The sequence below is a fragment of the Aliivibrio sp. S10_S31 genome (assembly GCF_014694495.1).
Lineage (GTDB): Bacteria > Pseudomonadota > Gammaproteobacteria > Enterobacterales > Vibrionaceae > Aliivibrio > Aliivibrio fischeri.
In genome coordinates this window covers 115,343-173,013 of the sequence record NZ_JAAUWR010000007.1, presented here as the reverse complement: position 1 = coordinate 173,013, position 57,671 = coordinate 115,343, and the positions used below count along the sequence as shown (strand labels likewise).

Sequence of the window (57,671 nt, the reverse complement as noted above, 5' to 3'; positions counted from 1 at the left end):
TACACTTACACGATCCACACATACCACTACGACAGGCTATGATGATCGGAACGCCACTTTCTTCTAATACATCAGCAAGGGTTGCGCCTTTATCTATTTCTTTGGATACACCAAAAGCGGGTACATCAAATTGGACAACGCCTGAGTTTTCAACTGTATCCGTGATTTCAGGTTCAATAGGAGTAAAGCTTTCTTGAAAGAAGTGAGCCATGTCTAAGCCTATTGCTTCAACATATTTTTTCATGTCTTTCATGAAGTTTGTTGGGCCACATAAAAATACGCTTCTTTCGACTAAATCGGGGCACAATTTTGTTAACCACTCTTGATCTAATCGACCTTGTGGGTAATCGGTAAATTGGGGATTTTTCAGTAATAATTTAAGGTTGAAATTGGCATGCTGATTATTTAAATACTGAAGTTCATCAAAATAAATGGTGTGTTCTGGTGATTTTGCCATGTGGATAAAAGTAATATCTATATCTTTATTTTGAGCTATCCACGATTTCGCCATCGACATGACAGGAGTGATGCCACAGCCAGCGCTTAGTAACGCCACTTTTTTTCTTGGTTTACAATCAATAGAATTGAAAGGGCCTGTTGGTGCTAAAACAGCAACCTCATCGCCTTCATTCAATTGGTCAATTAGGTAGTTTGATACCTTACCACCTTCAACGCGTTTAATGGTTAGTTGCAGAAAATCTTGATTTGGAACTGAGCTGATAGAGTAAGCGCGGTATTCCATTTTACCCGCAATTTCAATACCGATGCTAACAAACTGACCCGGTTTAAAATCAAAGGTTTCTTTGTGTTCACTGATTAATTGTAGGCTAATCGTATCATCTGTTTCTTGCCATTTTTTATCACAACGAAGTTGAACTGGAGTGGTTGGCCAAATAAATTGTGTCATGTTTATTCTCTATTGGTCAGATTGTGTTGAATACACGCTAGCGAAAAATGCCCCAGATAACTGAGGCATAACTTGATGGATTTATTTGATTTGATTACGCGGCTAAAATAGCTTTTAAGTCGTCTTCTACATTACTGATACTGCGCATATCAAACTTCTCTTGAATGATAGCAAGTAGGTTATCCGTTAAGAACGCTGGTGCTGTTGGACCTGTGTAAATGCCTTTAACACCAAGAGCAAATAGAGTCAGTAGAATGACAATCGCTTTTTGTTCAAACCAAGAAAGTACCAGCGTTAATGGAAGTTCGTTAATGTCACAATCAAACTCTTTAGCTAGTGCAAGTGCGAGTTGAATAGCTGAATATGCATCATTACATTGACCAACATCCAATAAACGCGGGATACCATTAATATCGCCAAATTGGTTTTTGTTGAAACGGTATTTACCGCAAGCTAATGTCAGAATCACTGAGTCTTCAGGTGCTTGAGCAGTAAAGTCTGTGTAGTAGCTGCGTTCTGATTTATCGCCATCACAACCACCAACAAGGAAGAAGTGGCTAATGTTGCCTTCTTTTACTTGCTCAACAACTGCAGGAGCTGCAGCCATTAGTGCGTTACGACCAAATCCAATCGTGATCATTTGTTCAATTTCGTTGTGCTTGAAACCTTCTTGCGCTAGTGCACAATCAATAACCGTTGTGAAATCATCCCCTTCAATATGAGCCACACCCGGCCAGCCAACAATACTACGAGTAAATAGACGATCTGCATATTGACCTACATTTGGGTTTAATAGACAGTTTGATGTCATCACTATAGCACCAGGGAAGTTAGCAAATTCTTTTTGCTGGTTTTGCCATGCGCTGCCGTAGTTACCTACAAGATGAGGGTATTTTTTTAGTTCAGGGTAAGAATGAGCAGGCAGCATTTCACCATTAGTGTAAACATTGATGCCTTTACCTTCCGTTTGTTGAAGGATTTTTTCTAAGTCATGTAAATCGTGACCTGAAACCAGAATACATTTACCTTCGATAGTTTTAACGTTTACTTGTGATGGTTCTGGGTGACCAAACGTATCGGTTTCACCAGTATCTAGCATTTCCATGATACGGTAATTCATTAGGCCAATTTTCATTGAGCAATCTAGTAATTCACCGAGATCCGTAGGATCAGTGCCTAACCATGCCATGACTTGGTGATATTCAGCGAAAACGTCTTTGTCTGTTTGTCCAAGTACACGAGCATGCTCCATGTAAGCTGCAGCACCTTTCAGACCATATAAGCAAAGTAAACGTAAGCCAATAACGTCTTCATGTTGTGTTTCATGACCACGGTTTACGGCTGCTTGAGGAGCTAAAGCAATGATTTGCTCCGCTTCTGTTGGTAGTTCGAATTTTGCAGCTGGAGATAATTCATCTAATTCAGTGTTAGTAACTGTTGCTGCCGCACGTACCGTTTCTTCTAATTGTTGTTTGTAAGCTTGTGCTTGTAGTGCGAATTCAATAACACGCTCAGGGTCGAAGTTAACATTGGTTAGCGTGGCAAAGAAAGCTTTTGGTGCCCACTGATCGATTTCATCAAAAATGACATTTACTTTACGACCTTGCTCAGCCCAAAAAGAGACACCTTGAAGTGCATATACTAGAATATCTTGTAAGTCAGAAACTTCAGCGGTTTTACCGCACATACCTTGTGCAAAAGAACAGCCTTTTGTTGTTGGTGTTTGGATCGTTTGTTCACATTGGATACAGAACATAGTTGGAACTCCAGTCATTGATACGTATTGTTCAAATCATGCCAGTTCAATGCGTTCTATTTGTGCAATAGATTGTTGAACCAGTCGAGATTTGAATCGACATTGATGAATCATCTATTGCACAGTGCGTGCCATTTTTAAGTTGTTGATTTTTAATGATTTTAATCTTTGTTTTTATATAGCGATGTATTTATGACAACTGCGCTTGTTGTTTTAATGACATCGTTATGAGTGTTTGTATCAATTTGAAATACCTAATTTTTTTCCCATTCGATAGAGATTGCCACGATCCATTTGTAAAAATTCAGCTGCTTTTGCCCAAATACCATTCGATTCAGATAAAGCATGTTCAATTAATTGTTTTTGATAGCTTTCGACTAACTCTCTCATGGGCTGGCTTTGGTTAGGTAATAAGTTTGATGTGTTTTTAACATCGTTAGTGTGTTCTATATCCCCAAGAAAATGGGTTAAAGTGATGCTATTTGCATTTTCTTGAATGGCCCTTAAACTTGCGCGCATCAGCGTATGTTCAAGTTCTCGCACATTACCAAGCCAAGGAGTAGATTCTAAATGAGTCAGTGTTTTCGGATGGATATGTAGGTTGGGTACATTAAATTGAGTTCGAACTTTATCTAATAAGTAGCCAGATAGCACTGAAATATCGCCTTCACGTTCACGAAGTGGTGGAACATGAATAGGGAATACGTTGAGACGATGAAAAAGATCAGCACGAAAACGACCTTCTTCCACTTCTTTTTCTAGGTTACGGTTGGTTGCTGCAATAATACGTACATTCACCATTACGTTTTTATCAGAACCTACACGTTGAACTTCCCCTTGTTGGATAACCCGTAATAATTTCGCTTGAATTAACAGAGGCAGTTCACCTATTTCATCCAGAAAGAGCGTTCCTTTATCGGCTAATTCAAATTTTCCCGCTCGATGGTTATTTGCACCAGTAAATGCGCCTTTGACATGTCCAAATAGCTCACTCTCAGCTAATGATTCGGGTAGTGCTGCACAGTTAACATAAATCATTGGAAGTTCATTTCGTTGTGATTGTGCGTGCACAGAATGGGCGACTAACTCTTTACCAGAGCCTGTCTCTCCACTGATCAAAACGGCATAATCTGAATGGGCAACAGTACTTATGTTTGATTTAAGGCGAGTAATTTGAGGACTAATACCAATTAATTCGCCTTTTTGAATTCTAGCCTGCTGAATTAAGGTTTGGTTGATGGACTTTTGTTGCTGATTACTGTCTTGAAGGGTTTTGATCAGAGCTTTGTTATGTAAAGTTGCAGCGGCGAGGGCGGCAAAGGTTTCAATTGTAATGTCATCTATCTTTTTAAAAGCGCCCACTTCTAAGGCATCTAACGTGAGTACACCAACGAGCGTATCTTCTACATATAAACTGCAGCCTAAACAGTCGTGAACTTCTATGTTTATACTTTCATCTACGAGTAATAATCCATCGAACGGATCAGGTAGGTCTGAATTTGATTCAAATCTAACAGGATGTTTGCTTTGTAAAATCGCCTCTAACCTAGGATGGACTTGTGGTGGAAAACAACGTCCTAATACTGCTTGAGAAAGCCCCTTAACAGCGACTGGCTTAAGGCAGTGATCATTATCTAGAATAAAAAGGGCACTAGCATCACATGGAAATACCTGATGAATCGAGTTAATCAGACGTTGATAATGTAAATCGCTGGATAAGTTAGAGCTAAGATCCAAAGCTATTTGAAGTAATACTTTTTCCATAGAAGGTTTCATAAGACTGATATAACCTATGTGATGTGAAATTTACATCATGTTACCATATAAGCTCTTTCGTACGTAATGTCATGGCAGTTATTTTATTACCATTGACTAATTTTTCCTGTGAATTCTGTTGTAATAGCCCGCCTCTCGGGGAAGTTTTCATATAAGGTAATAATGTTCTTCTTTTTGTCTATTTTGTAGGCATAAAACAGTAAGCGCTGGTCAAAAACAAGTTGGTTGTAGTCGTCTAATTTGTTGTTATATGTAGGCTTAACCAACGGGCTTCTTTTGTTAATGTATAAAATGACTTGATTAAACAAGTTAAACTGCCGTGCTGTAATTTTCCATTTTGAAGTGCTATCACCATATTTTAAGGTTTGTAAAGCGACGTAGTTCCCTTTAAAACAGGTCATTTTTATCTGAAAGTTCGGATTCTTACTATCAATCAGATTCATTTTGTAATTGCAACCTGTGCCGTTAACAAAAGAAATAGAAATCAGAAGTAGTATTATAGCGGCAATAAAAATATTTATTTTAATTAAGCTTAGTTTGTTCATTTTTAATTAATTAGGACCCATGAGTGAATCAAATATAAGACAAAGTAAGTCAAAGTTGAGAATATAAGGATTTGAATCGGTGACGATGTTAATTTCCTTATAATTGCACTGTTTTTAGTGAGTGTAACATTATCAAGTGGTCGTTCTCTATTGTTAATGTTTATTGTTCTGTTTTGATATTTTATTGGTTCATCTATTATTAGCTTATATCCAACCTTAGGAATATTTTTTAATATTAACCCATCACGTTCAATTATTTTTCTGATGTTAGATATAGCAACAGCTAATGAGTTTGGACCTATAAAGTCAGGGTGTCCCCATGCGGTAACAATGAGGTCATTCTTGGTTATTGACGTATTTTTATTTTCTATAAGTAACTTTAAAATCTTACTTTCGGGAATGGTTATCACATAACTTTTATTATTTATGAGAATTTTCGGCCTATCTTCTAGCATTAATAAGGAATTTTTAAACTTTAAATTCATAGCGTTACAAATTATTTTTGATTTATCGCAAAGATAACACTTAGAATTTATAAAAAATCAGTCATTGATCACAATTAATAAGATTGTCATTATAAATTAATATTGTGAATACATCTTGATAAATCTTCTATCTATTTGTTATTAAAGGTTTTATATATAAATTATCCTTCATTATTAGTTTGTTTTGGCTGTTTTTTATATAATTCAATGCGTAAAAAATATGAATTAACTAATAAACATAACAAACAAGAAAGTAAGGCTTATGACTATATCTAATGCAAATGAAGCTATGTATTTTATAAATACTGCAAATGAATTAACCTTGGAAGAGATGTATTTTATTAACTCTATTTTTGGTATTGAGTTTTTTGTAGGTGTTAATAATGAATTATTTTGTGAAAGAGGTATTGACTCAGTCTATTGATTGCTTGGTATTTATAAGTGTTAATTAGTTGATGTTAAGTAAGCAGGTACCACTAAAGTAGTAAATAAAAAGGGATGATGGATGTTGTTAAAGAATAAAATACTATTATTTATATTCGTGTTGTTAGTTTCGATTGCGAGTGCTTTAACCTGGAATGGGTTCAGCGAGTTTAATCAAATAAATAAAGACATGATAATTAAGTCGACAGAAGATCGATCTAAATTAATATCTGTATCATTAGGAGAAAAGCTCGATGGTTATTTTTCATCTTTAAGAACATTTTCTATTTCTTACTATCCTGATGGGCAACTAGATGAAGTCACTACTACAAAGGATTTGAGAAAATTAGCAGAAAATAATGATACCAATAGTGCTTTTGTTGCGTTTGAATCAGGGCTTACCTTTGAAAATGGCCAATTTATCCCTAATTTTAATGCAAAGGAAGTAAAGAGAGAGTGGTTCATTCGAGGTTTTGCTGGTGAAAAAGAAATTATTACCGATGTGTACCAAAATACAGATGGTGTAAATGTGTTCGCATTTGCTGTTCCCATTTTAAATGATGACAAGGTCGTAGCTGTTGTGGCTATAGGGATTGAGCAAAATGTTTTAAATGCATTTATTGGCACGCTTACTGAACGCGGACAGATTTTTACCTATAATAACTTAGGTTATATCATCGCAGCGAAAAATCCTGACGACGTTAGTAAGAACATTAAAAATGTTGAACCAGAACTCGTTGATTTTGATTCTGGAAATACTCGATTTTATGACATCGATCATGATGATTATGTTTTGGCAAGTGCTGATAATTTATCTCGTTATGATTGGACGGTTGTCATGTATGAATATGAGGATGATGTTTATGCACCGAGTATGGCGATGTTAGAGAACTCTATTATCATCTTCTTTTTACTTCTTATTATCTCATTAGCGATTGTTTATTATGGTGTTATTTATTTAATCTATAAACCGATTGGTGGTGAACCAGAGAACATCTCTGAAATTCTATCTAATATTTCGGAAGGTGATTTATCTCAGCAATTAGTGGTGTCAGATAATGATACAGGTATATACCGTTCAGTTGTTACATTGAGCTCGAAGCTGTCAGAAATAGTGACATCAAGTCATTCAATTTCAAATAGTGTATCAGCAGCTTCGGAAGAATTGGCTGTCGTCATGTCTGATACCGCTAAGAATTCTCAACATGAACTGGCACAAGTTGAAGAAATTTCTACTGCGATCAGTGAGCTATCTAGTACTTCAAAAGAAGTGACAACAAATGCTGCTCAGGCGGAAGAAGAAGCACAAAAAGCAATAACAAATGTATCAAATGGACATAATACACTTGATAATTCGATCGCATTGACTGTTGATATTAATGAATCTGTACAACAAACTGCAGAGATGATCTCTGTATTACGTGATGATGCCATTAATATTGGCGAAGTGACGGACGTTATCAGCAGTATTTCAGAGCAAACGAACTTGCTTGCATTAAATGCTGCAATTGAGGCTGCACGTGCCGGTGAAGCGGGAAGAGGTTTTGCCGTGGTAGCTGATGAGGTTCGTAATCTAGCAGCTAAAACAAAGGAATCTACGAGTAATATTCAGGGGATTATTAGTAAGCTTCAAGCTCAGTCTGAAAACGCGAATAAGAATATGATGGAGAATGTCACGTCTATTCAAGAATCGGTGCATCTTATTGAAAGTGTGAAAACATCATTTAATGATATTGTCAGCTCAGTTCAATCGATTTCCGATATCAACACGTTAGTCGCAACGGCTTCACAAGAGCAATTCAGTGTGACGGAAGATATCGCTAAAAATACGACAAGAACGTTTGATCTGGTTACTCAAAATGTATCTGCGATTAATCAGACTCAGCAAGCAGCGGATGAATTATCGAAATTAGCGGTAGCGCAAAAAACCGAACTCGATTTCTTTAAGATGAATTGATTATCTTTATGACGCGATAAAAAATAGCCTTTAGTGAAAGCTAAAGGCTATTTTTGATTAAAGGAAAGTATATTTAAGCCGCTTTTTCTGCTTTCTTATCTTTCATTCTTAATGCAACGTTTACTAATGCAATAAGCACTGGTACTTCGATAAGAGGACCGATAACACCAGCAAATGCTTGGTCTGAGTTTAAACCAAATACAGCGATTGAAACGGCAATGGCTAATTCAAAGTTATTACCTGTTGCAGTAAAAGCAATTGAAGCATTCTTGTCATAAGGGATCCCCATCTTTTTACCAATAAAGAAGCTAGAGAAAAACATTAAAACAAAGTAAATAGTCAATGGAATCGCAATACGCACTACATCCATTGGTAGTTCAAGGATCATTTCACCTTTTAAACTAAACATTAGAACGATAGTGCCAAGTAATGCGATAAGTGTAATTGGTGAAATTTTCGGGATGAAAACAGTGTTGTACCATTCTTCCCCTTTTGCTGAAACCAAGATTTTACGACTTAAAAAACCAGCTATAAATGGAATACCTAAATAAATTAAAACACTGTGGGCGATGTCCATCATAGAAATGTCTACAACCATACTTTCGTAACCGAATACAGGAGGTAACACACTGATAAATAACCATGCCATAAAGCTATAAGTTACAATTTGGAATGCTGAGTTAATAGCAACTAAGGCTGCACCATACTCTTTATTACCACCACCAATATCGTTCCAAACTAATACCATTGCAATACAACGAGCCAAACCAATCAGAATGATCCCAACCATATAACCTGGATGATCGCCTAAAAAGATTAAGGCAAGAGCAAACATTAGAATAGGACCGACAATCCAGTTCATGATAAGAGAAAGAGTAACGGCTTGTTTATCTTTTACAACGGTACCAAGTAGGTTGTAATTCACTTTAGCTAATGGTGGATACATCATAAGTATTAAACCAATAGCTAGAGGAATATTGGTACTACCAACTGACATGGATTCATTCCATTCAGCAATTTGTGGAAACTGAACTCCAAGCAATACACCAATGGCCATGGCTAGGAAAATCCAGAGTGTAAGATATCTATCTAAGAAGCTAAGTTTAGGTTGCATGGTGGTTCCTTATTTTATTGAATCGTACATCGTCGAATCACGATTATAAATATCAAAAAATACGCCATTATCTAAACGGCGTTATTCGTATTACATCAAGATAGAGCGAGTTAACTGATCAAATGATGAAATACATTCGCGGTTTATTCGATAACACATTTTAGGTGGGATGGATTCTGCTGTGATGAATCCAGCCTGTTTTAATACTCTTAAATGCTCAGATACGGTTGATTGAGCAAGCCCAAGTTCAGAAACAAGATCGCTATTTAAACAACCTCCTGCTTTTTCTAAGTTTGATAGAATTTTTAAAATTCGAACTCGAGCAGGGTGAGCGAGTGCTTTTGCTAATGATGCAAAGTGTGTTTCTAACTGTAGTTCTTGCTCTGATGTTGAAAAAGAACATTTATTGGTCGCTTTACATTCAGCTGTCATGTTTACTCATATATCAATCGTGAAATTACGATTAACTATAGAGGTACTGTTAAAGAAGATCAAGACAAAATAAAAAGAAACTCAATTATGTTTACAAAATAATCGTGATAAAGCTCTAATAACAATGTGTTTTTTGATAAAAAAAGAGCAGATTTTTGTTGTTCTACCGATAAAGAAGTAGGTGATTAACTTATGGAGCAACATCATGATAAATGGAATTCAGACAGGAGTAGGGTTAACAACGTATCCTAAACCTAGAATGCCGTTAAATTCAGTTCCTGTTTCTGCTGTTTCAATGAATGCTTTAAGTGTGCAGCGTGATACTGTCTCTCTATCAGTTGAAGGAAAAGCGCTATTACGTGCACTACAAGAAATAGAAAAAGACAGTAAATTTAAGCAGTCAGAAACTGAAGGTGTCTCCGATCAAGTTGAATCGTTTGCTCATGGAGCGTTGGGTATTAATCATCCTGATGCGATTGAGGAAGAAGATGATACTTCTTATTCTGCAGGACAATATGTGTCAGCAGCGTTAACCGTTGGTGGGATACTACTTGCGTTAGCTTAACGATTATTCATGTATTTCTAGTAATTAATAACGTAAAGTAGTTCTATCTTTTATTTATGGATTAATACGTTATGGCTCGATTGGGAATGGTGATACAACTTGTATTAGCGAGTTCTATTTTTTATTTAGGTTATACAATTTACTCTTTTACACACTCAATAAATACGGTTGTGGATCAATATCCAGAATTAATGAAAGAAGTAAATAAAACGGCAGATAAGTTAGAGATAGAACAATGGTTACTTTTGGCTCAGCATCTTGAAGAATTGACGCCTCAAGCTCTCGAATTGGTCAGTGAAGTTAAAAATACCATTAACAATGTTAATCAAACTGTTGCTTCTGTTGATAGCAAAATTCCATTGATTCTTAATGAAGTACAATCAATCAGAACCGAATCATTACCAGAAGTTATTACTGTAATGAATACAGTAAATAAAGAAACAATACCAAATACATTAATTGAACTGAAAAATTATCGTGAACAGGTATTCCCAAAAGCGTTTGTTGAAAGTAAAGGCTACCGCATAACAACGATTCCAGCGGTATTGAAAGAGTCAGAAAAGCTGCGTAAAGAAGTTCCACCTATTATGCTAAAAGCAGATCAAATCATTGATAAAACAGAAGAACTTTCTCAACAAGCGACTCAAGGTGCGGTAAAAGGGGTGATAATGTCACCATTTAATTTATTAAAAGAAGCAGGAAATGAAATTCAGTCTAAGGTGAATGAGTAGTTTCTTATAAACATTACTAATTATGATAATAGCATTTTATTAAGTTTATTCTTTTGAGGTGCTATTAATAAATTATGTCCATCTGCAACAATACGCGACCATTTATTTTTTGGAATCGTATGCAAGTTGTTGAATATAAAACAGAGAGGACCATAATTACGCTGTCATATGAGTCTGGTTTTTTTCTACGTGATTCTAGTTATCTTTATGTATCCTTATATTCGTTAACACATAAAAAGAAACATGTATCAAAAATTGATATTAATATCCTTAATATCATAGATTCGAATTGGATTGAAAATTATGAAAATCTAATTTTAGAAAATTACTTTAATTAAAGGCATATATTTAATTTATGAAGTGTGAACATAAAATGGAACTTTACCAAAAAGCCGATCTACTAAGATCGGCTTTTTTATTTTTACAGCTTTCCAACGGTTGCCCAAATCGCACTTAAAACGTCTTGGCCAAAGGCGATGCTTCTTTCCGGGGACCAACCATATAGCTCATCAGCATGGCTAATATGATCTTTAAATGGCATTTCAACCGTGTAAGAGAGACATTTAAATTGCTCTCCAACCCAGTTTGAGCCCACCGTTAAATTAGCGGTTCCCGGTTCATCTTTGTCATAACCAATGTCATCTTGGAACTCAGGAGTAATGGTTAGCAATGCTTGTTTAAATGTGTTCTCAAGAGCTGCAATGCGGTCATCATATGATGGAATGCCTTCGCCACCTGCCACAAAGTTATATGGAATCGCTTCATCACCGTGAATATCTAAGAACATATCAACACCTGTCTCTAACATACGTTCACGTACTAGAAAGACTTCAGGTGATCTTTCCATTGATGGTGTTTGCCATTCACGGTTTAAGTTTACGCCAATGGCATTGGTACGTAAGTGACCACGAATACTGCCATCAGGGTTCATGTTAGGAACAATATGGAACACGACTTTATCAAGCAGAGCGCGGCCTACTGTATCGGTTTCATCTAACAAGCGAAGCAGCAAACCTTCAATAAACCATTCAGCCATGGTTTCCCCTGGGTGCTGGCGACCAGTGATCCAGATGTTCTTTTTCCCTTCGGCAGGCTCACCAATGGTTAGAATACTGATGTCATTATTATCTAATGTGACCCCAAGAGTTTCTAATTGGCAGCTATGATGGGTTTGTGCACCGTGTAATAGATCTTGATGGCGATCGTATGAGTAAGGCGCAAAGTAAGCAAAATACATTGAACGGTATTCTGGAATTACGTTAAAGCTTAGCGTGTCACCATCAAACTCAGTAGGAATACGAAACCATTCTTCACGATCATAAGACGCGACAACATCATAATCCTGCCAACCTTCTGGATAGGCTGATGTTGCTAAATTCAATATTTTGAAGTTATGTTCTTGCTGAGGCTGGCTCTCTAAGCGAAAGTGAAACCATTGGGAGATCTCAGTTTGATTATCGGCAGGAATGGTCAACTGGATATCATTAGGCGATTCTGCCGTTACTACATGAATATTGCCACTTTCAAAATTGCTGAATATTTTCATACTATTTCACTTCTTTAGATCAGAATTTGAATAAGATTAATTGACTGACTTATTCAATACGTTTGTTAAACGATTTACCGCTTCTACTAATTCATTTGGTTTAGCATTAGTAAAGTTTAGTCGTAAAGCTGCAGGGCTGCCTTCTGGTTTTGGGTAAAACACAGGACTAGGAACAACAGCCACCCCATTGGCGATCAATGTGCTCGCAAGTTCAAATGTATCGCAATCTGGTAATGATACCCAAATAAACATGCCACCATCAACGGCGTTAACTTCACATTGTGCCGGAAGTTGTGTTTTAAGTTCATTGTATAAAACATCATAACGCTGTTTATAAAGCGTTTGGATGGTTTGCATATGCTGTTCAAATTTCTCATGTTTGAGTAAGCCAAGTAACAGGGCTTGCATAGGTACGCTTGAGTGTAAATCTGCACCTTGCTTTACTTTAATTAATGGTTCGATATAACTCTTTTTACCGGTGACAACACCAATACGTAAACCTGGAGAGGCTATTTTAGAGAAAGAGCGTAATACAATTGAATCTTGAGGGCAGAAACTGGATACCATTGGCAACGCTTCGCCAGTAAAACGAAGTTCGCGATAAGGAGCATCTTCAATAAAAGCGACGTTATGCTGAATACACAATTCAGCCACTTTTTTACGGGTTTCTAATGACCAACATACACCTGTTGGATTGTGGAAATCAGGAACCGCGTAAAACATTTTCGGTGACTCTTGAATAAAGCATTGCTCTAGTTCTTCAAGATTAGGTCCAAACTCCGTTTGAGATACGGTGGAAATACTTGCTTGAACTAACCCAAAGACTTGCATTGCACCAAGGTAGCTAGGTGCTTCCATTACCACAGTATCGCCCGGGTTAATGTAAGCTCGAGCAATCAAGTCTAGTCCTTGTTGAGAGCCAGTACATATCATTGGTAAGTGGTTTTCAGGCAATTCAAACTTCTGTGTAAGAAACTCTAAAAGTGGGGCGTAACCTGCTGTTGCACCATATTGAAAGACATCTGGCATATCAGATAAGCTTTCAAGAATTGGTTTCATTATTTCAATGGGAAAGGTCTCTTCATCAGGTAACCCACCAGCAAGAGAAATGACGTTTTTGTCTGAAGCCGCAGCCAGAATTTCTCTAATGTAAGAGGATTGAATTTGTTGCAGAGAATGAGCGATTTCCATATATTTTCCCATAAAATAATATTTTTTAACTGATTCGATAGTACAAGGCGTTGTATAACTTTGTTTGTCCGTTTATGCTTATAAATATGTCCATTTATGCTATTTTTCGATCATGAGCCGACAACATCTATCAAGAATTAATGATGTTTTATTTCATATTCACAAAGACATTAGCAAAGAGCTTGCAGTGAAAGATTTGGCAGATGTTGCTGCTTATTCTGAACAACATTTTCATCGGATCTTTAAACAAGTGGTGGGGGAATCCATTCATCAATATATTCGTCGTACAAGAATGGAGTATGCCGCAAACCAATTGATGTTTGACACAAAATCCTCTGTACTAGATATTGCGAATACGTGTGGATTTAGTTCACTTTCTTCTTTTAGCCGTGCGTTTAAATCTACGTTTGGTATGGCTCCAGGGGAGTGGAGAAAACACGATTTACAAATATCGGATAAACCGTATTTAAAAGACGATGAAATTGCTGCAGGTTATGTCAGTGTGGCAGATAAACCATTACCTCAACCAAAAATTATTGAAGTAGAAGATAGACTTGCCGCTTATGTAAGGCATGAGGGTTACAATCGTTCTATTCGAAATGCATGGTTAATATTAAAAGCGTGGGCAAATTCAGAAGAGCGTGACTTCTCAACTCAATTTGGCTTACATCATTCTAATCCTGCATGGGTTGAATTAGCTAAATGCCGATATGTCGCGTGTATAGCGATAGATAAACCACTTAAATATCGTGGCGTCGTGAATCAAATGGTGATCCCTGGTGGTTTACACGCCGTATTTAAGTTAAGTGGTGTATATGGGCAACTTCTTCCACAGATTAGTCACGTATTAGAGAGATGGTTGCCGGCGTCGGGATTTAAATTGAGATCAACACCGGCTTACGTTCGTTATCACAAAAACCATTTTTTAAATGAAAACGAAGAGTTTGAGTTAGATTTTTATTTACCAATTAGCTTTTATTAATGTTCTCAATGGTTATCTTTTTTCTTGTTTTTAGAGATGCGATCATAATGGAGATAATCACAATAATCAGTGCTGATTTTTGACCTAAAGAAATAGGCTCATGATAAACCCACAATGCTAATGCCAAGTGGAATGTCGGCTCAATGTATTGCAATAAACTGATTTTACTTAATGGTGTTTTGAGTAATGAAATTGTCAGTAGCAAAATAGGCAGCAGCTGCAGTGGTGCTGTCCCCACTAATAATCCCCATTCTGTTGAAGATAATCCAGATGAATGGGTTGCTATATACAATAGAGCTAGGGGAGCAAAAATAATATGTTCAAAGAAAATGGCACCAAAGGTGTTTAATGTGACCAATTTTTTTATGGCGATATAGCTAGCAAAAGAGACAGAGATAGCCAAGCTAAGTAAAGGTAATTGTTTGTCTAAAATGACATAGACAGCAATAGCCAATACCATTAAAAATAACGCAATTTTTTGATTTTTCTGGATTTGCTCTTTAAAGAAAATAAAGCCCATAAAAAACACCATTACAGGTGTAATGTAGAAAGCTAAAGAAGCCGCCATAATATTATTACTGATGGTGGCATAAACAAAACCGAGCCAAGATAGGTTCATCAAAATACCGGCAGCAGCAGCTAAGGCAATGTTTTTAGGAGTGCATTGGGCTTTATTGATTAACTTGGGTTGGTAGGCGAAAAGCGCTACTAAGATTATGGCTGACCAAAAAATACGACTTGATAGGATCAACATAGGTTCCATCGTACCAAGTTGATGGAAATAGATAGGAACTAATCCCCAAACAATAAACGCTAATGCGCCAAAAAACGCTGACATTATGAACCTTAAATAGTTAATAGCGATAGAGCTGTGATTTTATGCTTATCAAGGTGTTTTGGCTATTTTTTCCGTATAGCGAATACATGGTTTTTTAGAAGTGGTCTATAGTAATAATGTGTAAATATTGAGCATGAATGAGTAAGGAGCGAGTATGAATAATCAATATGTACCCCCAAAAGTTTGGACATCAGAAACGGACAGCAGTGGTCAATGGGCGAGCATCAATCGACCATACTCAGGGGCAAGGCATGAGCGAGAATTGCCTATTGGTGAACATACTTTACAGCTGTACTCTTTAGCGACACCAAACGGACAAAAAGTAACGATTCTATTGGAAGAGTTACTCGCATTAGGGATTAAAGAGGCCGAATATGACGCATATTTAATTAATATTGGGGAGGGAGATCAATTTGCATCTGGCTTTGTTGATATTAACCCAAACTCAAAGATCCCTGCGTTAGTTGATCATTCTGTTGATCCTGAACTCCATGTATTTGAATCTGGAGCTATTTTATTATACTTGGCTGATAAGTTTGGGCATTTTATTCCTAAAGATGTTTCTGGTCGTGCTCAAGTATTAAATTGGCTATTTTGGTTACAGGGCTCGGCCCCATATTTAGGTGGTGGTTTCGGTCACTTCTATGCGTATGCGCCAGAAAAATATGAATATCCTATTAATCGATTCTCAATGGAGGCAAAACGCCAATTAGATGTGCTTGATAAGCAGCTTGCTACCACCAAATACATTGCTGGTAATGAATATAGTATTGCTGATATGGCTATTTGGTCTTGGTATGGCAATCTAGTATTAGGGAATTTATATGATGCAGCAGAGTTTTTAGATGTCGAAAGCTATGTGCATGTTCTTGAATGGGCAAAAGAAATCGCGCAACGCAAAGGAGTTCAACGTGGGCGTATTGTAAACCGCTCATGGGGCGAGGCATGGGAGCAAGTGCCAGAGCGTCATAGTGCAGAAGATATTGATTTCATTTTGAATCTACAACCTAAGTAAACCACGCATTGTTTTACGTTTTAATACAAAAGGCGACAGGATAATACTGTCGCCTTTGTTGTTTTATCTATTCGCATTTTTAGGTTTAGTTTATCTAACTAGTGAAGTACTACATCTCAAATAGGAAGTAATAACCGTAGCCAACTACAAATGCAGGAACTGCTGAGTAGAAGGTTGCAACCATTGCGGCTTTTGGAGCTAATGCAATGGCAGGGAAAAGAGCATCACCATCATTTGAAATTGCATTTGAAAGCTGTGCTGACATTGGCATCGCACCTGATAGATATAGACTCGTTACTAGGATTTGAGGACCACAGCCAGGTAGTAAACCGATAGCTAAACCAATTAATGGCATCCATATTCCATAACCTAAGAAGACAGTTTGTAAATTAATACCTGAGAAATAAGTTGTTAGTTCGAAAATTAAGAAGGCAACAATAACCCAGGCAGAAACAAAATTCGTATCTTGTGCTGCTTTTTGTATAGGGTGAGAACTTACGCACTTATTATCTTCAGAAACTGTCGATTGATAATCACTGATCTCTTTAGTTAATGCCCATAACATCATGCTGCCAATCGCTAATATTGCTCCAACCCATTCAATGCTATGTTCTGGTAGGTGAAACAATTGGTTAATATCGACTTGGAATGAGCCTAAAACCGCAACAATTGTTGCTGGAATTAATACCAACTTCCAAAAAGTGCCTTGTAGATTAATCGCTTTTACTTGTAAACATGGAATATCTTGTTTAGTTGGTTCTTTAATTTGTGGTGATTCAGGACGCAAGAAGTCATCTTTATGGATAGCGTTTACTACCATCCCTGAAACAATACCAACAACAACGCCTAATGCCATTACACCAAACCCAACTTTTGGTTGAGCTGCAATTAATAAGAAAGCGGCATCTCCCATGGTTGCTGTTAATACTGCAACGACAGAACCGAATCCTACCTTTCCGCTAATATATTGAGTCGTAACAACAATGGCACCACCACAGCCTGGAAGTGCACCAAGTAGAGATGAGAAGACAACTTGGTTAGTACGAGATTTGTTATACAAAGCAGTAATACGATTGGTTTTACCCATGATATTTGAAAGGTAATGATAAATAACTAAGGTAAAAGCAACGTAGGTTGAAACCGCCCAAAAAGCATCAGATAGAGTTGTAACGGTAAGGTCTCGTGTTGTTTCTGCACCAACTAATGCTAGTAAAGTGATAGGTAATATTAAGCGTTTATGTTGCAAAGAAAATTGCGACAACGAAAGCGATTGAGAAAATGAATTAGTAGTCATCATAATAAAAAACCATTAGTAAATGCGAATGATTATTAGTAAATGCAAATGAGAATTATTATCAACTATCATTTTAATAGGTTTTATCAATGATGGTTTTTGTGGTGTAAGGGGGCTTTATAACGTTTCAGAATAAAAATCTGCATAGTTATTTTATGACAGAGAATAGTTAATTAAATTGTGATAAATGTTAAATAAAAGTTGTGATAGTGCGCTTGTTTGATGATATCAAATGCTACTGATTAGAGATAAGTTTGCTAATATCGATGCCAAAGAGTGAGCCAAAGAGCTTAACAAGTAACAGTTAACAGTCATGAGGGAATATATGAAAGCAGTTGAATCAAACTTTGATGGGCTCGTTGGGCCTACACATAATTACAGCGGCTTGTCGGTTGGTAATATCGCCTCTAAAAGCAATCAATCTGGTGTGTCTAATCCCAAACAAGCAGTAAAGCAAGGTTTGGAAAAAATGAAAGCATTGCATGATATGGGGTTTGTTCAAGGGGTGCTTGCACCACAGGAACGTCCAGATATCCATACACTTCGACGTTTAGGTTTTTCTGGTTCTGATTCTGAAGTACTAAAAAAGTCATATCAATATTCACCTCAATTACTTGCTGCTTGTTCTTCTGCATCAAGTATGTGGACGGCCAATGCTGGCACTGTCTCTCCAAGTGCTGATACAACGGATGGGAAAGTCCATTTTACACCAGCGAATTTAATTAATAAGTTTCACCGTTCGATAGAGGACCAAGTCACGGGAAATATTTTAAAAGCCACTTTTTCTGATGAGGAGCACTTTGTTCACCATCAAGCATTACCACACAGTGATTATTTTGGTGATGAAGGCGCTGCAAACCACACTCGTTTTTGTCGTGAGTATGGTGAACAAGGGGTGGAGTTTTTTGTTTTTGGAAAAAGCGCCTTTAATGAGAGTTACCTTGCTCCGAAAAAATACCCAGCACGTCAGACATTAGAAGCGAGTGAGGCTATCGCTCGTACACATGGTTTACGTGAGCAATTTACCGTATTTGCACAACAGAATCCCGATGTTATTGACCAAGGTGTCTTTCATAACGATGTAATTGCTGTGGGAAATAAGAATACATTGTTTTGTCACCAACAAGCTTTTTTGAATCAAGAAAAAGTGAAGTCTGATTTATGTGCTTCTTATGGTTTTGGCTTTAATGTTATTGAGGTACCAACTGATAAAGTATCCGTTCAAGATGCGGTAGAAACGTATCTGTTTAATAGTCAGTTAATCACTAAAGCTGATGGAACTACTTTGATTATTCTTCCTGAGCATTGTCGTCAAAATTCAAGAGTATGGGCTTATTTAAATGAGTTAGTAGAGCAAAAGTGTGGTATTGATGAGTTACATACCTTTGATTTAAAACAGAGTATGCAAAATGGTGGTGGACCAGCGTGTTTGCGTTTGCGTGTGGTGTTAAATGAAGCTGAGCAAAAGGCGGTAAATCAACATACGTTAATGAGTGAAGAGCTATTTACGACTCTTAATCTATGGGCTGATAAGCATTATCGAGACCGTATTGAAGATAAAGATCTTGCGGATCCTCAGTTGCTAGTAGAATCTCGTTCAGCATTAGATGAATTAACGCAAATCATGCATTTAGGTTCTATTTATCCATTTCAAAAGTAGCGGAATAATCTGTTACTATTTTTAATAGTTAACTAATTAATAATTAAACAAAAAGCCTTAAATGTAGGATCATTTAAGGCTTTTTAATTTTTGAAGTTTACATTGTAAATTTTAGTTTCTGTTTAGTGTTCGCATATACTCATTAAGTCATCAATAAAATGGTTAAGCGCTCGCTCTTCAATGGTTCTTATCTTTTGTTGCTGTGTAGTACTTAACATGTGGTACATACTGGCGGCACCAAAATCACCAAAGATAATATTTGCTTCATTATCAAATAGCGTGTTGTGTGCGTATAGATCCCCATGACACACTTTATTATCGTGCAGGTGATTGAATACATTGCACATTTCTGATGTCATTTTATTTATTTTTTCGAGTGATAAACTGAACCCATTAGGAAAAGTATCCCGTGTACAACTTTCTAAACTAGGTGGTAAACCTAAGTTTTTGTAATGCGCAGGGATCAAGTTCATGATCAACGCGAGATGATTTTCTTCATTAACTTGTGCTAACGATTGTACCAAACTTGGGTGATTACCTACTTTTAAACACGCTTGCAACTCATCTTCAGGGTATCCATCACTTGTGACTTCGCCTTTAAATACTTTAACAGCGATTTCTTGTGGGAAATCCGTTTGCGCTTTATTCCAACTAGCTTTAGAAATAACGCCAGATGCACCTTGACCTAATACATTTTCTAACGTGTAGTCACTTGAAGAGACCGTAGGTACTGATTTGATTTTTAGATCTGATTTACAGAATGGATTACCAGCAAAAGCAAACCAAGCCAATTTTGGTAAATCAAGTAGTTGATCTGGACATTTTGTTAATTGATTTGCAGAAATACGCAGTAATTCTAAATTGTGTAGCTGAGATAAATTATCTGGTAGTTCGGTTAGTTTATTTCCGGCTAATGCCAGTTTTTGCATTAAATTACATTTACCTAAAGTATCAGGTACTGTTTCGAGTTGATTGTCCGTTAAGATAAGCCAGCGTAATTTCGGTGGAAAAGCGTTTTCGGGGATCTGTTTAATCTGGCATGACTTAAACCCAATCATTTCAAGGTTTTCACATTGTGCCAGAGCGTCAGGAAATACAGTAAACGGGTTATTTGATGCAAAAAAAATCTTTAACTTCGATAATTGATTTATCTCATTTGGTAGCGCAGTCAATCGATTGTTTGATAAATCTAAGATCTCTAACGAGTCCGCAAGAGATAAGATTTCTGTTGGAAATTCAGTGAGTTGTTCACTTAATTGTAATCGGGTAATTCCTTTTAATTCACCAGATTGTAACTGCGCTAATGTGTGCAAATCTTTTACCTATTTAATAACAATATTGTTTTTGAATATTCAATCCGTTGATTGTACGGTTTTGGTGGATAAAAATCTAACATATCAAAATAGTTATATTCGATATAACCTCCATATCATTGGCTCAGCTGTATCCATCGCGTATCGTCCCTTTGTTGATAAAAATATTTATATTCAATGCATTGCTTTGACTTTGCTTATAACTATAGGGGATATTGAAATGAAGAAGTGTACGACAAGATCGTTATTTACGCTTGTTGGACTGTCTATTTTTAGTGGTACTGTGCTTGCTGAAGACAAACAAGATGATGTTCAAGATATGTCAGATCCATTGGCCGTTTATACTCAAGCTGGTGCAGGCTATACCGATAAGGGATTGAACTTAAAAATAGGTCAAACGTATGATACGGGCAGTGATATTACGATGGGTATGAATGTCATCGAGATCAAAGGTATTGCTGGTGAGGCTGTTGGTTGGAATGGCGATGCTCGTGCAAATAATGATGATAGTATTGACTCGATACGTTTCCGTAATTTTAGTGTTGATTTAACCAATGGCCGTGGTGCTCAGATTGATGTTGATTGGAATTTTGATCGTAACCAAGGCTCAGCTTCTTACAGTTTTATACAGGCTCTTCCAAAAATGGGCCCTGTTAGTTTATATCCTTTAGCTGGTTTGGGTTTAGCTGCTGGAGAATCCTATGATGTTGGTGATCAAGGTGCTGCTCAGGCACAAGACCGTTATGATTTGCATGGTTCTTTTTATGTGGCAGGGCTGTATAGTAAAATTGAAGTTACCGACAAAATTTGGATTAACTATAACCCAATGTATTTAGGGACGGTTTCAGGATCTGATGAATATAAAAATAATACTTACGGCGTAGATAACGACACAATGTTAACTCACGAAGCCGCTATTAGTTATCAGATCACGAAACGATCTAATATTCGTTATTTTGCTAATTGGACTGAAGATACACACTTTGCAGACGGTGATCACCGAATTGAATTTAACTATCAATTTTAACGATCCGACAAATTAAAATGGCTTACCAACTCAATTGGTAGGCCATTTCTTTTTTCTTTAAAAAGTAAAGTTTACGCCTACAAAGTGAATTCTGCCGTCGAAGGAGCCATCTACATTTAAACGATCCATATCAACAGAGCCTAAATCGGCGTATTCATAAAACATATCCATTGTAATACCGTCCCATGATGTGGATGCACCAACAGAGTAGCGATATTGTTCACCTACCGGTAAATCTACCCATTGCATCGAAGGATCATCTTGAGGTGAGGTTTCATATGAGAATCCGGCCTTTAAACGCCAATCAGAATTCAGACGATAATCAGCACCGATGGCAAATTTCCATACATCATCCCAATCTCGTTTTATTTCGGCACCACCATTACCTAGGTTTGCGTCTAAAATGGTCGAATCCCAGAGGCTCCAACGGTGCAGCTGTATGCTACTTAATAAGTTTACATCTTTACTTAATGCATAACTGGTGCTGAGGTCAACAATATCAGGCATGATCATTCCACTCGAAAGCGTTGGATTAGCGTTACCTAAGCGAATGTTATTATTAAATTCATGCTCAAGTTTTGAACGGTAGCTTAAACCCATGGATGCTTGTTCTGAAACTTGATACATAACCCCTAAATTATAGCCATATGCCCAATCAGAATCTTTTTCAGCGGTAATTCCTGACATTGATTGCTCAAAAGAAGCCCAACTAAATTGTAAGCCAGCCCCTAATGATAATCGTTCATTTACTTGATAACTTAAAGCAGGATTTAACTGCATTGCAGTTAAGCTGATATCTTCTAATAGTTTACTGCCAGCCCAATCACTACCATAGTCTAAGCTTGAGCCACCAACAGCGCCAAGCGCTAAACCAAAGTGTAATTTGTCTGTTATCGCTTGAGTATGAAAAGCGCCGGCTGAAGGTAAAATTGAATGTGCTCTGCCATCTTCTGAACCATTGTTATCATTAAATTTCATTTCTAAATCAAACGCCATGGCATTGATGGTTGTTTTACTTTCTCCCATGTAGGACATGGTGGCAGGGTTTGTCCACATTGCAGCCGCAGATTCAGTGTAAACGCCGTCTCCTGCGCCTGTTGTACCAGCATTCGCAACGGTTGCTTCCTGAAGAAATAATCCGCTAGAAAAGGCATTAAAACTGAGCAAAACAGCAGAGGCAGTTAAAGAGTAGCTAAAAAAGGGTTTCATAAAGTGCTCTTATATTAATTATCAAAATGGCATGAAAAGTACTCATGCGTATAATAAAAATGCGATTAGTCACAAATTTATTTTTGGTTTTATGATAAATAAAAATAAATACCATTTAGGAATAATGAATATTCCAAACCGTAATAAATAAAGGCGCAGTCATATTTAACTATGGGATGATCTTTTTGTTGAAAAGTATCGTAATAACAAAAAGATAAGAGTAATGGAGACAATGATGTTTAAAAGTATAAGTAAAGTGGGTTTTGGGGCTGTTATTTTGATGATGCTCAATGGATGTTTGGGAATGCCAAAAGGCGTAGAACCCGTTACAGGCTTTGAGTTGAATCGCTATCTTGGTACTTGGTATGAGATAGCTCGTTTGGATCATTCTTTCGAAGATGGTTTGAGTCAAGTAAGTGCAGAATACTCAATTAATGAGGATGGCAGTGTAAAGGTTATTAATCGTGGTTTTTCAGATCAAGATCAACAATGGAGTGAGGCTTTAGGTAAAGCAAAATTTGTTGATGGAAGTGATGAGGGGTATTTAAAAGTTTCTTTCTTTGGTCCTTTCTATGGTTCTTATGTTGTTTTTGAGTTAGATAAAGAAAATTATCAATATGCTTTTGTTTCAGGTCCTGACCTCGATTATTTATGGCTACTCTCTCGAACTAAAAAAGTGGACCAAGAAGTGATTGAACGTTTTGTATCAACTGCTCAATCACTTGGTTTTAAAACAAATGAACTTATCTTTGTTGAGCAGAAATAATAAAACGATATATAACAAATAAAAGAAATGGCACTCATATTAAGTGCCATTTTTTATATGGAAACCTGACATCATTTTAATTAACGAGCTAATTTATGATGTGCTCGAGAGAAGTGCCCCGCACAGAATGCCCCTACGATGGATAGCTCTCCAGCTAAGCATAAAGCTGCGCATACTTCAGCCAGTGCTTGAGATTTACCAGCACCATGTAATCCCATTAATTCTAAGCACGCTTTTTGACTTGGTAATCCGGTACCACCGCCAACTGTACCAAGCATAAGGTTAGGCAGAGTGACACTTGCGTATAAGTCACCATTTCTATCGACTTCAATGCGAGTCATCCCAATGGCTGATTCAGCCACACACGCCGCATCTTGCCCACAAGCGATATAAAGAGCAGCTAGGGCGTTAGCATAATGTGCATTAATACCTATAGTTCCGCTGAGCGTCGCACCAACTGTACTCATTTGAGTAAACTGCATCATTTTTTCAGGGGTCGTGTGTAAGTACTTTTTCACTAACTCCGCAGGAATGTGTGCTTCGGCAGTGACTTTTTTGCCGCGAACACTGCGCAAGGTTTGGCTGCTTGCTTTTTTATCTCCTGATAAATTGCCATCTAAATAGGCATTTTCAGGCGTGATAGGGGAGTTTTCCATGATGTAGTTAAACACAGCATTGGTCGCAATAGTTACCATGTTTTGTCCTGAAGCATCACCAGTTAAAAACTCGAATACCAAATAAACATGATTGCCTTCAATACTGATATTAATGTCGCTGAGTTTCCCATGAGAGGTGGTGGACTCTGCTAGTTGTTTGAATGTGTCGTATTGAGTCACTGCCCATGCCACAAACTGTCCTGCTTCGGCTAAACCAAAAAAAGCAAATGCAGGCGTACGAGTCACCCCTTCGTTTAACAGCATGGCACTTGCGCCGCCACTTGCCGTCAATAGCTGTGCTCCACGGTTATAAGAGGCGACTAAGGCGGCTTCTGTGGTGGCAAGAGGCACTAAGTAATCATCATTGGCAAATAATCCATTCACACGTAATGGGCCAGCAAGACCAACAGGCAGTTTCACCGTGCCAATAAAATGCTCGATGTTTTTCTCGTACACATGCATTTGATTTAGGGTGTGTGGATCGAGAAGTTCTGATTGGAGTTCAGGTCTTGCAAGTTTATCCCAGCGACGAGTAAGATTCTTTTCTGTTAGATAAGGGCTTGGAGTGATTTTATTGTGTGGTTTTTCAAAATGAGGGTTGAGCGATTGCTCTAATTTATCTGCAGAGATATCGCCCCCTAAGATTGAAACATAGTCACGGCGATGCAGATTCAGTTTTGGCATAAGAACATATTAATTACAGCAAATGTTGAATGAGATTTTACTGCTTCGTATCAGATAAACAAGGATAATGACAAAAAGCGTTACAGTTTTATCTCTCAATTTTGAACCAAAATAACGACAAATTTTTTCGATTCTTACGATAAATATTCATTATTGGACTACGTTTAAAGAATGTTAGTTAATGCCGTCGACAACTTGTTAGGTTACAAGGATTGTTAGGTTATGCTTCGATATTCCAACGAAGTATTTTCTTTTGATGGCCCTATTGTGTGAGGTCTAGATTTGGAACATTCGGTTAATTTGGAACGTATCCGTGCTGAGTATAATGTAAAGCACTGGAGCCAAGGTTTTTATGGTATTGATGACAATGGTGAGGTTTATGTTTCACCACGCACTGACGCGAGTCACCAAGTTCCACTAAGTCATATTGTGAATCAATTAGAGCAGCGAAATATTGGATTGCCTGCTTTGGTTCGTTTTCCCCAAATCGTTCATCAGCGTGTGCATAATATTTGTAATGCATTTAACCAAGCGATTGATGAATACCAATATGAAAACCACTACCTTCTTGTTTACCCAATTAAAGTAAACCAACAAAAAGAAGTGGTTGATGAAATTCTTGCAAGTCAGGCGCAATTAGAGCAGAAGCAATTAGGCTTAGAAGCAGGCAGTAAACCTGAACTATTGGCCGTATTAGCGCTAGCTCAAAAAGCGAGTTCAGTTATCGTATGTAATGGTTATAAAGACCGTGAGTATGTTCGCTTAGCACTGATTGGTGAGAAACTTGGTCACAGTGTTTTTATCGTTCTAGAAAAATTATCAGAATTAGATTTAGTTCTGTCTGAAGCAAAAGCATTAGGTGTTAAACCACGTCTTGGCTTGCGTATTCGTCTTGCTTCTCAAGGTGCGGGTAAATGGCAAGCAAGTGGTGGCGAAAAATCGAAATTTGGTTTATCTGCTTCTCAAGTATTGACGGTAATTAACCGCCTAAAAGCAGAAGACCAATTAGATATTTTAGAGCTTGTGCATTTCCATTTAGGCTCACAAATGGCAAACATTCGTGATGTCCGTAATGGGGTGAGTGAAGCAGCTCGTTTTTATTGTGAATTACGTGATATTGGCGCAAAACTAAAATACCTCGATGTGGGTGGTGGTTTAGCGGTAGATTACGATGGAACTCGCAGTCAATCATCAAACTCAATGAACTACGGTTTGGCTGAATACGCGCGTAATATCGTAATGACGATTGGCGATATTTGTCAGCTTTACTCACAACCAATGCCAGTGATCATCTCTGAATCTGGTCGTTCGTTAACGGCGCATCACGCGGTGTTAATTACTAATGTTATTGGTACAGAAAGTTATACGCCTGAAGCCATTGAAGCGCCTCGTGCGGATGATCCATTGTTATTACACAATATGTGGCGTAACTTAGAACAGTTAGAAAACGGCAGCGATGATCGTGCGCTAATTGAAATTTATAACGATACTCAATGTGACGTAGCAGAGGCTCATAATCAGTTTGCGACAGGTATGATTAACCTTCAGCATCGAGCATGGGCAGAGCAAGTTTCATTACGTATTAACTATGAGTTAAGCGTAAAAATGAGTACCAAGAACCGCTACCACCGTCCAATCTTGGATGAGTTAAGTGAGCGTTTAGCGGATAAGTTCTTTGTGAATTTCTCTCTGTTCCAATCATTACCAGACGCGTGGGGTATTGATCAGGTGTTCCCTGTGTTACCACTAAGCGGTCTTGATAATGCGGATGAGCATCGTGCTGTTGTATTGGATATTACGTGTGACTCAGATGGTACGATTGATCAATATGTTGATGGTCAAGGTATTGAAACAACGTTACCAGTACCTGCTTGGAACCCTGATGAGCCTTATTTAATGGGCTTCTTCTTAGTGGGCGCATACCAAGAAATCTTAGGTGATATGCATAACCTATTTGGTGATACTCACAGCGTTGTTGTTAATGTTGATGAAAATGGCGAAGCAAATATTGATTACATTAATGAAGGCGATACCGTTGAAGATATGATGCGTTATGTACATATCGATGTGGATTTGATCCGTCAAAACTACAAAGACATGGTAACAGCGAAGGTTGCAGAAGAAGAACAACAAAGCGTGCTTGAAGAGTTAGAGCAAGGCTTAATGGGTTACACCTATTTGGAAGATTTTTAATGAACGATTTATTCACCAAAAAAGATTATTCATTGTACTCAAATGCAATGACATTTATGCGTCGCCCATTGGTACAAAACCCAATTGATAACGATGCAGATATCGTAGTGTTAGGTGCACCATTAGATATGGCAACCTCAGGTCGCCCTGGTGCGCGTTTAGGTCCTGATGCGATCCGTCGTGCATCAGTAAATCTAGCGTGGGAAGGTAAAAAATTCCCATGGGATTTCAATGTATTTGATCATACAAAAGTGATTGATTCAGGTGACCTTGTTTTTGACACTGGCGATGCAGAAGATTTAACAGTACGCCTCGAAGCTGCTGCTGATGCGATTCTAAATAGCGGTAAAACCCTATTAGGTTTAGGTGGTGATCACTTTATTACTCTGCCTTTGCTGCGTGCTTATGGTAAAAAATACGGTGAAATGGCATTAATTCATTTTGATGCTCACACTGATACTTATAGTCATGGTAGTCGTTATGATCACGGTACTATGTTCTATCATGCACCAAACGAAGGTCTTATTTCACCGGAGCATTCTGTTCAGATCGGTATTCGTACTGAGTATGACCAAAAAGATCACGGATTTAATGTGATTAACGCAATGCAAGCGAATGACATGAGTGTTGATGCCATTATCGAGCAAGTAAAAGGCATTGTTGGTGACAAACCAGTATACCTAACGTTTGATATTGACTGTCTTGATCCTGCGTTTGCTCCGGGTACAGGTACACCAGTATGTGGCGGTTTAAATTCAGATAAGATCTTAAAAATCATCCGTGGTTTGCAAGGTATCAACATGGTTGGTATGGATGTGGTAGAAGTATCACCTGCATATGACCAAAGTGATATCACGGCATTGGCTGGTGCAACGATTGCTTTAGAGCTTCTGTATGTTTGGACTGCGAATCGTTTAAACAAATAAGCGTTATAAGCTGAGTAAAAATAAACCCGTTGAATGAGAGTTCAACGGGTTTATGCTTTTCAGGTTCAGGATTTTTATTTAAAACATTGAGATTTTGATACTTGGACTTTCTTGTTTATTGCTTGCATAACCGAACTAGGGTTAACTTTATACAAACGGTTTAAAGACGTTGTTGTTTTTAATTCTGTTTGCAAATATGAAGTGTAATCTTTGAATTTATTCATCTGCTTAGAACCGTAATTTTGTTGGCATGACTGAACCCAATCAACATAATGATTAAAAAATACGGACGCCTCTTTTGTTGGCATTGCAGTCATTAAATACGCCATATCACGACTGGTTTGAAAGTGCTGAAAATCAATGGGTGTATCCCAATATCCGCCCCAATAAATGAATCCATTTTGAGCAAAAATATTAATCACTTCCTCTGCAAATCCCTTTCTATCTTCCTTACCTAAACGTTGCAGCATTCGGTTTGAATATTCATGACCTTTTAATGGTTTGAATGTCGCGGTTCCCCATGAAGTAAATTCAACAAACGGATTCTGTAACGGGTTAATATCAATAGCAACGCCATAAGCGTGTAAAGAGAGGGAAGATTTACCTGCAATCGGTCGGTAGTTAAATGCTGAGGTGTTATTAGCATCCATGGATTTAACATCATTGCCAGCGTAATACTCAATAGGTTTAGCTTGAGCTATTGGGAAGCCTTGCTGATACAGGTCATCAAAAATACGTTCAACGTGAGGTGCCACTGCATCTAAGACAACAAGTTTACCTGTCGCTGTTTTCCCATTAAACGTGTAATGCTTAAAGGTGACATTACGTAAACGGTCACATTGAACGGGTGCTTTAGTTGACATAACGCCTTTACCAATCATTGCTTGGCATTGCGCTGCCGTTAAATTAGATATATTGGCAAAACTTGGGGCAGAGCAAAAAAATAATGCTAAAGCAGTAAGAAGGCGGTTTTTTTTCATGTAAACAGTCCTTATTAAGAAGGTAACTTGCTGTATTTAAAGTGACTATGCCACGAAATTTTCTCTTATTCTAGTTGTTCTAGAGTTCAGATTAATAAACGTATTTGAGTGTGATTTTCATTCCAAATTAAATATCTTATGATTTTGCGAGCCAATCAAAGGAGATTGCTAGACATAAGCATATTGTATAGATAGAATTTTGATGTTTTTTGTTCTGTCTATAGATAAAAGTAATAATTACTGATTTTGAATCGTTAATGATTATATTAAGAATGCTTAATACGTCATGAGACTGCTATAGACGTAGGAGTAGTAGGTAAAAATGTCGAACAAATTTAAAGCTGTAGTTGAAAAGTTTCGTTCTTTTCCTCGCCGTATTCGCTGGAGTACGTATGCATTAAGTGCTTATCTTTTATATGCTGCATTGTTTGGCTTACTGGTACCATATATTGCTAAGCAGCAGATCCCTGAACAGCTTTCTAAACTTATAGAACGTCCTGTGACGTTAGCTGACGTGACGTTTAATCCTTTTACTCTTCAATTAGATCTTCATCAGTTTTCCATTCAGGACGCTGAATCTTCAACTTCCTTTATGCGCTTTGAGAATGCTGGCGTAAAAGTTAACTTTTGGGAGTCGATTTTTAATGCAGCAATTTCAGTTGAATATATTGCATTAGATAAACCTTATGTTGATATTGAACGTTTAAATGATACCGAACAATTGGTATTTAATTTCAATGATATTTTAAGTGCTGTTGCACGTAATTTGGCTTCAGAAGAAAAAGTAGAACCATCAATAGAAGAGCCAATTGATCGTCATAAAGCGTTATTTCCTGTTTTGATTAAACAAACAAGACTAGCTCAAGGTCATGTCAGATTTTTTGATGGTGTCACTGAAACAGAGTTAATCTATCCAGATATCAACTTCACGTTGGGTTCATTTTCTACACAAAGCGTATTAACGAATGCTGAGTATAAGAATGAGTATCGTCTACAAATTACAGATGCAGATTCGGGCAAGGTAGAGTTCAAAGGTCAAGTGCAACTAAAACCGTTAGAAGTGGTCGGTGATATTCATGTTCAGAAGATTGAATTACCACGCTTATGGGGCTTTATTGAAAAAGACATTATTGCCAAATTAACCTCAGGGAATGTGAATTTTTCATCCAACTATCATGTGGCTCAAACCATCGGTGATACTGAAAGTGACGATACGATGAGCATCACTACTGATGAAGGCGTCTTCTCTGTTAATCACTTAAATTTTAATGCAGAAGATAAATCCATTGTTTCACTGCCTAGTTTCTCTGTAAATGGCATTGCAACGAATGTAGAAAAGCAAACTGTTACGATTGCATCTGTTACTTCACAAGGCTTACAGGTTTCAGCAAAAGTGGATGATAAGGGCGCAGACCTTGTTAATTTATTCACATCTAAGTTTATTGCTGAAGCACCAAAAGAACATAAAGATGATTCAGTAGAAACAGAGCCAAAATCTACAGAAGTTTCTCCGTCATGGTTGATAACGCTTGATGGTATAGAAATTAAAGATTACCAGCTAAATGTAGAAGAAAAGGTTATTACTAAAAAAGCCAACCTGTGGCAGATTTCTCCTATTAATTTAACGACGAGTCAAATTGTCAGTGATTTATCTAAGCCTATTGATTTTGATTTCTTTGCTTCAGTTAATAGCAAAGGGGATATAAGCGTTAAAGGCCAGGCTGATGCTAAACAACAAGCCGTAATGGCTGATATTGATGTTAAATCATTAAAACTTGCTCAGTTTCAGCCTTATTTAGCAACAGCAGTAAATGCTACGCTCACTAAAGGTGAAGTGAATACACTAGCTAAGTTAAATGCTAATGCAGAAGGCAAGGTTATCGTGAAAGGTGGGGTGCAGGTTAATCATCTTTCTATTCGTGATAATAAGCTGAGAAAACCGTTTGTAAAATGGCGCTCATTAGCGGTGAACAAATTTGATTTTGATTTACAGAAGTCTAAGTTAGCTATTGATACACTAAGTGTTAGTCAGCCTTATGCTCGAGTGGTGATTAACAAAGATCGTTCCACCAATATCGGTGATTTGATTGTTGCTCAACCTAAAGCCAAAAAATCAAAATCTACAACGAAGAAAAAAGGTCAGAAGCCGTTTGCATTAAGCGTTAGAAAGATAGCGTTTAATAATGGTTCGGCTTTCTTTGCTGATAACTCACTGACGCCGAATTTCTCTTCTGGTATCGAACAATTAAAAGGCAACATTGGCCATGTATCGAGTATTCCAGGAACAAAGGCGACGGTTGATATTAGCGGTAACATTGAAAAATACGCACCAGTAAAAGTGAAGGGGGAAATCAACCCATTACTGAAGCAGCCGTATTTAGATTTAGATGTGGTATTTAAGAGTGTAGAGTTGACGACGGTAAATCCATATTCAGGCACATATGCAGGTCACTATATCGATAAAGGGCAATTAACATTAGCGCTTAATTACCAGTTAGAAAATAATCAGCTAAAAGGTGATAACCATGTGATTATCGATCAACTGAAATTAGGTAAAGCCAGTGACAGTGATTTAGCAACCTCATTACCATTAGAGCTGGCGATTGCTTTATTGCAAGATAATGATGGAGTGATTGACCTTGGTGTTGAAGTATCTGGTGATGTGAATGATCCGGAATTTAGCTTAGGTGCTGTTATTTGGAGTACGATTTCAAATATCATCACTAAAGCGGTTACTGCACCATTTTCATTTATCGCAGGTCTTGCTGGCTCTGATGAAGAATTAAATGTCATTGCCTTTCAATTTGGTACTGATGAGTTAACAATAGAAGAGCAAGAGAAACTACAGACGTTAGGTAAAGCATTAGAAACTCGTCCTAAACTAAAATTAACTGTTGATGGCGCTGTGAATGCGCAAGAAGACAGTAAGGCGCTTGAGTTAGAACATTTTAATCAATTGTTAGTGGAAGCGGCTAAAATCCCAGAAAATGAATTACCTCAAAACTTAACAGCGAGTTCAATGCCAACTTCGGGTCCATTATCAGACGCTTTGCAAAGTATATATAAAGCGGAGTACGGTGAAAAAGCCACTGAAGTAAAAGATCGAATTGAAGACGAAGAAGAAGCAAAAGATATAGAGTTAACGGATGAAGAGTTAAATAAACGTTGGCATATTGCTTTATATAATTTGGTTTTAAATAAGCAAAAAATAAATGAAGGCGAACTTGGGCAATTAGCTCAACAGCGAGCTCAAGCAGTAAAAGCGTATTTGGTGGATGTGGTAAAAGTTGATGCCGATCGTGTGTTCTTACTGGATAGTCGCTTTGACATTGAGCAAGACACCAGCAGCGTATTATTATCGTTAGAAGCTAAGTAAACTCTTACTCAGAGATTAAAAGAATAAAATGGCGCATCAAGATAAGGTGCGCCATTTTTCTATGTAGTGAGAATTCAATTAGCTATATTTGTATTAAAACGGCATTGGGTATTCTCTAAATACTGCATTAATATCTGAAATAGCTTCGTCACTTAATGGTTTTGAGAACGCCTCAATATCTTCTTTTAATTGCTCTAGAGAGGTTGCACCAATAATAGTGGATGTGACACCGTCCACTTGATCACACCAAGCTAATGCTAACTGGCAAGGTGTATAACCGTGTTTCTCGGCAACATTCATATAGGCGCGTACCGCTTCATTTGCCGCAGGTGTATCTCGGAAAATACCATTACGTTGTGAGAAGGTCCAACGACTGCCTTCTGGCATTTTTCCATCTAAATATTTACCACTTAACATGCCGCCAGCCAGTGGTGACCAAGGTAGGTAAGCCACATTTTCATGAATACAGTTTTCAATGAGATAAGGCCAGTCTTTTGCATGCAATAAACTGAATTCGTTTTGAATTGAAACCATTCTTGGTAAATCGTATTTTTCACTTAATTTTAGATAGGTATTAATGCCCCACGGAGTATCGTCTGATAATCCTATATGATGGATTTTTCCTGCTTTCACACAAGCATCCAGTGCTTGTAAGATCTCTAGCATTTCGGCTTCTTCTTTTTTTGCATCGAATTCACTGAATTTGAATTGATTTGGAAAGTGCTTACCAAAATGTGGGGAAGTACGGTTTGGCCAATGCAGTTGGTAGAGGTCAATATAATCCGTTTGTAATCGTGCAAGTGAGGCATCTACCGCCGCAATAACAGCTTCACCAGTAATTGGACCAGCATTACGAACCCAAGGTAAACCTGGACCTGCAATTTTAGAGGCTAAGATGATTTCTTTACGTCGTTCAGGATTCGCTGCTAGCCAATTACCAATGATGGTTTCTGTTTTACCGTAGGTATCAGGTGATGGCGGTACCGCATACATTTCAGCGGTATCGATAAAGTTAATGCCTTGGCTTAGCGCATAATCAATTTGTTGATTGGCGTCTTCTTGAGTATTTTGCTTTCCCCAAGTCATGCTACCTAAACAGATACGAGAAACTGAGAGATTACTGCTACCAAGTGTTGAGTATTCCATGTAAGAAGGCTCCTTTATTTCTTTTTATTGGATCGTTAATTAAGAAAACGCACTAATACTTTCCCTTCTTTTGAAATATTGTTCTTGAGGGTCAGTTGTAATGTGATAGTGACAGATATGGTCAGCATAACAAAAATAGCGATTAAAATAAGCAGTTGATATTTTATAGCAACCATAGGGTTAACCCCTCCTAAGATTTGACCTGTCATCATGCCAGGAAGGGTAACTAAGCCTGTTGTAGCCATTGATGCCATAATAGGAGCAAAGGCTTTTTGCATTGCCGCACGAACAAAAGGAAGGGTTGCATAGTGCGGAGATGCGCCAAGAGCGATAGCGGCATGATACTCACTCTCTCGTTCTTTAAATGCAGTGAATAAGTTTTGCAAAGCAACGATATTTCCACTCAAACTATTGCCTAATAACATACCAGCTAGAGGGATCACATATTGAGCGCTATAAAGTGGGGTTGGTTGAATGATTACCGAACTAAGTAAAATGACCAATGGTGAAAGTCCAATAAATAAACCAGTAGCTACGGGAAACAGCAGGCGTCTTTTTGGTAGTTTGGCTTTAGAAATGATAGAGCTAGAGCCGATAGCAATCATTAATATAATCCATAGTGCATTTAACAATGGATTATTTAATTGAAAGACAAATTCAAGATACAGACCAATAAAAGCCAGTTGTGTGATCATTCTAATCACACTGATAGCCATGTCTTTAGCGAGATCTAATTGGTAAATGCGATTAATTGAAAACGGAATGATTAATGTAAGGCTAAACAGCCCCATTAACGACCAACTGATATCTAAGGATTCTTGCATATTTTCTATTGGCTAATGAGTCATGGATAAAGTATCTCAGGATTTACATTATTTCTAAACTATTAAATATGCACAATATTGGGAATGTAACTATTAAAATAGCGATTTACACGAACAAGAGATGTAACCCCAGAAGTTAAACATCAGGTTTGACCACACAGAATAGAAGCAGATATAAACCCCACCTTGTTTGCTTTAGCCATATGCCTTAAGCAGGTACGACAAATTAATACATATTCGAAGAGCATCTCAAAAAATAGATTTAAATACTGTTTTATTAATAACTGTGATAACTGCATTAGAGTGATTTATTACTCTGTTATATGTTATTTGCACTGAATATATAAACTATTGCAGTGAGGGATCTTAATACTTTTAACCTATAGACAGTATGAGTTGAAATGAATAAATACAGCGAAATATATATTGTATCAACAAATAATGAATGGGCTGATATCCTTATCGGAGGGCTATCTACGATCTTTGTTAGCTATAATTTCCAACACTTAACTTCATTATCTAATTTGTGGAATATAAGACCGGGAACAATCGTCATTTATGATAAAGAAAGTTTGGGTAATCCATCATTAAATTTAGTGTCTCCAGGTGAACGTGGCGGGGAGTGGGTTATTGTAAATGCAAAGCAGTGTGATACAGAGAGTAGTGCTGGTTTTATTGCGTTGGGCTTCTCTGGCCTAATTGATAAAGCGTATACGATAGAAATGCTACCCAAAGCGATAAGGACCGTTATTTCTGGGCAGTTATGGTTTAGTCGAGAGGCAATGTCATTGTCGCTTAAACAAGCCACTCATATTGGTCATCAATCAAATCACTCGATTAATATATTAGCGGTAAAGTATGCACTTACGGTTAGGGAGCAGCAGGTTTTTCTATATTTATTACAAGGAAGCAGTAATAAGGAAATTGCAATGCAAATGAATGTCAGTCCAAGCACGATTAAATGTCATGTTTCGAGTATTTTATTAAAAACGGGAAAAAATGGACGTAGGCAACTTTTCTCTTTACTCGTTGATAATGAAAAGAAAGTAATAACACCAACAGTATAGGATGAGTTAGGCCAATAATCCCCCTTTTAAGTGATAACTCTAGACATATGGCCTATACCCTATTTCTCCTTTATCTCTATATTTATAGCGGTACAGTCAAGTTGATGTATATAAAATAGTCAACTAAGGAAAGGAGAAGACTAATGAAAGGTTTAATTGGTGGAGCTGTTTTAGCTTTATTATGTTCTACAGGTGCAACTGCATCTGATTGGGTTGTTGGTAGTGATGAAGGGCGTGCAGATTTTCATGTGAAATTTAAAGGTGAAGTTCCTAAGCGTTGTGAAATGGTTGCAAACAAAAATTTAGAAACTATCACGTTTGATTTAGCGAAAGAATCGGATACGAAGAAGTTCGCATTTAAAGCGTGGTGTAACTCGTATGGTAGTAAAGCAAACCTACTTATTGACGGTTTCCAGTTTAAAAATGGTAATGGGGATGTGATCCCTATGCAGTATAAGTTTAAAGGGGAAAAAGTCGTAAACGATGGCTCAACAAACGTTACTCGTATTTATAAAGAAATTGATATTAGCAATAGCCTTGATAAATCAATGTCAGCTAAACATGTTTTAAAAATTAAATCATTACCACAAGTTGGTGCGCGTCATGGTGAATATGCAGGTTCTATGTATGTAAGCTTATTCCATATGTAATGATAACCAGAGTAGTTTTTGGGGGGATAATATCCCCCCATTGAGGTTTATATGAAAAAACAAATATATGTATTCTTATTAACTCTTATTTTTCCATTTCATCTTAGTGCATTTGAGCTTTTTCCGATGGTTAACTTTTTTAGTGACCATGGTAAAGACAGTTCAGGTTTCTTTAAAATTACAAATGCCTCACTACAACCTCTTCCCGTTGAAATTGAAGTAAGAAAAAGACAAGTAACAGGAGAAGAATCGGAAGTTTTGATTGAGAGTGCAGATATTTTTGTTTTCCCTCTACAAGCACTTATTGCTCCCGGCGCTTCACAGACAATAAAAGTACAATATATTGGTTCACCAAAAGAAATTGCAGAATCTTATCGCCTTATTGTAAGTCAGTTGCCATTAAAAGATGAAATGGGTAGCGATAGTATTCAAATGCTGTTCCGAATTGGTGGGCTTGTTTTTGTTTCACCAAATAAAGTTAATGAAACCGTAAAAAGTCAATTATCGACAAATGAAAATAATCAATCAGTTCTGATGATTGATAATGTAGGTAGCAGTGTCGTAGATGTAAGTAAACAGACCTGGAATGTCAGTTTAGACGATAAGAAATACACATGGAAATGGTCTGATATTGAACCTTTTATTTCTCTTCAATATTTAGTTCCAGGGCAAAGTGCTAGTTTGCTGGTGAGTGACTTGACTCAATAATTTAAGTCAATATGAAATGATAAGAAGATAAATAATGTGGCGATGGATTGTCCTATGCTGTATTTCCTTGTGGATAACAGTACCTGCTTTTGCGGCATTTAATTTAACGCTACCGATTATTTATAGTGATAAAGAAATAGGAGAAGTACCTGTTGAGGTTGATGGTATGTCATTAACAGGTATTGGAAAAGAAGACTTGAAAGCCATACTTGGAGCGAGGATAAGCCCTGAGTGGTGGCATAATATAGAAAAGAAAAACACTTCCTTAAATGCTTATATTGAACCGAAATTATTAGCTGAAAATGGTCTAGGTATTGAGTTAGATCCTGAAAATTTAGTTATCTTGGTCACTGTGTCGTCTGAATTATTAGCAGAGCAAGACATAAACCTTTCCAACGGATACCCACTATTTATTCCAACTGAAAGTGGAAATTTTGCGTGGCTTAATAGCATAAATACTCGTTATGACATGAATTGGGATAAAAACACTGAATCATGGTCAACATCTGTTGATTGGCTATCTCAATTGAATATTGGTGGTGCAAAAGGGGTGAATGCTCTTTTGGCTAATTATATTTATAGCGATCAAGAAGAAACTCGATTTCAGCGAGGTGAATGGAAAGCTTTTTATGATGAACCTAATATGCCTTTACGAATATCTGTTGGAGATATTAGTAGTGGTGAGTCTGGGCATATTACTAATATCGCATTGGGGGGGATTTCAATTGAAAGTCGTTATGCTGATTTACAGCCCAATAGAGATATTAGTCCTGAAAGTAGCCAACAATTAGTATTACTCGAATCAGCTGAGGTCGATGTTTATGTCAATGGTGAGCGTATATCTGGCGGAAGGCTAGAGCCAGGGCGATATAATTTGCAAAACCTAATGCTAGGAAATGGAGCGAATGATATTACGGTTGAGGTGAGTTATTTATCAGGAAGGCAAGAAACGCTTAAATTCACACAATTTTATAATAGTAAGTTACTAGACGAAGGGTTGTTTGATTACGCTTTTTCAAGTGGTAAACCATTAAATTATAACGACGACGGTATTGATTATAGTGATGTTGTTGTAAGTACCGGATTTGTTGAGTATGGAGTTCTAAATTGGTTAACTTTGGGGGTTAATGGACTACACACAACCGATGGGCAAGTTATTGGTGGCATAGCTACGCTTAGCTCTGATTTTGGTAATTTAACAGGGCGTTTTTCTATAAGTGATGGAGAGCTGCATGATAAAGGAAAAATAACCTCACTGGATTACGAGCATAGTGTCATCGGAAGAGGTGATAGCCAATCGCCAAATTTACGGCTTGCTATTGAACATTCTAAACAATTTGTTAGTCAGCCGTGGCTAGAAAGCGAATATGAAAATGAATATTTGCGATATTTAGGTAATTACTTTTGGCAGATCACTTCTGAGTTTGATTTAACGTTATCAGGAAGACTCACAACCTATCCAATAGCTGATAAAGAAATAACAGCTACGACACTCCTGAATTGGAGAAAACGTAACTTAGCTGTTGGAGTTGGGATGGAATATGAAGAGTCTGAACGTTATACAGAACCTGATTCTAGAATATTGTTTACGCTAGATTGGAGTTGGTATTCTAAAGATGACGACCACCGGATGGGTGTTTCTTATAACAGTGAAAGTCAGCGTTCAAGAATATATTTAAATAATGAAGGACTTGAACGAGTTGGGGATGCGGGTTATCGAATTGAAGCGGAAAAGGATGATTATCAAGTAAATCAAAAAGCAGTTGCGAGTTATACGGCAAATCGTTTTCGAGTTGAAAGTGAGATATCAAGACATGAAATGCAAGCTACAGGATATGAAAACTATCAAGCATCACTTAGAGCTTCTACAGCAATAGGTATTGTTGATAATCAAATTGGTTGGGGACGGGTTCCGTCAGGGCCATTTGTGATTGCTTCTTTACATCCAACATTACCAAATAGCACTGCTGATTTAGATGTGACACAAGATGGTGTAGCAACTGCACAAGCGACGTCTTTAATTAATGGTATGTTTTCGTTATCTCAACCTTATGCAACTAATCATGTTGATTATAACGTTATTGATGCTCCGATAGGGTATGACTGGGGGGAAGGACAAATATCATTTACACCCGGAATCGCCACTGGACACTTCATGCAAATTGGTTCAGATGCATCTTATACCGCGAAAGGTGTCTTGTTATTTAATGATGAAAGCCCTTTGGATTATTACCAAGGAACAATAAAAAATGATCACAAAAGCGTTCGATTTTTTACCAATAAACAAGGTCGTTTTTTTGTTCAAGGACTAACGTCAGGAAAATACACACTGACTCCAGATGGTATGGATATGCCTGATGTACTTATTCAGATTATCAAGCAAGAGACTAGTTTAGTTGATTTAGGTGTTATCTATATAACCTGTGAAGGGGGATGTAACAATGATAAATAAAAATAATATAAATTGGTTATTGTGTAGTGCTTTTTATTTGTTGTTCATCGTAATTGGCTTCCCTGTCTATGCAAGTGAACCTGATGAGTCATGTCAAGGTGAGTGGAAGGTTGTCATATCAACTACGCCTGTTGAACGCTCTTTCAGGGATCGTGGTGGATTGTGGTTTCCTGCTTATATTGAATTAGGTCATGCATTCCGACGTTGTGCAAAGGCTATTGAAATAGAACCATTAGGGCGAAGTAGTGACCGAATCATCAAAGGCCCACAGAGTGACGTAATTTCATCTTTATTTAATTCAGATAGACAACCGTTAATAAAAAATGGCAAAGGGAATTATCAATTGCCTATTTTAGGTAAAAATCGAGTGAAATTTTGGCTATATATAGCAAAAGGGAAACAACTGTTGCCCGGCCTTTATAGCAGTGAAATGATGTTTTATTTAAGAGATACGATGGGCGTTAAGTCAGAACGAATTGCTTCTTTTAAGTACAGGGCAAAACCTTATGTTAATGCAAAAATTAATAGCTATAGTGGGCGTTGGTTAAGTTATTCAGGGAGTACGATCCGATTAGATATGGGTAACTTAACAAAAAGTAATCACAGGACCATTGATTTCATGGTTCAAAGTAACACGAATGTGCGTGTAAAGTTGATTTCTGAAAATAAGGGAGATTTAGTGAATTTAGATTCATCTAATAAAAGGATCCCTTATTTTGTAACGGTTAATGGGCAGAAGCGTAAATTAAGTGCACCGATAGAATATGAAGTACGCTCTTTTTCTAAAGAGAAGGGAGAGGTATTACGTATTCACATTGAAAATCAAGCATCACCCAATGCAATGGCTGGAATTTACCAAGATATGATGACTGTGAGTTTATTTGCACAATAAACATTAATAATCATATGCATACAATGGTGTATGAGAAGATTTATTCTAAGTTAATACGACTTATCTGTTAATAAAAAAGCCGCTGAACATGACTATTCAGCGGCTTTGTTGCTTATGGACAGAGTAAAATTATAACTCGCGAACCACTCGGAAACCTGTGTAGTTAGCACTGGTTGATGGGTTCAATTCTAGTGATTCATAAGCTTTTGCTTTTGTTGGCGCAAAGCTCCATGCGCCACCACGAACGATACCTGATTTCGCATTTGTCCATTCCCATACGTTACCTGCCGTATCGTAAACACCATAAGGGTTTGCGCCAAAGCTGCCTACAGGAGATGTTGACTTGTTAGCCCACGTTGAGCCGCCCCAACCTGTGTTTGCATTACCTGAACCAATATCGTCACCCCACCAGTATGCATCTTTGCTACCTGCACGAGCTGCAATTTCCCACTGTGCTTCTGTTGGAAGTGCGTACTTAAAGCCTGTCTGTTTTGTTAACCATTGAGCGTAAGTTTCAGCATCATTTTTAGAAATACAAACTGCAGGAGCGTTTTTAGATTGCTCAAAACCCGGTTTACGCCAGTTTTGGTTTTGGTGACGTTTGGTTTCGCCGCCATTGATAGCATTACAACCTGCGCCTTTTTCAGCTTCAGTGATATAACCTGTACTAGCAACAAATGCATTAAATTGATTTACAGTAACAGGTGTTGCACCAATAGAGTAAGCTTTAGAAATCGTTACATTGTTAGCTGCGTTTTTACCAATGTGGAAATTACCAGAACCAATAACTACCATTTGAGGAGCTAATTGGTTGTTACCTAATCGGTCAGAAAACTTTTTACCTGGTTTTGGACGGTTTTCTTGCTCTTTAAGATCAGCCCATACAGTAATGTCTTTAGTTAATGACATTTGGCGACGGTAAGGTTCGAAACCTGACTTCTCAACAGTGATCTGATGTTGACCAGCTGGAAGCATAACGTCTACTGGTGTACTACCGTAATTAACGCCATTTACTGTTACGTTATCTTCATGACGATTTGAACGAATAGTAATACCTACCCATTTCTTCTCTTTTTTGATTTTATCGTTCAAAGAAGAAGAGTTTGATTGCTCAATACAGTAACGGTTTTCAAGTCCAAGAAGTTGACAAGCAGCAGTAGAGTTAGGACGAGCACGTAAAGAAGCTTGAAGCTTAGTTGTGTAACGGTTACTACCATTAAAACCACTATCAATAATAGCGCTATCTAATACGTGAATATTTAACGATACACTATCAACGTGTTGTTTTACGATATCTGTTTCAGTAAAACCATTGATGAGTTGTTGTTGGAAGTTATTTACCGCTTTTTGCATGCTCAATGTTTTACCTTGGCTTGCACATGCTTCAAGGGTCATCGACATTTTACATGTAATGGTATGAATAACATCTAAACTGTCTTGTGCTGCTAGTTCTTCTTGTAAACGAAGAACGCGAGCTTCTTGGCGTGATTCTCCAAGAATTTCCAGTTCGTCTAATGCACGTTGTTTTTTAGCATTATTGCTTTTTAGAACACGAGTTTGTTCTTGAATATCTTGTTGAATAGCAAGCTTAGCAATCTGATTTTCTTTTACTTCTTTCCACGAGTCTTGGTATTGTTTTTGGAAAGGAGTGATATCAAGATCAGGGTCATCAATCATGCGGTTGTATTGCTCATCTAAGTTGCGCTGAGCTAACTTACGTTTCGCATCTAATTGTTCTGCTTTTTTGTCTAAAGAATCACTTTGATTACGTAAATCACGTAGTCGATTTTGGTCATTTCTAACAGTTCCTTCAAGTTGTTTAACTTCACTGCGTTTATGATCAAGCTTCGCATCAATAGACGCGACTGAATCAGCAGCTGGAGCTGTTATTTGTGTTTCAGTATTGGCAAGCGCAACTGGCGTAAAGAGCGCTGGTGACAAGATTAAAGCTAGTGCGGGTAGTCCTTTACGATTCATAATTCTTCTGCTTTTAATATTAGACATAAATAAATTTCGTTCACGTATTCTGATACTGATCTACATATTTCACTTTTCATGTAGCAAATGATCTATGCAGATGAGTATCTGTTATTCATAGATTTAACATTAACTAATAAGCAAAATTTATACCAAAATAATATGTAATTGAGCTAGAAAAATTGAATTTCCTTGATCATCGTTTCAATAGACTGAAAGCATGATCAAGTTAATTAATGAGACTGCAGAGTCTTAAGTTTAATATCCATATGTAACTTGTTGTAAATAATTAGTTTTGTTTATTTGGTATCTTCAAATTCCAACTTTTTATTAATAGGAAGTACATTGTCAGTAAGATAAATCATCATGATCATGCTTTCATAGATAGGGTTGTTATAGATTGTTTTTATGATCTTGGTTAAACTGCACTTAAGTTAGATTGGATGAATTGAATGGATTTATGATGGAAATTGACTGGATTTCACCAACTCAAATCATAATGTTGCCGCAAGAAAGGGAATTACACTCTCATGACTACCATCAATTAGTTATAGGATTAAAAGGCCAAGCTGAGTTCGAAATAAATAATAAAATAAATGTTATTTATACAGGGAAAGTCGCCATAATTCCGGCAGCTCAAGAGCATGCCTTTTTGAGTTTGTACCAATCTGAAATATTAGTCCTTAATTTTCCTCAAGTTTTTACTGATGATGAGTTAGCCTCAAGAGTTAAAAAATTGTTTTGCAAAATGGGTTATTATCAACTTGATAGTCAGATTCAACACTTAATTCAATTATTGGTTTGTGAAATTCAATCAAATGTTGATGATCATTTACTAAGTAGATCATGCAGTAACACGATAATTTCCCTACTTGAGCGTCATTTAATTGATGAAAATTCAGCAAAAAAAATAAAACGTTTGAATCCAGATGTGATCGACAATTTTATAACACTACATCTCGGAACGAAGATCACAATTGCACAGTTAGCAAGCACTGTTTTTTTAGGTGAGAGTCAATTTTATGCCATTTTTAAGCAAGAATTTGGTTTAACTCCTCATCAATATATCGTTACAAAGCGTATTGATTATGCAAAACAATTATTGCGAGAAAGTAATCTCACGGTTGGAGAAATTGCACAACAAACGGGCTTTGCGAATCAAAGTGCTTTTAGCCATGCCTTTATGAAAAAGGTAGGGCATTCACCAAGTCATTATCGTAACACCAACTTTATTCGTAATTAAAAATTACCGCTTTTGTTCTCATTTTGTAACTGCATGGATGATTTGGCAATTAAATCGGAGGTTTTGACAAGTATTTTAGCTAAATAGAAAATAGAATCTTTCGCAATAAACTCTAATAATAACTAGCTTAACTATGAGGCTCTGCCTTTATAGTTAATCATGTCAGATAAACAAGAGGAAACAGGTATGTTTCAAGCGAAAGAAGTATTGTCCTCATCTATAATTGAGCAACCGTTAGAATCATTATGGTCTGCTATTTCTCCTCTCTACATGGTTGATGAAGCCAAATGGCTGCACCAGCTATTGCCATTAGCTAAACCAACAGACCGTGAAGCCGTTATGATGGAAAAGCACGCAGCGATACTGATACAGCGTGTTCGTGATGACAAAAAAGCGGTGCAAATGATAGATGCACTTTTGCTTGAGTACAGTTTAGATACTAAGGAAGGCATATTATTAATGTGTCTTGCTGAGGCGCTAATGCGTATTCCTGATGCTGAAACAGCAGATGCATTAATTCGAGATAAATTGAGTGTTGCAGATTGGAAGTCTCATTTAAAAAACTCAGATTCTACTTTTGTTAATGCTTCTACATGGGGGCTTCTTTTAACGGGTAAAGTTGTATCCATGGATGTCAAAGCTGATGGTTCTCCATCTAATGCCTTGAGTAGACTCGTTAATAAATTTTCAGAGCCTGTGATCCGTCAAGCAATGAATCAAGCCATGAAAATAATGGGACATCAGTTTGTGCTTGGGCGAACCATAGAAGAAGCTCAGAAAAAAGGGTTATCAATGCGAGAGAAAGGGTATACCTATTCTTTCGATATGCTAGGTGAAGCGGCATTAACGCAAACGGATGCTCATAAGTATTTTAAAGATTACATCATGGCTATTGAAAGCGTTGGCCGTGCTGCAAGTATTGCCAATTCCCCTGAACCAACGGTTTCAATCAAATTGTCAGCATTGCACCCTCGTTATGAAGTTGCAAATAAAGAACGAGTCATGAATGAGATGTACCAATCTGTGCTGCAATTATTAGAACGTGCACGAGAATTGGATGTAGGTATTACTATCGATGCAGAAGAAATGGATCGTTTAGAGTTATCTCTTGAGCTTTTTGAAAAGTTATATCGTAGCGACATAGTAAAAGGGTGGGGAAAGTTCGGACTGGTTGTTCAAGCTTATTCGAAACGAGCGTTGCCGGTTTTGGTATGGTTAACGGCGTTATCAAAAGAACAAGGAGACCTCATTCCACTTAGGTTAGTAAAAGGTGCATATTGGGATACGGAATTAAAATTATCTCAACAGTTTGGATTTGCACGATATCCTGTCTTTACTCGTAAAGAGGCCACTGACGTATCTTATTTAGCTTGCGCTCGTTACTTATTAAGCGAGCATGTAAAAGGTAAGATTTTCCCACAGTTTGCTAGTCATAATGCACACACAGTTGCTGCTATTGCCTCTATGGCAACACATGATGAATTCGAATTTCAACGACTGCATGGTATGGGGGATGCACTTTATGAACACGCTATGGATATGTTTAATCGCAGTGTTCGTATTTATGCACCAGTAGGCAGCCATAAAGATTTACTGCCATATCTTGTAAGACGTTTATTAGAGAATGGAGCTAACAGCTCTTTTGTTCATCGTTTAGTTGATGCGAATTGTCCAATTGAAAGCTTAACGGTTCATCCTGTTGATTCTTTATTAGCGTGTCCATCATTAGAGAATCAATTAATTCCACTACCACCATATATTTTCTCTGATCGTAAAAATTCATACAGCATTAACTTAGATGTTGAAAGTGAAGCCCATCCATTTGAACATCAAGTAAAAGAGCAAATGAAAACGTATTGGCAGGGCGGTCCAATCGTGAACAACATCCGAGATTACGAAAGCATGATCAAGGAACATGGTTCTGCGCTTCATGTTATTAGCTCTCCTTATGATCGTGGAAATGACGTTGGTTCATTGGTCTGGAGTTCACAAGAGCAAGTATCCAACGCGTTAGATATTGCTCATGATTACTTTCCTATTTGGCAGCAAACGCCAGTGGCAGAGCGAGCTGATTACCTTGAAGCTTTGGCTGATAAGTTAGAAACGAACATGCCTGAACTTGTCGCTTTATGTCATAAAGAAGCAGGAAAAACGATTCATGATAGTATCGATGAAGTGCGTGAAGCGGTGGATTTTTGTCGTTATTACGCAGTTCAAGCTAAATTGAATTTTACAACGGCAGAAACCATCGTCGGTTTTGATGATATTTCTCGCCAAATTGAACGTCAAGGGCGAGGTGTTTTTGTTTGTATTAGCCCTTGGAATTTCCCTCTTGCCATTTTCTTAGGTCAAGTAACGGCAGCATTAGTTGCTGGTAATACGGTTATAGCTAAGCCAGCAGAACAAACGTCATTGATTGCAGTTCGAGCTATTGAATTGTTATTAGAGACGGGAATAGCCCCGCAAGCGGTACATTTATTACCGGGTGATGGAAAAACTGTCGGTGCTCCACTTACTTCTGATCATCGTGTGGCTGGCGTTGCTTTTACTGGTTCAACTGAAACTGCACAACTTATCAATCGCACCTTAGCGAACCGTTCAATTGAGGGAGAAGGGGTTTCTCCTGTGCCTTTTATTGCTGAAACGGGTGGCCAAAATGCCATGATAGTAGACAGCACTGCATTACCTGAACAAGTGGTACGTGATGTAATGCGCTCCGCGTTTGCCTCTGCCGGTCAGCGTTGTTCAGCTTTACGAGTGTTATTTATTCAACAAGATATTGCCGATAGAATTATCAACCTTATTAAAGGGGCAATGGCTGAGCTAAGTGTCGGATTGCCTGAGTTACACTGTACTGATGTTGGGCCAGTTATTGATGTGCGTGCGAAAGATAAATTGATGGCGCACATTGAAAGAATGACAAAAGAAGGTGTACTGGTTGCACAAGCCGATCTACCTAATTGGTCTGAAAAAGGAGATTTTGTTCCACCAAGTGCGTTTGAAATTGAATCAATTAAACAATTAGAAAATGAACAATTTGGTCCGATTCTTCATATTGTTCGTTTTAAGGCTAGCGATATAGATAAGGTCATTTCTGAGATTAATTCGACCGGATTTGGGTTAACCATGGGGATCCATAGCCGTAATGAAGTGACATACACACGAATAGAGAAAAACATCAAAGTGGGTAATTGCTATATCAATCGTGATCAAGTTGGTGCTGTTGTTGGTGTTCAGCCGTTTGGTGGGCAAGGGCTATCGGGGACTGGACCTAAAGCTGGTGGACCTCGTTATCTAATGCGTTATACAAAAGCAAATACAACGACTTCAAAATGAGAAAGGAGAATTCCATGACTAAAATGACACAAATTATTGATTCGGTGCTTTCTCAAGGATTGGCTGAGTGGCAATCTGAGTCAGCATCACTTCGAGTTGAAAAATTACTTACTTGGGCAAATCAGTTAGCTGAGAATCCGCATTGTGGTGTACTTGCGGCTAAAATGGTTCGATATCAATGTCAACGAGCGCAGCAACTTATCACTGACGTTGAGTTAATGCCCGGACCTACAGGTGAAAGTAATGAACTTTATACCGCTCCAAGAGGTGTTTTTTACATCACATCGGATAAAAAAGCATCGGTTGTTGCATTGGTTGGTCAAATAACTGCAGCATTAGTAGCCGGAAACGCTATTATTGTCGCCCTTTCGGGTGAAGACTCTGAAGTGGCTTCTGTCATTGTTAATAGTTTGCATGAGGTGAATGTTCCTGAATCTACCGTTCAGCAAGTGGATAGAGAAGCAGTAAACATAAATGATGAGCGATTAGCTGGTGTCTGTTTTGTTGGAGATATTCAAAAAGCAATTGAATTGAATCAACAATTAGCACAAAGGGATGGATTATTAGCGCAATTGATCGCAGAAACGGATCAAGAAGGTTTAACGACAATTACTGATCCTCATTTTGTTCTACGCTTTATTACTGAGCGCACTCGAACAATTAATGTTACAGCGGTAGGTGGTAACGCTACGCTGCTGGAACTTGGAGGTGGTAACCACTGATATTCAATAGGATGAATATTACACCGTCATTTTTGCGCCATAACTATAGAGCAAAGCTCAACATAGCAAGAGTGACGTTAATTACTGCCAATAACACAAAGGAAATAAAATGATTGAAAATAACTTTGCCATTACAGGCACTTTTATCGCTTACTTGACAATGATGTTAGCGATTGGGGTATACGCATATAAACGAACGAGTAGCTCATCAGATTACTTTTTGGGTGGACGAACATTAGGTCCATGGCCGGCAGCATTGTCAGCTGGTGCGTCAGATATGAGTGGTTGGTTACTGCTTGGTTTACCTGGTTATGCTTATGCCGCTGGTTTAGAGTCGTTGTGGCTTGCTGGTGGTTTACTTGTTGGTACATGGCTAAACTGGTTAATTTGTGCAAAACGCTTAAGAACCTATAGCATGACAACGGATGACTCATTAACTCTTCCTGAATTTTTGTCCCGCCGTTTTAATGACAAATCGAAACTTATTCAGACCATTTCAGCTCTATTCATTTTACTTTTCTTCCTTTTCTATACGAGTTCTGGTTTGGTTGCTGGTGGTAAGTTATTTGAGACTGTATTTGGTTTAGATTACAAAGTGGCTGTGGTAATTGGAACATTATGTGTCGTCTCATATACCTTATTCGGTGGATTTTTAGCCGTTGCATGGACCGATCTTGTTCAAGGTCTTTTAATGTCTGCTGCGTTGATGATTGTACCTATTGCAGCGATGCAAGGTGGTTTCGGACAATTGAGTTCAGAGCTTGTCGCAATTAACCCTGAGTTAATGACCTTATGGACAGGAATGGATGGCAAACCACTAAGTGCAATTGCAATCATTTCATTAGTGGCATGGGGCCTTGGTTACTTTGGGCAACCACATATTTTGGCTCGTTTCCAAGCTTCCCGTACAAATAAAGATTTAACGACAGCGCGTCGTATTGCCGTTGTATGGACTGCTCTATCTATGTTTGGCGCCGTACTTGTTGGTCTTGTTGGCTTGCTATATGTAACAGGTTCTATGCCAGGTGAGGCGATTGATGGTGAAAAAGTATTTATGTTGTTAGTAAATGCGATTTTCCATCCGGTTGTTGCTGGTATTTTATTAGCTGCTATTTTAGCGGCAATAATGAGTACGGCGGATTCGCAATTACTTGTATCTTCTTCGGCGCTATCTGAAGATCTTTACAAACAATTAGTGAAGAAAGACGCAACAAGCAAAGAGATCGTAAATGTGGGTCGTTTCGCTGTCGTTGCTTTGTCTGTTATCGCTCTATTATTAGCAATGAATCCTGATAGTTCTGTTCTTGGTCTCGTATCTTACGCATGGGCAGGTTTTGGTGCAGCATTTGGTCCAGCGATTGTACTTAGCCTTTATTGGAAAGGAATGAACCGTAATGGTGCTCTTGCTGGTATTATTGTTGGTGGGGTAACGATTGTTGTTTGGAAGCAATTAACTGGCGGTTTATTTGATGTCTATGAGATTGTTCCTGGAATTATCTTTGCAACGATTGCGATTATTGCCGTTAGTAAATTAACAGGCAAGCCTGAAGATAAAGTACTAAAACAACATGAAGAATTTGAACGTAACCTAGTTGAGTTTGAATAAGTCCTAGCGTTTTAACAACGATAAATTTAAAGCCTCATAAGATGATTTCTTTTGAGGCTTTTTTTTATATAAATAAAACTGTTACAATCCAGTAACTTTAAAACAATAATTATTATATTTCACATTAGTTAACATCTATTTGCTCAACGTTGTTAGCTACTGATGCATTATTTAGGAGAGTAAACATGAAAGTTATTCGTTTCGTGCTTGGTAAGGTTATTTTAGGTTTGGATTGTGTATTTTCTCCTTCAGGAGTTAAGCGAGATCCTGCTAAACAGACTGAAATTGATGCAGAAACAACAAAGTATTCTTTGTACCAATTTGAAGCGTGTCCTTTTTGTGTGAAAGTGCGTCGAACGATTAAACGTCAATCACTGAACATTGAATTACGAGATGCAAAAAATAATGAAGAGCACAGAGCCGCTTTGTTAGCTGGAGGTGGAAGAATAAAAGTACCATGCTTGCGTATTGATAATGAAAATGGTGAAACACAATGGATGTATGAGTCTGCCGACATAATGTCATTTTTAGAAAGTAAATATCCTTAAATACCAATAGCTTGCATTAACACTAAAGTGGTATCTCGAAGGCGTTTGTATTAATACAGCGCCTTTTTTATGTGTTAAATATGTAAAATATCAATGATAAAGATCTCATTTTTGATTATTTATACTTCTATAATTTGTCAGTAATTTCACTTTGTGAGACTTAAGTCACAAAAAAGCTTGATTTAAGTTATCATTGGGTTAAACTGTGTTTTGTGACTTGAGCACAATAAATAAAAACACATTAGGCTAGTTATTATTATGGAAAAAATGAGTATGACTCATAAATGGTCAATTAAAAATTGTCCCAAGGATATAGAGAGCCAAGTTTTATCTGTTATTGGATTAATCGATAAGAAAGGTTCAGCTTCAGACATGGATCTCTGTAAGATCTTTGGTGAAGTGTTATGGAGTGACGGGAAATATTTTAACTCGCACGCGTTTCGTTTCTTGTTTGATCATGAGACTCTTTCATGTGAAGTAACGAAGAGACACTTACACTAAAGAAAACCAGCTATGTATTTTTAAGGCCATTATCATTCCCCCTATAATGGCCTTTTTTATTGCCTATAGAACCGCAATTATCTCAACTCTCTTCTAATAGCCTTATATTTTTTACGCCTTTACAATCTTTACTTTTTTATTCTGGTTAATAATAACCATTTTCATTATAGTGAATCGAAATACGAATAGTTATCACTTGAGTGTAAAGAATATGAAAAAAAGTATCGCTACAATGTTATTTGGTTTATTAGTTTCTGCATCAAGTTATGCTGAAACGATTACCGTTTCTCATCAATTAGGCAAAACGACACTTGAGACAAAACCTCAACGTGTTGTTGTTATTGGTACAGGAACGTTAGATGCCATTGATTATTTTGGTATTAAACCAGTAGCGGTAACTCAGGCAACGACAATGCCTTCTTACTTACTAAAGTATAAAACGAAAGAATATGCTTCTTCTGGTAGCTTAAGTGAGCCTGATTTTGAAACTATTTACATGCAAAAACCGGATGTGATCATTATTGGTTCACGAGCGGTGAAAGCGTATAAAGATCTGTCTGAAATCGCCCCAACAATCGTATTTACTGCAGATTCAAAAAGTTATTGGAAAAGCACACAACAACAATGGCGTATGCTAGGTAATATTTTTGAAATTCAAGATAAAGTGGAAGCGAAAATCGCTAGCGTAGATGCTGAATTTAACGCTATTGCTGAACACAATAAAGCAAATAATGTTGCAGCATTAACGGTTATGAGTGCCGGTGGTAATATCACAACCTTCGGAGCTCAATCGCGTTTTTCTTCTATTTATAAAGACTTTGGATTTAAAGAGGCGGTAGAGGGTATTAAAGAATCTCGTCATGGTGATTTGGTATCGTATGAATTTATCCGTGATGTAAACCCATCAAACCTTCTGATTATTGATAAAGATAAATTGATCAATAAAGATAAGAGCCGTACACGTGAAGAATTTGCTAACCCATTAGTAAAGGCAACTGATGCTTATAAAAATGATAGCCTAACTTACCTTGATATTAATGCATGGTATTTAGCGGTATCAGGCGTAACAGCAACAGATCAAATGATTGCTGATGTAAAACAATCTATTCATCTTTAAATTTATTTCTAATTCCACTGTAAAGCGTGTTATTTCATTGAGATAGTACGCTTTGTGTAGGCTGAGGTTAGCTTTGAAAAAGTTATTGCTTGTTCTTATTGTATTGAGTTTTGCTTCGGTATTTATTGGCGTTGCTGATTTACCGCTGTCAGCTATATTCCGTGGTGATACAGAAGCTTTAGAGCTTCTTATGGTAAGTCGTTTACCACGTTTATTAGCGATTTTATTATCTGGTGCCGGTTTGAGTATTGCTGGTCTAATCATGCAACAGATCAGCCAAAACCGATTTGCTGCACCATCAACCTCTGGCACCATCGAATGCGCTATGTTGGGCTACGTATTGAGTTTAGTACTCTTTGGGCATGGTGATAATTTACTACTCATTTTTGCAATGGCAATTGGTGGTACGCTTCTTTTCATTCAGTTTATTCATCGTATTCAATTTAAAAATGCCATTTATGTACCGCTCATCGGTATTATCTTTGGTAATGTTGTCTCTTCTGCTGCTACTTTTGTTGCCTATAAATACGATGTAGTTCAAAACCTTTCAGCGTGGACAGTAGCCAACTTTGCCAACATTCTTCAAGGTAACTACGAATTACTGTATATCGCAATCCCTATTTCTGTGATCAGCTATTGGTACGCAACACGTTTATCTGCTGTTGGTATGGGTAAAGACTTTGCTACTAATATTGGCCTGAATTACAAGCAAATACTATTTCTTAGCATTATTTTAGTTTCTGTTATGTCGGCAACAGTAGTCATGATTGTTGGGCAATTACCTTTCCTTGGCCTCATTGTTCCTAACTTAGTGGCACAATTTTATGGTGATAATTTACGTAGAAATATTCCACTAACAGCTATTGTTGGTGCGATATTAATTCTTGCGTGTGATGTTGTGGGGCGTGTGATCATTTTCCCTTATGAAATTCCTATCTCTATGATCATTAGTATTTTGGGTGGAATGGTGTTTATTTTCTTTATCGTAAAAGGTAAGCAAAATGTCTGATTCAATTAAATTAACGGCATTGGCTTTCATTACCGTATTATTCACCTTTTTGTTTATTGGTATTGGGCTTGACGCTTCAAATTATGAATACTTTTTGTCACGCCGTGTACCTAAAGTATTGGCGATGATTTTAGCCAGTATCGCGATTGCTCAGTCGTCTTTGGTTTTTCAAACCATTACGCATAACCGCATTTTAACGCCGAGTATCATGGGCTTTGATGCCTTGTATTTACTCACTCAAGTATTGGTTGTTGTTATTTTTGGTAGCTTTAGTGTTTTCATATTAAATCCATTTTTAAACTTTGTTATGTCAGTTGTGATAATGGTCGGGTTTTCTTTATTGTTATTTGGTTTTTATTTCAAGAAAAATAACAGTAATGTAATTACCTTATTATTGCTTGGGGTGATTTTTGGACAGCTATTTTCTAACATTTCTTCTTTCTTCACGATGTTAGTCGACCCGAACGATTTTGCTTCGATCCAATCGAGTATGTTTGCCAGTTTTAATAACATTAACAAAGATCTTGTTTATTTTTGTGTGATTCCATTACTTCTTATTAGTGCGGTTATTTTTAGAATGTCGAATATTCTCGATGTGTTCTGGCTAGATAATGATAACGCGACCAGTTTGGGTGTTGATGTTGGTAAAGTGACAAAACAAGTACTTATCTTAGTGGCGATTTTAATTTCGGTTTCAACGGCATTAGTTGGCCCTGTGATGTTCTTTGGTTTGTTGGTAGCGAACTTAGCGAAAGAGTTTTTTCATACCTATCGTCATCGTACTTTGCTACTGGGAAGCAGTTTAATGGCAATGTCGATGTTGCTTTCAGGACAATGGGTTATCGAAAACATATTTAAGTTTGAAACGACACTAAGCGTAGTAATTAATTTTATCGGTGGTTTGTATTTCTTATCACTGTTAGTTAGACAAAAAATTCAATAGAGAAACGTATGATTTCATTATCTCAACTATCTAAATCATTTGGTCAGCAAAAAGTAGTAGACCAAGCTTCCGCTTCTTTTGTTAAAGGCGAAGTTACGTCGATCATTGGTCCTAATGGAGCAGGTAAAAGTACCGTGTTATCCATGGCAAGTCGTTTATTAGCAAAAGACAGCGGTAGTGTCCTCATCGAAAACCAAGAAGTGGTGGATTGGGACACTAAAGCTCTTGCGAAAAAATTAGCGGTACTTCGACAATCTAACAATTTAAATATGCGTTTTACGGTTCGTGAGCTTGTTGCCTTTGGTCGCTTTCCATATAGCCAAGGCAAACTCACAAAGCACGATAATGAAGTGATGGATAAGGCAATTCGCTATTTAGAGCTTGAACCTATTCAGAATAAATATCTAGACCAATTAAGTGGTGGTCAACGTCAATTAGCGTTCATCGCTATGGTTGTTGCGCAAGATACGGATTATGTATTTTTAGATGAACCGCTAAATAACTTAGATATTAAACATTCATTGCAAATCATGAAAAACATTAAGACGTTGGCTCATGAACTAGGTAAAGCGGTTGTTATTGTTATTCACGATATTAATTTTGCATCATGCTATTCAGACAATATTGTGGCACTTAAAAAAGGCAAAGTGGTGGCCAATGGTACCGTTGCTGAAGTTATTAGAAAAGAGGTGTTGTCTGAAATATATGAAACCGAGTTTGATATCCATGAAGTTAATGGCCAACGTATTTGTATGTATTACGGACAATAAAGGATTAAGTTATGAGTAATAAACCCTCACCACGAGTGCTGACTGTCTTAAAGAGTGTGCAATTTACTTCTAATATGCAGCGCATTACGTTTAAAGCTGAAGATCTGTCTGATTTTAATATGGAAAGTGAAGGCGGTTACATCAAGCTGTTGTTTAATGACAATGGCGGAACCGATCTTTCTGGTATTCCTGACGACACTCGTCCAATGATGCGCACCTATACCGTGCGTAATTTGAGAAAAGAACAGAATGAACTGGATGTTGACTTTGTTCGCCATCATCATGCGCATGCAGCGATGACGGCTGAAACTGGAGGCTTTGCATCTGCTTGGGCTCAAAATGCCGTTAATGGCGATACGATTTCAATTGCTGGCCCAGGAAGTATCAAAGGATTAAATGTAGAAGCAGATTGGTTCTTCTTAGTTGCTGATATGACAGCGTTACCTGCATTATCTGCAAAACTTGAAGCTTTGCCTGCAACGGCAATAGGTTATGCGGTTATTGAAATTAACCATCCATCAGATAAGCAAGATCTAGCGAAACCACAAGGTATTGAGCTTGTATGGGTCATTAAATCTGATGAGGAAGGATTAACAGATACGGTTCGCTCACAAGAGTGGAAAGCGGGTCGAGTTGCTGTATGGAGTGCGTGTGAGTTTAACAACATGAGAGCGCTTCGTACGTATTTCCGTAATGAAAAGGAAGTTGATAAAGACGATCTTTATATTAGCAGCTACTGGAAAGAGGGCTGTACAGAAGATGGACATAAAGTGGCTAAGCACGAAGACCAGCTTGCTGAGGATTAGTTCTTGCCTAGAAGATTTGTGATTAACTTTGAGTGATGCGGCACATTTCTTTTGATGGATTGTTCCTATACTGGTAGGTAATCTGATAGAAAAGGAAGTGCCAATGCTAAATGAAAACCACGCTTTTATCTTAGATTTTCCAGAGCTTAAATTGGATATTGTTCAGCTTAATCATGATGATCCTAAATTTAAAGCTGATCTCCAACAATATCATCAACTTGATTATGACATTCGACAATTAGAGATATCAGGTAGTCCAATTGGTGATGATAGTATGCATGCATTAAAGCGTCAGCGTATGGAATTAAAAGACATATTATATAAGCAGTTAGTTGAACATCATGAAATGGTTAGTAACTAATTTCCAATTATTCTGCAATAACTCATGAATGCCCACAAAAAAGCCGACTCACAATGAGCCGGCTTTCTTATATCTAATTCGTTAAGCGTAATTAAGCTTTGATAAGTAGACTTGCTTCTTGTTTGGCTTTCTTGGTTTTAATTTGTGCCAAGATAACACCTGAAATAACCATTATTCCGCCCATTAGATGATAGCTTTCAATCTTCTCACCTAGTAGGATTGCAGCTAACGATACCGCCACTACTGGTAGTAGGTTCATGAACATTGCACTTGATTCTGCACCAATTACATCAATTGCTTTTACCCACATCCAAGGCGCTAAGATAGAAGCGGCAATTGATGCATACATGATGAGTGGAATCGAGCTTTCTGTTGGTAATAGGCTATCACTTGTTAACCATAATGGGGTTAGCATTGCGACAGCAAACATACCTTGCATGTAAATAAGTTGCCAGTTAGTAATTGGCATTTTCCAGCGTTTTAATAATACGCAATAGGCACCATAAGAGAGGGCTGCGATTACCATCAAGCCATCACCTTCTGTAATTGGTTGATGTAAAAAGAAAGTCATATCTCCGTGACCAAGCATAAATGTTAGACCCGCAAGTGAAATCACGGCACCGACAATACTTAATGCTGAAATACGTTTTCCCAATAACGGGAGACTAAGAAAGATACTGATTAATGGCACTAGTGAGGTGATTAACGACATATTTGAAGCCGTAGTCGTTAAACCTGCGTAATAACCAAGAGATTGGTTTAATACCATGCCAAGTAAGGCTAGGAAAGCCAATTTGCTTAAATACGGACGGATCACATGACGAGATTTAATAACAGATGGTAAGCAAAACGGAGTTAAAATCAGCATGGCAAAAGCCCAACGATAAAAGCTCATTGCGCTAGGTTCGATAGCAGAAGCTGCCATCTTATTGATGATAGAATTTCCGCCCCAAATGAGTACGGTGAATAGCGGTAAAAGATAATACATGTGAACTGCATCTCATCAGAGGATAATGGGATGCAGTTTGACAGGTACAATTAATTACATATATCTCTAATCGGACATGCTGACTTACTAATAAGACATGATTACATTTTGTGCTTCATTCCAGCCATGACTTTCTTCACTGGCGCTTTAAATACTTCTTTATCACCATTTGCAAAGTTAAGTCTTACATCAATAAATTCTTCTTCTTTTAGCGGACCTGTTAGTTCAAAAAGCATGATATGTAGGCCACCAGGCTTTAAAACCGTTTCTGAGTCTTTTGCTATTGTCATGGAGTCCACTTCACGCATTTTCATCATTCCGTCACTTTTTACAACAGTATGAAGTTCAACCTTATTAGCCGCTGATGTCGTAGCAGAAACCAAAGTACGGTCTTTATCACCATTATTTTTAATGGTCATGAAAATAGCGCTATTTACTGCATTTGGTGGCGTTGCGCGTGCGTATGGATTTTCGATGACCAAATCACTTTGTGCAAAAGAAGCCGAACTAATAAATAGGGCGCTAAGAGCAAGCAATGTTTTTTTCATGGTTAATATTCCTTTTAAAGTGTCGTTATAGCTGCGAAAGTTCATTAATTGCTTTCACTATGGGATCTGGTGTTATTGTATGCGGCACTTTGGTAATTAAAGTGCCATTGGGTTCTAAAAAGTAAAAATAAGACGAATGGTCAATCGTGTATTTTAATTCTGAATTAGGCAGTTCCGTTTTATGAAAAACAACGCCATAACGTTCAGCTAATTGTGTAATGGTTTGAAGTGAACCTGAACTGCCTTCTATTGATTGATGGAAATAGTGGGCATATTCAGCAGCATGCTCAGCATCATCACGCTCAGGGTCTAACGTGATAAACACGGGTTTAAATTGGGATAAAGTTGTTTTGTTAATTTGGTTGAAAGCCCCTGATAACATAGCTAAAGATGTTGGGCAAACATCAGGGCATCGAGTAAAGCCAAAATAAACAATACGTATTCTAGGGTCGGTTTCGTCAAAAAGGTTTATTGGTTGATTTTGTGCACCATAAAGTGATGTATTGTTGGCTGTTTTTGATAAATAGAGCTGCTTTAACCCAAATCCTGATAAAATAATAAGAGTGATAATTAAGAGTTTTTTCATTGTTCTGCCTTTAACGAAACATTAATAGAGGTGCTACCATCACTAATTGTTCCGACCCAAATCATGGTATTTTGTGTACAAATAGGAAGTAAAATATCGCCAGAGTAGCTTTTGTCTGCATTGGGTAATAATTTAAATGTCGGGTTTCCCATTGCCATATCGTAACCTTGTAGAGTAATAATGAGGTTTTTGGCATTTTGATTAGGCCAGTTCACTAAAATAGAGCTAGGTTGTAACGGCGTTAATGTATCTTTTTCAAGCGTGATGGATACGTCACCTTGCTGACAAATTTGTGTTGATAAATGACAAGTATTTTCAAGCTGAATTTTGGGGCTTACATAGCTTTTTACATAGGTGCTTATTTCAGTAAAGAAAAAACCAGTACACAATAGTAATAGGATAAGAAAGGCTTTGATCAAAACTGCGAATGCTTTCATATATATCGGCTCAATTAAACTGGTTAATGAATGGTAACATAAGTTAAATTTTGGATATGCATGCATTATCTGTTGTGTGAGCTCAGT

At 37.5% G+C, this 57,671-nt stretch carries 51 protein-coding genes (1 of these 51 cut by a window edge); 29 read left to right on the top strand and 22 right to left on the bottom strand.

Annotated elements, in window-relative coordinates; all coding sequences use genetic code 11:
- From HC728_RS08455 to HC728_RS08435, 5 genes are all read right to left on the bottom strand, one after another.
- Positions 1–907: the 5' portion of a hybrid-cluster NAD(P)-dependent oxidoreductase gene (locus HC728_RS08455; protein ID WP_065603613.1), read on the bottom strand. It extends 125 nt beyond the left edge of the window; the window shows 907 of its 1,032 coding nt (coding positions 1–907); its start codon is at positions 905–907; its stop codon lies beyond the left edge, outside the window.
- A gap of 94 nt (positions 908–1,001) precedes the next feature.
- Entirely contained in the window at positions 1,002–2,663 is a 1,662-nt protein-coding gene (hcp, locus tag HC728_RS08450; protein WP_065621451.1) for a hydroxylamine reductase, read from the bottom strand.
- Positions 2,664–2,903: 240 nt separating this feature from the next.
- Complete coding sequence (norR, locus tag HC728_RS08445; RefSeq protein WP_065603617.1) at positions 2,904–4,439, bottom strand: nitric oxide reductase transcriptional regulator NorR; 1,536 nt, start codon at positions 4,437–4,439, stop codon at positions 2,904–2,906.
- 86 nt (positions 4,440–4,525) lie between these two features.
- Positions 4,526–4,984 carry a hypothetical protein gene (locus HC728_RS08440; RefSeq protein ID WP_065603619.1) on the bottom strand — a complete coding sequence of 153 codons (459 nt, stop codon included), beginning with the start codon at positions 4,982–4,984 and terminating at the stop codon, positions 4,526–4,528.
- Positions 4,985–4,986: 2 nt separating this feature from the next.
- Complete coding sequence (locus HC728_RS08435; protein WP_235630874.1) at positions 4,987–5,439, bottom strand: winged helix-turn-helix domain-containing protein; 453 nt, start codon at positions 5,437–5,439, stop codon at positions 4,987–4,989.
- Positions 5,440–5,731: 292 nt separating this feature from the next.
- Between HC728_RS08435 and HC728_RS08430 the strand changes: the two genes are divergently transcribed.
- Both HC728_RS08430 and HC728_RS08425 read left to right on the top strand, forming a co-directional pair.
- A complete protein-coding gene (locus HC728_RS08430) occupies positions 5,732–5,893 on the top strand; it encodes a hypothetical protein (protein WP_012535003.1) in 162 nt (53 codons plus the stop codon).
- A gap of 81 nt (positions 5,894–5,974) precedes the next feature.
- Positions 5,975–7,849: a methyl-accepting chemotaxis protein gene (locus tag HC728_RS08425; protein ID WP_065603622.1), complete on the top strand. Its 1,875-nt coding sequence runs from the start codon at positions 5,975–5,977 to the stop codon at positions 7,847–7,849.
- 73 nt (positions 7,850–7,922) lie between these two features.
- Here the strand turns inward: HC728_RS08425 and arsB are convergent, their stop codons facing one another.
- Both arsB and HC728_RS08415 read right to left on the bottom strand, forming a co-directional pair.
- On the bottom strand, positions 7,923–8,963 hold the full coding sequence (arsB, locus tag HC728_RS08420) for an ACR3 family arsenite efflux transporter (protein WP_065603623.1): 1,041 nt from the start codon (positions 8,961–8,963) through the stop codon (positions 7,923–7,925).
- A 90-nt stretch (positions 8,964–9,053) separates the two neighbouring features.
- Entirely contained in the window at positions 9,054–9,395 is a 342-nt protein-coding gene (locus tag HC728_RS08415; RefSeq protein WP_065596935.1) for a helix-turn-helix transcriptional regulator, read from the bottom strand.
- Positions 9,396–9,654: 259 nt separating this feature from the next.
- Here HC728_RS08415 and HC728_RS08410 point away from each other — a divergent pair, with 259 nt between their 5' ends.
- Complete coding sequence (locus HC728_RS08410; protein WP_235630873.1) at positions 9,655–9,960, top strand: hypothetical protein; 306 nt, start codon at positions 9,655–9,657, stop codon at positions 9,958–9,960.
- Positions 9,961–10,031: 71 nt separating this feature from the next.
- Positions 10,032–10,691: a hypothetical protein gene (locus HC728_RS08405; protein ID WP_065603626.1), complete on the top strand. Its 660-nt coding sequence runs from the start codon at positions 10,032–10,034 to the stop codon at positions 10,689–10,691.
- A 421-nt stretch (positions 10,692–11,112) separates the two neighbouring features.
- Here the strand turns inward: HC728_RS08405 and HC728_RS08400 are convergent, their stop codons facing one another.
- Positions 11,113–12,237, bottom strand: coding sequence for a M14-type cytosolic carboxypeptidase (locus tag HC728_RS08400; protein ID WP_005423356.1), 1,125 nt, complete (start codon positions 12,235–12,237; stop codon positions 11,113–11,115).
- 36 nt (positions 12,238–12,273) lie between these two features.
- Positions 12,274–13,428, bottom strand: a complete 1,155-nt coding sequence (locus HC728_RS08395) for a PLP-dependent aminotransferase family protein (RefSeq protein WP_190395302.1) — start codon at positions 13,426–13,428, stop codon at positions 12,274–12,276.
- Positions 13,429–13,540: 112 nt separating this feature from the next.
- On the opposite strand from HC728_RS08395, the gene HC728_RS08390 reads away from it, so the two are divergent.
- Positions 13,541–14,410, top strand: coding sequence for a GyrI-like domain-containing protein (locus HC728_RS08390; RefSeq protein WP_065621450.1), 870 nt, complete (start codon positions 13,541–13,543; stop codon positions 14,408–14,410).
- Here HC728_RS08390 and HC728_RS08385 read toward each other — a convergent pair.
- The gene (locus HC728_RS08385) at positions 14,397–15,248 is read right to left on the bottom strand and encodes an EamA family transporter (RefSeq protein WP_072054158.1); all 852 of its coding nucleotides are present in this window, start codon (positions 15,246–15,248) and stop codon (positions 14,397–14,399) included. The two genes, HC728_RS08390 and HC728_RS08385, sit on opposite strands and share 14 nt — an antisense overlap.
- Before the next feature lie 154 nt (positions 15,249–15,402).
- On the opposite strand from HC728_RS08385, the gene yghU reads away from it, so the two are divergent.
- Positions 15,403–16,263: a glutathione-dependent disulfide-bond oxidoreductase gene (yghU, locus tag HC728_RS08380; protein ID WP_190395301.1), complete on the top strand. Its 861-nt coding sequence runs from the start codon at positions 15,403–15,405 to the stop codon at positions 16,261–16,263.
- 109 nt (positions 16,264–16,372) lie between these two features.
- Here yghU and HC728_RS08375 read toward each other — a convergent pair whose 3' ends face one another.
- Positions 16,373–17,560 (bottom strand): putative manganese transporter, encoded by a 1,188-nt coding sequence (locus HC728_RS08375; RefSeq protein WP_190395300.1) that lies wholly within the window; start codon positions 17,558–17,560, stop codon positions 16,373–16,375.
- A gap of 322 nt (positions 17,561–17,882) precedes the next feature.
- Between HC728_RS08375 and astB the strand changes: the two genes are divergently transcribed.
- Entirely contained in the window at positions 17,883–19,217 is a 1,335-nt protein-coding gene (gene astB / locus HC728_RS08370) for an N-succinylarginine dihydrolase (protein WP_190395299.1), read from the top strand.
- A 122-nt stretch (positions 19,218–19,339) separates the two neighbouring features.
- On the opposite strand, the gene HC728_RS08365 is transcribed toward astB, so the two are convergent.
- The gene (locus tag HC728_RS08365; RefSeq protein WP_190395298.1) at positions 19,340–20,530 is read right to left on the bottom strand and encodes a leucine-rich repeat-containing protein kinase family protein; all 1,191 of its coding nucleotides are present in this window, start codon (positions 20,528–20,530) and stop codon (positions 19,340–19,342) included.
- A gap of 220 nt (positions 20,531–20,750) precedes the next feature.
- Here HC728_RS08365 and HC728_RS08360 point away from each other — a divergent pair, with 220 nt between their 5' ends.
- Positions 20,751–21,557 carry a hypothetical protein gene (locus HC728_RS08360; RefSeq protein ID WP_190395297.1) on the top strand — a complete coding sequence of 269 codons (807 nt, stop codon included), beginning with the start codon at positions 20,751–20,753 and terminating at the stop codon, positions 21,555–21,557.
- Positions 21,558–21,614: 57 nt separating this feature from the next.
- Here the strand turns inward: HC728_RS08360 and HC728_RS08355 are convergent, their stop codons facing one another.
- The gene (locus HC728_RS08355; RefSeq protein ID WP_190395296.1) at positions 21,615–22,766 is read right to left on the bottom strand and encodes an OmpP1/FadL family transporter; all 1,152 of its coding nucleotides are present in this window, start codon (positions 22,764–22,766) and stop codon (positions 21,615–21,617) included.
- Positions 22,767–23,001: 235 nt separating this feature from the next.
- Here HC728_RS08355 and HC728_RS08350 point away from each other — a divergent pair, with 235 nt between their 5' ends.
- A complete protein-coding gene (locus HC728_RS08350) occupies positions 23,002–23,532 on the top strand; it encodes a lipocalin family protein (protein WP_063655350.1) in 531 nt (176 codons plus the stop codon).
- An 80-nt stretch (positions 23,533–23,612) separates the two neighbouring features.
- Here HC728_RS08350 and HC728_RS08345 read toward each other — a convergent pair whose 3' ends face one another.
- Positions 23,613–24,872 carry a hydroxymethylglutaryl-CoA reductase gene (locus HC728_RS08345; protein WP_065596924.1) on the bottom strand — a complete coding sequence of 420 codons (1,260 nt, stop codon included), beginning with the start codon at positions 24,870–24,872 and terminating at the stop codon, positions 23,613–23,615.
- Between the two features lie 300 nt (positions 24,873–25,172).
- Between HC728_RS08345 and speA the strand changes: the two genes are divergently transcribed.
- Positions 25,173–27,065, top strand: coding sequence for an arginine decarboxylase (gene speA, locus HC728_RS08340; protein ID WP_370539786.1), 1,893 nt, complete (start codon positions 25,173–25,175; stop codon positions 27,063–27,065).
- Entirely contained in the window at positions 27,065–27,991 is a 927-nt protein-coding gene (gene speB / locus HC728_RS08335) for an agmatinase (RefSeq protein ID WP_011263658.1), read from the top strand. The genes speA and speB overlap by 1 nt, the downstream gene beginning before the upstream one ends.
- A 74-nt stretch (positions 27,992–28,065) precedes the next feature.
- On the opposite strand, the gene HC728_RS08330 is transcribed toward speB, so the two are convergent.
- Positions 28,066–28,971 (bottom strand): M15 family metallopeptidase, encoded by a 906-nt coding sequence (locus tag HC728_RS08330; protein WP_065596923.1) that lies wholly within the window; start codon positions 28,969–28,971, stop codon positions 28,066–28,068.
- Between the two features lie 322 nt (positions 28,972–29,293).
- On the opposite strand from HC728_RS08330, the gene HC728_RS08325 reads away from it, so the two are divergent.
- The gene (locus HC728_RS08325; protein ID WP_065603637.1) at positions 29,294–32,347 is read left to right on the top strand and encodes a DUF748 domain-containing protein; all 3,054 of its coding nucleotides are present in this window, start codon (positions 29,294–29,296) and stop codon (positions 32,345–32,347) included.
- 93 nt (positions 32,348–32,440) lie between these two features.
- On the opposite strand, the gene HC728_RS08320 is transcribed toward HC728_RS08325, so the two are convergent.
- Both HC728_RS08320 and HC728_RS08315 read right to left on the bottom strand, forming a co-directional pair.
- Positions 32,441–33,493 (bottom strand): aldo/keto reductase, encoded by a 1,053-nt coding sequence (locus tag HC728_RS08320; RefSeq protein WP_065596921.1) that lies wholly within the window; start codon positions 33,491–33,493, stop codon positions 32,441–32,443.
- A 35-nt stretch (positions 33,494–33,528) separates the two neighbouring features.
- The gene (locus tag HC728_RS08315) at positions 33,529–34,317 is read right to left on the bottom strand and encodes an ABC transporter permease (RefSeq protein ID WP_005423302.1); all 789 of its coding nucleotides are present in this window, start codon (positions 34,315–34,317) and stop codon (positions 33,529–33,531) included.
- Positions 34,318–34,718: 401 nt separating this feature from the next.
- Between HC728_RS08315 and HC728_RS08310 the strand changes: the two genes are divergently transcribed.
- From HC728_RS08310 to HC728_RS08290, 5 genes are all read left to right on the top strand, one after another.
- A complete protein-coding gene (locus HC728_RS08310) occupies positions 34,719–35,384 on the top strand; it encodes a LuxR C-terminal-related transcriptional regulator (RefSeq protein WP_005423301.1) in 666 nt (221 codons plus the stop codon).
- Between the two features lie 143 nt (positions 35,385–35,527).
- The gene (locus HC728_RS08305) at positions 35,528–36,034 is read left to right on the top strand and encodes a hypothetical protein (RefSeq protein WP_005423300.1); all 507 of its coding nucleotides are present in this window, start codon (positions 35,528–35,530) and stop codon (positions 36,032–36,034) included.
- A gap of 51 nt (positions 36,035–36,085) precedes the next feature.
- The gene (locus HC728_RS08300; RefSeq protein WP_190395295.1) at positions 36,086–36,742 is read left to right on the top strand and encodes a molecular chaperone; all 657 of its coding nucleotides are present in this window, start codon (positions 36,086–36,088) and stop codon (positions 36,740–36,742) included.
- Positions 36,743–36,776: 34 nt separating this feature from the next.
- Positions 36,777–39,194 (top strand): pilus assembly protein PapC, encoded by a 2,418-nt coding sequence (locus HC728_RS08295; RefSeq protein WP_190395294.1) that lies wholly within the window; start codon positions 36,777–36,779, stop codon positions 39,192–39,194.
- Entirely contained in the window at positions 39,184–40,086 is a 903-nt protein-coding gene (locus tag HC728_RS08290; protein ID WP_017018832.1) for a hypothetical protein, read from the top strand. Before HC728_RS08295 ends, HC728_RS08290 begins: the two co-directional genes overlap by 11 nt.
- Before the next feature lie 129 nt (positions 40,087–40,215).
- Here HC728_RS08290 and HC728_RS08285 read toward each other — a convergent pair whose 3' ends face one another.
- Complete coding sequence (locus tag HC728_RS08285) at positions 40,216–42,063, bottom strand: SUMF1/EgtB/PvdO family nonheme iron enzyme (protein ID WP_017018831.1); 1,848 nt, start codon at positions 42,061–42,063, stop codon at positions 40,216–40,218.
- Positions 42,064–42,523: 460 nt separating this feature from the next.
- Between HC728_RS08285 and HC728_RS08280 the strand changes: the two genes are divergently transcribed.
- The 12 genes from HC728_RS08280 (at position 42,524) to HC728_RS08225 (ending at position 55,025) form a co-directional block, all read left to right on the top strand.
- Complete coding sequence (locus tag HC728_RS08280) at positions 42,524–43,306, top strand: AraC family transcriptional regulator (RefSeq protein ID WP_081300277.1); 783 nt, start codon at positions 42,524–42,526, stop codon at positions 43,304–43,306.
- 186 nt (positions 43,307–43,492) lie between these two features.
- Positions 43,493–46,642, top strand: a complete 3,150-nt coding sequence (gene putA, locus HC728_RS08275; RefSeq protein WP_065640120.1) for a bifunctional proline dehydrogenase/L-glutamate gamma-semialdehyde dehydrogenase PutA — start codon at positions 43,493–43,495, stop codon at positions 46,640–46,642.
- A gap of 14 nt (positions 46,643–46,656) precedes the next feature.
- A complete protein-coding gene (locus tag HC728_RS08270) occupies positions 46,657–47,364 on the top strand; it encodes an aldehyde dehydrogenase family protein (protein WP_190395293.1) in 708 nt (235 codons plus the stop codon).
- Positions 47,365–47,473: 109 nt separating this feature from the next.
- On the top strand, positions 47,474–48,970 hold the full coding sequence (gene putP / locus HC728_RS08265) for a sodium/proline symporter PutP (RefSeq protein ID WP_190395292.1): 1,497 nt from the start codon (positions 47,474–47,476) through the stop codon (positions 48,968–48,970).
- A 185-nt stretch (positions 48,971–49,155) separates the two neighbouring features.
- Positions 49,156–49,518 carry a glutaredoxin gene (locus tag HC728_RS08260; RefSeq protein ID WP_005423267.1) on the top strand — a complete coding sequence of 121 codons (363 nt, stop codon included), beginning with the start codon at positions 49,156–49,158 and terminating at the stop codon, positions 49,516–49,518.
- 273 nt (positions 49,519–49,791) lie between these two features.
- Positions 49,792–50,019, top strand: coding sequence for a hypothetical protein (locus HC728_RS08255; RefSeq protein WP_005423266.1), 228 nt, complete (start codon positions 49,792–49,794; stop codon positions 50,017–50,019).
- Positions 50,020–50,230: 211 nt separating this feature from the next.
- Positions 50,231–51,136, top strand: coding sequence for a siderophore ABC transporter substrate-binding protein (locus HC728_RS08250; protein ID WP_041941215.1), 906 nt, complete (start codon positions 50,231–50,233; stop codon positions 51,134–51,136).
- A 73-nt stretch (positions 51,137–51,209) separates the two neighbouring features.
- On the top strand, positions 51,210–52,145 hold the full coding sequence (vctD, locus tag HC728_RS08245; RefSeq protein ID WP_190395291.1) for an iron chelate uptake ABC transporter permease subunit VctD: 936 nt from the start codon (positions 51,210–51,212) through the stop codon (positions 52,143–52,145).
- Complete coding sequence (locus HC728_RS08240; RefSeq protein ID WP_190395290.1) at positions 52,138–53,088, top strand: iron chelate uptake ABC transporter family permease subunit; 951 nt, start codon at positions 52,138–52,140, stop codon at positions 53,086–53,088. The genes vctD and HC728_RS08240 overlap by 8 nt, the downstream gene beginning before the upstream one ends.
- Before the next feature lie 8 nt (positions 53,089–53,096).
- Positions 53,097–53,858: an iron chelate ABC transporter ATP-binding protein VctC gene (gene vctC, locus HC728_RS08235; RefSeq protein WP_190395289.1), complete on the top strand. Its 762-nt coding sequence runs from the start codon at positions 53,097–53,099 to the stop codon at positions 53,856–53,858.
- An 11-nt stretch (positions 53,859–53,869) separates the two neighbouring features.
- Complete coding sequence (locus HC728_RS08230) at positions 53,870–54,664, top strand: siderophore-interacting protein (protein ID WP_190395288.1); 795 nt, start codon at positions 53,870–53,872, stop codon at positions 54,662–54,664.
- A 103-nt stretch (positions 54,665–54,767) separates the two neighbouring features.
- Complete coding sequence (locus tag HC728_RS08225; RefSeq protein ID WP_054775707.1) at positions 54,768–55,025, top strand: YdcH family protein; 258 nt, start codon at positions 54,768–54,770, stop codon at positions 55,023–55,025.
- Between the two features lie 91 nt (positions 55,026–55,116).
- Here HC728_RS08225 and HC728_RS08220 read toward each other — a convergent pair whose 3' ends face one another.
- From HC728_RS08220 to HC728_RS08205, 4 genes are all read right to left on the bottom strand, one after another.
- Positions 55,117–56,013, bottom strand: coding sequence for a DMT family transporter (locus HC728_RS08220; RefSeq protein WP_017018822.1), 897 nt, complete (start codon positions 56,011–56,013; stop codon positions 55,117–55,119).
- A gap of 101 nt (positions 56,014–56,114) precedes the next feature.
- Complete coding sequence (locus HC728_RS08215; RefSeq protein ID WP_190395287.1) at positions 56,115–56,561, bottom strand: copper chaperone PCu(A)C; 447 nt, start codon at positions 56,559–56,561, stop codon at positions 56,115–56,117.
- Between the two features lie 25 nt (positions 56,562–56,586).
- Positions 56,587–57,147: an SCO family protein gene (locus tag HC728_RS08210; RefSeq protein WP_190395286.1), complete on the bottom strand. Its 561-nt coding sequence runs from the start codon at positions 57,145–57,147 to the stop codon at positions 56,587–56,589.
- Positions 57,144–57,584 carry a hypothetical protein gene (locus HC728_RS08205; protein ID WP_012535635.1) on the bottom strand — a complete coding sequence of 147 codons (441 nt, stop codon included), beginning with the start codon at positions 57,582–57,584 and terminating at the stop codon, positions 57,144–57,146. The genes HC728_RS08210 and HC728_RS08205 overlap by 4 nt, the downstream gene beginning before the upstream one ends.
- Between the last annotated feature and the right edge of the window lie 87 nt (positions 57,585–57,671).

Bases quoted from the DNA above. Each gene is read 5' to 3' on its own strand.
- hcp (WP_065621451.1), bottom strand. From the start codon at position 2,663: ATGTTCTGTATCCAATGTGAACAAACGATCCAAACACCAACAACAAAA.
- norR (WP_065603617.1), bottom strand. From the start codon at position 4,439: ATGAAACCTTCTATGGAAAAAGTATTACTTCAAATAGCTTTGGATCTT.
- HC728_RS08440 (WP_065603619.1), bottom strand. From the start codon at position 4,984: ATGAACAAACTAAGCTTAATTAAAATAAATATTTTTATTGCCGCTATA.
- HC728_RS08435 (WP_235630874.1), bottom strand. From the start codon at position 5,439: ATGCTAGAAGATAGGCCGAAAATTCTCATAAATAATAAAAGTTATGTG.
- HC728_RS08430 (WP_012535003.1), top strand. From the start codon at position 5,732: ATGACTATATCTAATGCAAATGAAGCTATGTATTTTATAAATACTGCA.
- HC728_RS08425 (WP_065603622.1), top strand. From the start codon at position 5,975: ATGTTGTTAAAGAATAAAATACTATTATTTATATTCGTGTTGTTAGTT.
- arsB (WP_065603623.1), bottom strand. From the start codon at position 8,963: ATGCAACCTAAACTTAGCTTCTTAGATAGATATCTTACACTCTGGATT.
- HC728_RS08415 (WP_065596935.1), bottom strand. From the start codon at position 9,395: ATGACAGCTGAATGTAAAGCGACCAATAAATGTTCTTTTTCAACATCA.
- HC728_RS08410 (WP_235630873.1), top strand. From the start codon at position 9,655: ATGCCGTTAAATTCAGTTCCTGTTTCTGCTGTTTCAATGAATGCTTTA.
- HC728_RS08405 (WP_065603626.1), top strand. From the start codon at position 10,032: ATGGCTCGATTGGGAATGGTGATACAACTTGTATTAGCGAGTTCTATT.
- HC728_RS08400 (WP_005423356.1), bottom strand. From the start codon at position 12,237: ATGAAAATATTCAGCAATTTTGAAAGTGGCAATATTCATGTAGTAACG.
- HC728_RS08395 (WP_190395302.1), bottom strand. From the start codon at position 13,428: ATGGAAATCGCTCATTCTCTGCAACAAATTCAATCCTCTTACATTAGA.
- HC728_RS08390 (WP_065621450.1), top strand. From the start codon at position 13,541: ATGAGCCGACAACATCTATCAAGAATTAATGATGTTTTATTTCATATT.
- HC728_RS08385 (WP_072054158.1), bottom strand. From the start codon at position 15,248: ATGTCAGCGTTTTTTGGCGCATTAGCGTTTATTGTTTGGGGATTAGTT.
- yghU (WP_190395301.1), top strand. From the start codon at position 15,403: ATGAATAATCAATATGTACCCCCAAAAGTTTGGACATCAGAAACGGAC.
- HC728_RS08375 (WP_190395300.1), bottom strand. From the start codon at position 17,560: ATGATGACTACTAATTCATTTTCTCAATCGCTTTCGTTGTCGCAATTT.
- astB (WP_190395299.1), top strand. From the start codon at position 17,883: ATGAAAGCAGTTGAATCAAACTTTGATGGGCTCGTTGGGCCTACACAT.
- HC728_RS08360 (WP_190395297.1), top strand. From the start codon at position 20,751: ATGAAGAAGTGTACGACAAGATCGTTATTTACGCTTGTTGGACTGTCT.
- HC728_RS08355 (WP_190395296.1), bottom strand. From the start codon at position 22,766: ATGAAACCCTTTTTTAGCTACTCTTTAACTGCCTCTGCTGTTTTGCTC.
- HC728_RS08350 (WP_063655350.1), top strand. From the start codon at position 23,002: ATGTTTAAAAGTATAAGTAAAGTGGGTTTTGGGGCTGTTATTTTGATG.
- HC728_RS08345 (WP_065596924.1), bottom strand. From the start codon at position 24,872: ATGCCAAAACTGAATCTGCATCGCCGTGACTATGTTTCAATCTTAGGG.
- speB (WP_011263658.1), top strand. From the start codon at position 27,065: ATGAACGATTTATTCACCAAAAAAGATTATTCATTGTACTCAAATGCA.
- HC728_RS08330 (WP_065596923.1), bottom strand. From the start codon at position 28,971: ATGAAAAAAAACCGCCTTCTTACTGCTTTAGCATTATTTTTTTGCTCT.
- HC728_RS08325 (WP_065603637.1), top strand. From the start codon at position 29,294: ATGTCGAACAAATTTAAAGCTGTAGTTGAAAAGTTTCGTTCTTTTCCT.
- HC728_RS08320 (WP_065596921.1), bottom strand. From the start codon at position 33,493: ATGGAATACTCAACACTTGGTAGCAGTAATCTCTCAGTTTCTCGTATC.
- HC728_RS08315 (WP_005423302.1), bottom strand. From the start codon at position 34,317: ATGCAAGAATCCTTAGATATCAGTTGGTCGTTAATGGGGCTGTTTAGC.
- HC728_RS08310 (WP_005423301.1), top strand. From the start codon at position 34,719: ATGAATAAATACAGCGAAATATATATTGTATCAACAAATAATGAATGG.
- HC728_RS08305 (WP_005423300.1), top strand. From the start codon at position 35,528: ATGAAAGGTTTAATTGGTGGAGCTGTTTTAGCTTTATTATGTTCTACA.
- HC728_RS08300 (WP_190395295.1), top strand. From the start codon at position 36,086: ATGAAAAAACAAATATATGTATTCTTATTAACTCTTATTTTTCCATTT.
- HC728_RS08295 (WP_190395294.1), top strand. From the start codon at position 36,777: ATGTGGCGATGGATTGTCCTATGCTGTATTTCCTTGTGGATAACAGTA.
- HC728_RS08290 (WP_017018832.1), top strand. From the start codon at position 39,184: ATGATAAATAAAAATAATATAAATTGGTTATTGTGTAGTGCTTTTTAT.
- HC728_RS08285 (WP_017018831.1), bottom strand. From the start codon at position 42,063: ATGAATCGTAAAGGACTACCCGCACTAGCTTTAATCTTGTCACCAGCG.
- HC728_RS08280 (WP_081300277.1), top strand. From the start codon at position 42,524: ATGATGGAAATTGACTGGATTTCACCAACTCAAATCATAATGTTGCCG.
- putA (WP_065640120.1), top strand. From the start codon at position 43,493: ATGTTTCAAGCGAAAGAAGTATTGTCCTCATCTATAATTGAGCAACCG.
- HC728_RS08270 (WP_190395293.1), top strand. From the start codon at position 46,657: ATGACTAAAATGACACAAATTATTGATTCGGTGCTTTCTCAAGGATTG.
- putP (WP_190395292.1), top strand. From the start codon at position 47,474: ATGATTGAAAATAACTTTGCCATTACAGGCACTTTTATCGCTTACTTG.
- HC728_RS08260 (WP_005423267.1), top strand. From the start codon at position 49,156: ATGAAAGTTATTCGTTTCGTGCTTGGTAAGGTTATTTTAGGTTTGGAT.
- HC728_RS08255 (WP_005423266.1), top strand. From the start codon at position 49,792: ATGACTCATAAATGGTCAATTAAAAATTGTCCCAAGGATATAGAGAGC.
- HC728_RS08250 (WP_041941215.1), top strand. From the start codon at position 50,231: ATGAAAAAAAGTATCGCTACAATGTTATTTGGTTTATTAGTTTCTGCA.
- HC728_RS08240 (WP_190395290.1), top strand. From the start codon at position 52,138: ATGTCTGATTCAATTAAATTAACGGCATTGGCTTTCATTACCGTATTA.
- vctC (WP_190395289.1), top strand. From the start codon at position 53,097: ATGATTTCATTATCTCAACTATCTAAATCATTTGGTCAGCAAAAAGTA.
- HC728_RS08230 (WP_190395288.1), top strand. From the start codon at position 53,870: ATGAGTAATAAACCCTCACCACGAGTGCTGACTGTCTTAAAGAGTGTG.
- HC728_RS08225 (WP_054775707.1), top strand. From the start codon at position 54,768: ATGCTAAATGAAAACCACGCTTTTATCTTAGATTTTCCAGAGCTTAAA.
- HC728_RS08220 (WP_017018822.1), bottom strand. From the start codon at position 56,013: ATGTATTATCTTTTACCGCTATTCACCGTACTCATTTGGGGCGGAAAT.
- HC728_RS08215 (WP_190395287.1), bottom strand. From the start codon at position 56,561: ATGAAAAAAACATTGCTTGCTCTTAGCGCCCTATTTATTAGTTCGGCT.
- HC728_RS08210 (WP_190395286.1), bottom strand. From the start codon at position 57,147: ATGAAAAAACTCTTAATTATCACTCTTATTATTTTATCAGGATTTGGG.
- HC728_RS08205 (WP_012535635.1), bottom strand. From the start codon at position 57,584: ATGAAAGCATTCGCAGTTTTGATCAAAGCCTTTCTTATCCTATTACTA.